The organism is Paenibacillus sp. Soil724D2 (assembly GCF_001427935.1).
Lineage (GTDB): Bacteria > Bacillota > Bacilli > Paenibacillales > NBRC-103111 > Paenibacillus_E.
In genome coordinates this window covers 345,498-386,636 of the sequence record NZ_LMRY01000059.1, presented here as the reverse complement: position 1 = coordinate 386,636, position 41,139 = coordinate 345,498, and the positions used below count along the sequence as shown (strand labels likewise).

37 protein-coding genes, 12 tRNA genes, 1 rRNA gene, 1 pseudogene and 1 riboswitch are annotated in these 41,139 nt (G+C 47.6%); of the genes and pseudogenes, 42 read left to right on the top strand and 9 right to left on the bottom strand.

The window, feature by feature from the left end:
* Window positions 1-142: 142 nt before the first annotated feature.
* The 28 genes and pseudogenes from rrf (at window position 143) to ASG85_RS35220 (ending at window position 19,595) form a co-directional block, all read left to right on the top strand.
* Window positions 143-250: ribosomal RNA gene (gene rrf / locus ASG85_RS39780) — 5S ribosomal RNA — on the top strand.
* A gap of 82 nt (window positions 251-332) precedes the next feature.
* Window positions 333-408, top strand: a tRNA-Asn gene (locus tag ASG85_RS35340).
* Window positions 409-435: 27 nt separating this feature from the next.
* Window positions 436-527 (top strand) — tRNA-Ser (locus ASG85_RS35335).
* Between the two features lie 36 nt (window positions 528-563).
* Window positions 564-638: transfer RNA gene (locus ASG85_RS35330), tRNA-Glu, on the top strand.
* Between the two features lie 23 nt (window positions 639-661).
* Window positions 662-737, top strand: a tRNA-Val gene (locus ASG85_RS35325).
* A gap of 36 nt (window positions 738-773) precedes the next feature.
* Window positions 774-850 (top strand) — tRNA-Met (locus ASG85_RS35320).
* 30 nt (window positions 851-880) lie between these two features.
* Window positions 881-957 (top strand) — tRNA-Asp (locus tag ASG85_RS35315).
* 19 nt (window positions 958-976) lie between these two features.
* A tRNA-Lys gene (locus ASG85_RS35310) sits at window positions 977-1,049 on the top strand.
* 45 nt (window positions 1,050-1,094) lie between these two features.
* Window positions 1,095-1,179: transfer RNA gene (locus ASG85_RS35305), tRNA-Leu, on the top strand.
* A gap of 309 nt (window positions 1,180-1,488) precedes the next feature.
* Window positions 1,489-3,735: a helix-turn-helix domain-containing protein gene (locus ASG85_RS35300; protein WP_057307937.1), complete on the top strand. Its 2,247-nt coding sequence runs from the start codon at window positions 1,489-1,491 to the stop codon at window positions 3,733-3,735.
* A gap of 151 nt (window positions 3,736-3,886) precedes the next feature.
* Window positions 3,887-4,795, top strand: coding sequence for an ABC transporter permease (locus tag ASG85_RS35295; RefSeq protein ID WP_321166624.1), 909 nt, complete (start codon window positions 3,887-3,889; stop codon window positions 4,793-4,795).
* Between the two features lie 9 nt (window positions 4,796-4,804).
* Window positions 4,805-5,674, top strand: coding sequence for a carbohydrate ABC transporter permease (locus ASG85_RS35290; protein WP_060649333.1), 870 nt, complete (start codon window positions 4,805-4,807; stop codon window positions 5,672-5,674).
* A 35-nt stretch (window positions 5,675-5,709) separates the two neighbouring features.
* The gene (locus ASG85_RS35285; RefSeq protein ID WP_082588354.1) at window positions 5,710-7,275 is read left to right on the top strand and encodes an extracellular solute-binding protein; all 1,566 of its coding nucleotides are present in this window, start codon (window positions 5,710-5,712) and stop codon (window positions 7,273-7,275) included.
* Between the two features lie 24 nt (window positions 7,276-7,299).
* Window positions 7,300-7,884: pseudogene (locus ASG85_RS40050) on the top strand (discoidin domain-containing protein); the annotation flags it as partial.
* A 444-nt stretch (window positions 7,885-8,328) separates the two neighbouring features.
* The gene (locus tag ASG85_RS35280; RefSeq protein ID WP_235550287.1) at window positions 8,329-12,282 is read left to right on the top strand and encodes a DNRLRE domain-containing protein; all 3,954 of its coding nucleotides are present in this window, start codon (window positions 8,329-8,331) and stop codon (window positions 12,280-12,282) included.
* A gap of 259 nt (window positions 12,283-12,541) precedes the next feature.
* Window positions 12,542-12,793 (top strand): DUF1450 domain-containing protein, encoded by a 252-nt coding sequence (locus tag ASG85_RS35275; RefSeq protein ID WP_057307931.1) that lies wholly within the window; start codon window positions 12,542-12,544, stop codon window positions 12,791-12,793.
* A gap of 114 nt (window positions 12,794-12,907) precedes the next feature.
* On the top strand, window positions 12,908-13,417 hold the full coding sequence (locus ASG85_RS35270) for a ferritin (protein WP_057307929.1): 510 nt from the start codon (window positions 12,908-12,910) through the stop codon (window positions 13,415-13,417).
* A gap of 68 nt (window positions 13,418-13,485) precedes the next feature.
* A complete protein-coding gene (locus ASG85_RS35265; protein ID WP_060649331.1) occupies window positions 13,486-14,100 on the top strand; it encodes a GyrI-like domain-containing protein in 615 nt (204 codons plus the stop codon).
* A gap of 54 nt (window positions 14,101-14,154) precedes the next feature.
* A complete protein-coding gene (locus ASG85_RS35260; RefSeq protein ID WP_060649330.1) occupies window positions 14,155-14,610 on the top strand; it encodes a hypothetical protein in 456 nt (151 codons plus the stop codon).
* A 27-nt stretch (window positions 14,611-14,637) separates the two neighbouring features.
* The gene (locus ASG85_RS35255; protein WP_060649329.1) at window positions 14,638-15,336 is read left to right on the top strand and encodes an AIM24 family protein; all 699 of its coding nucleotides are present in this window, start codon (window positions 14,638-14,640) and stop codon (window positions 15,334-15,336) included.
* Between the two features lie 102 nt (window positions 15,337-15,438).
* Window positions 15,439-15,513 (top strand) — tRNA-Gly (locus tag ASG85_RS35250).
* An 8-nt stretch (window positions 15,514-15,521) separates the two neighbouring features.
* A tRNA-Arg gene (locus ASG85_RS35245) sits at window positions 15,522-15,598 on the top strand.
* 16 nt (window positions 15,599-15,614) lie between these two features.
* Window positions 15,615-15,691 (top strand) — tRNA-Pro (locus ASG85_RS35240).
* Between the two features lie 17 nt (window positions 15,692-15,708).
* A tRNA-Gly gene (locus tag ASG85_RS35235) sits at window positions 15,709-15,779 on the top strand.
* Window positions 15,780-16,466: 687 nt separating this feature from the next.
* Complete coding sequence (locus ASG85_RS39685; protein ID WP_268796151.1) at window positions 16,467-16,601, top strand: hypothetical protein; 135 nt, start codon at window positions 16,467-16,469, stop codon at window positions 16,599-16,601.
* Between the two features lie 429 nt (window positions 16,602-17,030).
* Entirely contained in the window at window positions 17,031-17,627 is a 597-nt protein-coding gene (locus ASG85_RS35230) for a hypothetical protein (protein WP_057307925.1), read from the top strand.
* Window positions 17,628-17,693: 66 nt separating this feature from the next.
* Window positions 17,694-17,854, top strand: a riboswitch (cyclic di-AMP (ydaO/yuaA leader).
* Between the two features lie 2 nt (window positions 17,855-17,856).
* The gene (locus ASG85_RS35225) at window positions 17,857-18,753 is read left to right on the top strand and encodes an NlpC/P60 family protein (RefSeq protein WP_063860471.1); all 897 of its coding nucleotides are present in this window, start codon (window positions 17,857-17,859) and stop codon (window positions 18,751-18,753) included.
* 182 nt (window positions 18,754-18,935) lie between these two features.
* Complete coding sequence (locus ASG85_RS35220) at window positions 18,936-19,595, top strand: hypothetical protein (protein ID WP_060649328.1); 660 nt, start codon at window positions 18,936-18,938, stop codon at window positions 19,593-19,595.
* On the opposite strand, the gene ASG85_RS35215 is transcribed toward ASG85_RS35220, so the two are convergent.
* Together ASG85_RS35215 and ASG85_RS35210 are read right to left on the bottom strand one after the other, a co-directional pair.
* Window positions 19,592-21,046, bottom strand: coding sequence for a stalk domain-containing protein (locus tag ASG85_RS35215; RefSeq protein ID WP_060649327.1), 1,455 nt, complete (start codon window positions 21,044-21,046; stop codon window positions 19,592-19,594). The two genes, ASG85_RS35220 and ASG85_RS35215, sit on opposite strands and share 4 nt — an antisense overlap.
* Window positions 21,047-21,069: 23 nt before the next feature.
* Window positions 21,070-22,239 carry a glycosyltransferase gene (locus tag ASG85_RS35210; protein ID WP_057307920.1) on the bottom strand — a complete coding sequence of 390 codons (1,170 nt, stop codon included), beginning with the start codon at window positions 22,237-22,239 and terminating at the stop codon, window positions 21,070-21,072.
* Window positions 22,240-22,374: 135 nt separating this feature from the next.
* On the opposite strand from ASG85_RS35210, the gene yyaC reads away from it, so the two are divergent.
* The 6 genes from yyaC (at window position 22,375) to ASG85_RS35180 (ending at window position 27,180) form a co-directional block, all read left to right on the top strand.
* Entirely contained in the window at window positions 22,375-22,908 is a 534-nt protein-coding gene (gene yyaC / locus ASG85_RS35205) for a spore protease YyaC (protein ID WP_060649326.1), read from the top strand.
* 33 nt (window positions 22,909-22,941) lie between these two features.
* Window positions 22,942-24,741: an ABC transporter ATP-binding protein gene (locus ASG85_RS35200; protein ID WP_235550286.1), complete on the top strand. Its 1,800-nt coding sequence runs from the start codon at window positions 22,942-22,944 to the stop codon at window positions 24,739-24,741.
* Between the two features lie 543 nt (window positions 24,742-25,284).
* Window positions 25,285-25,584 carry a hypothetical protein gene (locus tag ASG85_RS35195; RefSeq protein WP_057307916.1) on the top strand — a complete coding sequence of 100 codons (300 nt, stop codon included), beginning with the start codon at window positions 25,285-25,287 and terminating at the stop codon, window positions 25,582-25,584.
* Between the two features lie 92 nt (window positions 25,585-25,676).
* Window positions 25,677-25,985: a hypothetical protein gene (locus tag ASG85_RS35190; RefSeq protein WP_057307914.1), complete on the top strand. Its 309-nt coding sequence runs from the start codon at window positions 25,677-25,679 to the stop codon at window positions 25,983-25,985.
* 324 nt (window positions 25,986-26,309) lie between these two features.
* Window positions 26,310-26,504 (top strand): hypothetical protein, encoded by a 195-nt coding sequence (locus ASG85_RS35185; RefSeq protein ID WP_060649325.1) that lies wholly within the window; start codon window positions 26,310-26,312, stop codon window positions 26,502-26,504.
* A gap of 166 nt (window positions 26,505-26,670) precedes the next feature.
* On the top strand, window positions 26,671-27,180 hold the full coding sequence (locus ASG85_RS35180) for a hypothetical protein (RefSeq protein WP_060649324.1): 510 nt from the start codon (window positions 26,671-26,673) through the stop codon (window positions 27,178-27,180).
* Between the two features lie 151 nt (window positions 27,181-27,331).
* On the opposite strand, the gene ASG85_RS35175 is transcribed toward ASG85_RS35180, so the two are convergent.
* Entirely contained in the window at window positions 27,332-28,174 is an 843-nt protein-coding gene (locus tag ASG85_RS35175; RefSeq protein WP_060649323.1) for a TrmB family transcriptional regulator, read from the bottom strand.
* A gap of 178 nt (window positions 28,175-28,352) precedes the next feature.
* Between ASG85_RS35175 and ASG85_RS35170 the strand changes: the two genes are divergently transcribed.
* Complete coding sequence (locus ASG85_RS35170) at window positions 28,353-29,264, top strand: DMT family transporter (RefSeq protein ID WP_060649322.1); 912 nt, start codon at window positions 28,353-28,355, stop codon at window positions 29,262-29,264.
* 77 nt (window positions 29,265-29,341) lie between these two features.
* Here the strand turns inward: ASG85_RS35170 and ASG85_RS35165 are convergent, their stop codons facing one another.
* Window positions 29,342-29,887, bottom strand: coding sequence for a TetR/AcrR family transcriptional regulator (locus ASG85_RS35165; RefSeq protein WP_057307906.1), 546 nt, complete (start codon window positions 29,885-29,887; stop codon window positions 29,342-29,344).
* Between the two features lie 129 nt (window positions 29,888-30,016).
* On the opposite strand from ASG85_RS35165, the gene ASG85_RS35160 reads away from it, so the two are divergent.
* From ASG85_RS35160 to ASG85_RS35150, 3 genes are all read left to right on the top strand, one after another.
* On the top strand, window positions 30,017-30,280 hold the full coding sequence (locus ASG85_RS35160; protein WP_082562676.1) for a carboxymuconolactone decarboxylase family protein: 264 nt from the start codon (window positions 30,017-30,019) through the stop codon (window positions 30,278-30,280).
* 52 nt (window positions 30,281-30,332) lie between these two features.
* Window positions 30,333-31,313: an aldo/keto reductase gene (locus ASG85_RS35155; protein WP_060649321.1), complete on the top strand. Its 981-nt coding sequence runs from the start codon at window positions 30,333-30,335 to the stop codon at window positions 31,311-31,313.
* A 348-nt stretch (window positions 31,314-31,661) separates the two neighbouring features.
* Entirely contained in the window at window positions 31,662-33,161 is a 1,500-nt protein-coding gene (locus ASG85_RS35150; RefSeq protein WP_060649320.1) for a malate:quinone oxidoreductase, read from the top strand.
* A gap of 80 nt (window positions 33,162-33,241) precedes the next feature.
* Here ASG85_RS35150 and ASG85_RS35145 read toward each other — a convergent pair whose 3' ends face one another.
* From ASG85_RS35145 to ASG85_RS35130, 4 genes are all read right to left on the bottom strand, one after another.
* Window positions 33,242-33,835, bottom strand: a complete 594-nt coding sequence (locus ASG85_RS35145; protein WP_057307901.1) for an NAD(P)H-dependent oxidoreductase — start codon at window positions 33,833-33,835, stop codon at window positions 33,242-33,244.
* Window positions 33,835-34,251: an SRPBCC family protein gene (locus ASG85_RS35140; protein ID WP_057307900.1), complete on the bottom strand. Its 417-nt coding sequence runs from the start codon at window positions 34,249-34,251 to the stop codon at window positions 33,835-33,837. Before ASG85_RS35140 ends, ASG85_RS35145 begins: the two co-directional genes overlap by 1 nt.
* A gap of 65 nt (window positions 34,252-34,316) precedes the next feature.
* Complete coding sequence (locus ASG85_RS35135; protein WP_082562675.1) at window positions 34,317-34,970, bottom strand: TetR/AcrR family transcriptional regulator; 654 nt, start codon at window positions 34,968-34,970, stop codon at window positions 34,317-34,319.
* A gap of 99 nt (window positions 34,971-35,069) precedes the next feature.
* Complete coding sequence (locus ASG85_RS35130; RefSeq protein ID WP_057307898.1) at window positions 35,070-35,990, bottom strand: AraC family transcriptional regulator; 921 nt, start codon at window positions 35,988-35,990, stop codon at window positions 35,070-35,072.
* A gap of 190 nt (window positions 35,991-36,180) precedes the next feature.
* Here ASG85_RS35130 and ASG85_RS35125 point away from each other — a divergent pair, with 190 nt between their 5' ends.
* From ASG85_RS35125 to ASG85_RS35110, 4 genes are all read left to right on the top strand, one after another.
* Window positions 36,181-37,362: an MFS transporter gene (locus ASG85_RS35125; protein WP_060649319.1), complete on the top strand. Its 1,182-nt coding sequence runs from the start codon at window positions 36,181-36,183 to the stop codon at window positions 37,360-37,362.
* 71 nt (window positions 37,363-37,433) lie between these two features.
* Complete coding sequence (locus tag ASG85_RS35120) at window positions 37,434-38,411, top strand: aldo/keto reductase (RefSeq protein WP_057307897.1); 978 nt, start codon at window positions 37,434-37,436, stop codon at window positions 38,409-38,411.
* A gap of 135 nt (window positions 38,412-38,546) precedes the next feature.
* Complete coding sequence (locus tag ASG85_RS35115; protein WP_060649318.1) at window positions 38,547-39,704, top strand: FAD-dependent oxidoreductase; 1,158 nt, start codon at window positions 38,547-38,549, stop codon at window positions 39,702-39,704.
* A gap of 222 nt (window positions 39,705-39,926) precedes the next feature.
* Complete coding sequence (locus ASG85_RS35110; protein WP_057307895.1) at window positions 39,927-40,409, top strand: CcdC protein domain-containing protein; 483 nt, start codon at window positions 39,927-39,929, stop codon at window positions 40,407-40,409.
* Between the two features lie 86 nt (window positions 40,410-40,495).
* On the opposite strand, the gene ASG85_RS35105 is transcribed toward ASG85_RS35110, so the two are convergent.
* Entirely contained in the window at window positions 40,496-41,008 is a 513-nt protein-coding gene (locus ASG85_RS35105; protein ID WP_057307894.1) for a CBO0543 family protein, read from the bottom strand.
* Window positions 41,009-41,139: the final 131 nt, after the last annotated feature.

Here is a 41,139-nt window from a genome sequence, read left to right as displayed (position 1 = left end):
CAGCTGACGAATACTAATCGGTCGAGGGCTTAACCAAAAAGCTGACTAAGCAGCTAGCACCTACGTCTAACGTAGCCATGCACATGATTACTTTACGCAAGTTTCGTATCTAGTTTTCAAGGCGCAAACCACGCTTTGACTGTTTGGTGATGATGGCGGAGGGGACCCACGCGTTCCCATCTCGAACACGACCGTTAAGCCCTCCAGCGTCGATGGTACTTGAACCGCAGGGTTCTGGGNGTTCCCATCTCGAACACGACCGTTAAGCCCTCCAGCGTCGATGGTACTTGAACCGCAGGGTTCTGGGAGAGTAGAACGTTGCCAAGCAGTTTTCCCTGATAGCTCAGTTGGTAGAGCACTCGACTGTTAATCGAGTTGTCACAGGTTCGAGTCCTGTTCGGGGAGCCATTTTTTATAACATATCAGGCTTTTCATGGAGAGGTGTCCGAGCTGGCCGAAGGAGCACGATTGGAAATCGTGTAGGCGTCACAAGCGTCTCGAGGGTTCGAATCCCTCTCTCTCCGCCACCAATAAACTTTTACATAAGAAAAGCCTGTTTACGAGGCCCGTTGGTCAAGTGGTTAAGACACCTCCCTTTCACGGAGGTAACAGGGGTTCGAGTCCCCTACGGGTCACCATCATTTTTCTAGTTCTATCCCATGGAGGCTTAGCTCAGCTGGGAGAGCATCTGCCTTACAAGCAGAGGGTCGGCGGTTCGATCCCGTCAGCCTCCACCATATTTTATCTATAATAAAATATCATGCTAGTAATGTCGCGGGGTGGAGCAGCCCGGTAGCTCGTCGGGCTCATAACCCGAAGGCCGCAGGTTCAAATCCTGCCCCCGCAACCAAACTCTTTTTGAGAGTTGTTTACATAGTGTGGAGCTGTGGTGTAGTGGCCCAACATGCCTGCCTGTCACGCAGGAGACCGCGGGTTCGAATCCCGTCAGCTCCGCCATTTTTTTATTTCTGGACATGAGTCATTAGCTCAGTTGGTAGAGCACCTGACTTTTAATCAGGGTGTCGTAGGTTCGAATCCTACATGACTCAGTAGTATAAGGAACTTTAGACTACGTCTAAAGTTTCTCTGATTTTGCGGTCATGGCGGAATTGGCAGACGCGCACGGTTCAGGTCCGTGTGGGCTAACCCCCCGTGGAGGTTCGAGTCCTCTTGACCGCATCATACTCTACGAACGAAACCCTTCCTAAGAAGGGTTTTTTTCTTTTACATGATATTGTTGTCGCGTATGTACATGCTGAGAATAACGCTTGCAGGCCGAGGACCGTCAGTTACGCTTGGAGAATGACATGCTGTAATCTGAGGCTGATCAATTGAGGCGTCTTCTTCAAGATAATGTATCTGCGGCAGTACGACAGCTCCGAGAGCGGATTCGTGAAGAAATCGAGATAGCAAAATAATGACGATAGACAGACCGGCTCCTTCCGGTTATAGTATCTGAATCTCTTTCGTAGATAGAGGAGGGTTCCCATGATCAAAAAAAGATTTTTTCTCAAGCTGCTGTCCGCCTATCTGGTGCTGGTGATTCTCTACACGCTGATCGCGGCAGGCTTGTTCATTTACCAGAGCAACGAACACGTCAACCGGGAATTGTACCGCAAACAGGCGGTCTATCTGGAACAGATGCGAGATCAGGCGGATATGAAACTGCGCTTCGCACTTACGCTGTCGGACCAGATGAAGGAACAGGAATCGATTGTCGCATATGCACGCAATCCGCAACGGGACTATGCGAACATTACGAGCATCTACAATGAGCTTCAGAAGAGCAGCAATGCGTTCCGTGATTTCGGTTACCGTATCGACATTACCAAGGACAATGACGATCTGGTTATCACGCCCAGCAACACGATTACAAAGGACCGGTACTGGAGTGAAATGGGCTTGACGCCTGATTCGGACGAGGCAGAAGACATGGGGGTGCGCCGGACGCCGAAGCCATACGAAGCCGATACCCTGATTACACTTACGAAAAAAGTGGAAGCGCTCCCGGGCAGCGCTTTGTATTTCTATTTATCCTTCCACGAACGCTATCTACTTCCGGTACTCGGGCTCGACGGCGAAAGTGCCATCGCCATTCTGGATGGGGAGCGGCTTCTCGCCTACAAGTCCGCTTTCCAGCCGGAGCGGAAAGATGAGGTTCGCGACAACGTGCTCCCGACGGTTCAGTCAGGAAAAGACGGCCTTTCGTTCCGAGACGGTCTGTCCGTGCATACGCTGCGCTCTCAGGTGTTGCCGACTTGGACGTTTGTCTACGTGGCGGAACGGTTCGCCCCCTGGTCGGCGATGAAGGAACAGTTGACGGTAACGGGCTTTGTCTATGTACTGCTGCTGCTGCTCGGCGGGGGCTTGGCCTACTGGATTTCCCGCCGGATGTACCTGCCGATCGGGCATGTCGTCAGCTTGCTGCGCTCGGATGAAGACTTAGAGGAGAAGGAGTCGGAGGAAAGGGATGAATTTACGTTTATACGCGATACGACAGCCCGGATGAAGAGAGCTAACGAACAGATGCGGGAAGCGATGATGCAAAGCAAGGTTTCGCTTAAGGACAAGCTGCTGCGGGACTTGCTCCATGGCTTGCTGCCGCAGGAACGGGCGGCCGCTGAGCTGGAGAAGCACGGCCTCGTCTGGCTAGCCTCGCCAAGTCTGGTATGCGTGGTTGAATTCGCCAGCTACTCGGAGGTGGCGAGTCACTACACGAAGGAAGCTCTGGTCACGTTTAAGTCGCAGCTTCAATTGCTGCTCTCGGAGCGGCTGAGTGAGGAAGGCTTATGCGAAGTATTCGATTTCGACTACCGCCGCATGGGCATCATGCTGCAGGGGGATGATAGCGAACGGGCGAAGCGGATCGTCAGCTCGGTGCTGATGGAGATCGAGGCAAGCGTCGGCTTGCGTCTGGTCGCTGCGCTTGGCGACCCGGTTCTGGCGGGCGGCGAGTGGGAACGGGCTTACCGGCAGGCGGTGCAGTGGCTGGATTATGGGGTACTGCGCACGTCCCGTCTCGTCATCGTCCGAAGCGATCTGGATGGCCAGATGAACGACCGCTTTTATTATCCGCTCGATGGGGAGCGCGAGCTGATCGGGAGCGTCATTCGCGGACAACGGGAGAACGTTTTCCTTCTGCTGCAGCGGTTGTTGGATGAGAATCGGAGCAGGGAGGCGATCGGCGGGACCGGCTGGACGCATTTCGTATACGCTCTACAAAATACGGTAAACCGAATTCTCCAGCAGTTGAACAAAGTACTGGATACGGATGAGGGCGAAGTGGCGGAGGCACTCCGGAAGCTTCATCATGCGGCTGAGGATGCCGAGGCAAGGTCTGCCTTGTTCGAGCTGTTCGAGCGGTTGATCGGACTCATTCATTCGGAGCAGAAGATGCTGGATCAGACGCAGATGCAAGGCATCGTCGACTACGTGCATGAGCATTACACTCGCGACCTGTCTTTGTCGGAGATTGCGGAGATGCATCGATTCTCACTTGGCTATATTAGCGGAGCCTTCAAGAAGCATACGGGTGAGAACTTCAAGGATTACCTAAACTTATACCGGGTGAAGAAGGCCAAAGAAATTATGGACACGGAGAAGGTGAAAATCGCCGAGCTGGCTTTGCGGGTGGGCTGTAATAACGTTAACACCTTCATTCGCATGTTCCGCAAATATGAGGGCGTCTCACCCGGTCAATATGCGAGTAATAGTGGTCTGAACGAAGCTAAATAGCTAAAACACGTCGATTTTTCTCCCCATCGTGAAATGATGGTGATACAAAAATCATGGTGATAGACGCCCCTAACCCTGTTCATTATAGTGAGGATTGTATCCGGGATACGACAAATGATCCTAGAAGTAGGGGGAGTTGAAAGCGCTTTTGGTGGTAACGATCAGAAAGCATGTTGTACAGGAATGGCGGCTGTATTTACTGCTGATACCATTCCTGGCATGGTATGTGTTATTTATGTACAAACCGATGTATGGACTGCAAATCGCCTTCAAGGATTTCAGCCTGTTCAAAGGCATCGAGGGTAGCACCTGGGTTGGATTGGAGCATTTCAAACAATTTTTTAATGGCCCGTATTTCTGGAGAACGCTGAAAAACACGCTGCTGCTCAGCTTATACCAGCTGATCTTCGCCTTCCCAGCGCCGATCGTGCTGGCGCTGCTGCTGAACGAAGTGAGAAACCGGCTGTTCCAGAAATTCGTCCAGACGTTTACGTATTTGCCTCATTTTATTTCCATCGTGGTGGTGGCAGGTATCGTCACGAACTTTCTCGCCCCTTCCACCGGTATCGTCAATTCCATTCTCCAGCTGCTGGGCGGGGAGAAGCTGTATTTCCTGACGAAGCCGGAGTACTTCCGGACCATCTATATTATTTCCATGGATATATGGAAGGAGATGGGCTTCGGCGCCATCGTGTACATTGCGGCATTGGCCGGGGTGAACCCGGCGCTGTACGAGGCGGCTAAGATCGACGGGGCTGGTCGATTCCAGATAATATGGAACGTCACGCTGCCTTCGATCATTCCGACGATTGCGATCATGCTGATCCTCAAGATCGGACAGCTGATGGAAGTTGGCTACGAAGCGATAATACTGCTCTATCAGCCCGCAACATATGAGACGGCGGACGTGATCAGCACCTATGTGTACAGGTCCGGCCTGCAGGAAGGGCAGTACGATCTGGCGACAGCCGCCGGGTTGTTCAACGCCAGCGTCAGTCTGTTGCTCGTTATTATGGCTAACCGGCTCAGCAAGAAGCTGACCGATACTGGACTTTGGTAGGTGAATGGAATGAGAACCTCGTTAGGTGATAAATGCTTCAATGCGGTCAATATGCTCTTGTTATCGGTGATTGGGCTTGCCGCGCTGTATCCGTTCGTGTATGTGCTGTCGGCCTCGCTGAGCTCTGGCGATGCGGTCGTATCTGGCAAGGTGCTGCTGCTGCCGGTGAACATCAATCTGGAGGCTTATGTCAAGGTCCTGATGCAGAAAAGCATCTGGGTGGCCTACGCCAACACGCTCTATTACACGGTCGTGGGCACGTTGGTAAGCTTGCTTTTGACGATTTGTGGAGCTTACCCACTATCCAAGAAAAGGTTGAAGGGGAAGGGCGTCATCAATTTTTTGATCGCGTTGACGATGTGGTTTCACGCCGGGATGATTCCTTTCTATCTGAATTTGCGGGATATGGGTATGCTGAATGAGCGGTTTACCATCATTATCGCGTTCGCGGTGACGACCTTCTACGTGTTTCTTCTGCGTACGTTTTTCCAAAGCGTGCCCGTGGAATTGGAGGAGGCGGCGAAGATTGACGGCGCAGGTGATTACCGGATTTTATGGACGGTGTACTTGCCGTTGTCCCGGGCTTCGCTGATGACCGTCGGGTTGTTCTATGCCGTTACGCGCTGGAATGGGTACTTCTGGGCGATGATCGTCCTGAAGGACAAAGATAAAATTCCGCTGCAGGTGCTGCTGAAGAAGCTGATCGTGGAAAACAACCTGAGCGAGCAGTTGGTCGATTTCGGCTCCGCTACACTCGTTTCCCAGGAAACGGTCATTTACGCCACTATTATTGTTTCCATCATCCCGATGATGGTCGTCTATCCACTGATTCAGAAATATTTTGGCAAAGGGGCCTTGGTTGGTTCCGTGAAAGGGTAAGTTGGCTCCACTACACAAAAGGGGGACGTACAAATATGAAGCAACAGGTATGGAAAAAAGGAGTTGGGGCTGCGCTGACGTTGGTTGTGGCTTTATCGGCGGCAGGATGCGGTCAGGATGTCAAGGAAGCGGTGCCTTCGTCTGCACCGAACCAAGGAACGGAGAAGGGCAAGCTGGTGGAGCTGACGATGCATATGCATTACGGCGATCGGTATATTTACGACAATAATTTCCCGGTATTCAAGGAAGCGGCTAAGCGTACGAATGTGACGTTGAAGGGAACCGCTTCGCAGACGGCGACCAACAGCAAAGAAATGTTCAATCTGATGATGGTATCCGGCGACATTCCCGACATTGTGCATTACAACGTGAAGGGGGATTTCAACAAATACGGCTCCGAGGGCGCGTTCGCTCCACTAAATGAGCTGATCGACAAGCATGCGCCCAATATTAAGGCGTTCCTGGAGCAGCGGCCGGATGTGAAGAAATTCGCTACGGCACCTGACGGCAAGATGTATTTCCTTTCGTTCGTCCCGGATGGACTGGTCGCGAAGGGCTGGTTTATCCGTCAGGATTGGTTGAAAGCGCTTAATATGCAGCAGCCGAAAACGGTTGACGAGCTGTACCAGGTACTGAAGGCTTTCAAGGAGAAGGACCCCAATAAAAATGGCAAAGCTGATGAAATTCCGTACTTCAACCGTGTGAACAAAGGAGGAGCACAAGATCTGCTGCTGTTCTGGAATTCATACCGCGGCATATATGCGGACCAGGGCAAGGTGAAGTATGGCCCTTATGAGGCAAACTACGAGACGGCGGTCGCGAATATTGCCAAGTGGTATAAGGAAGGTCTGATTGATCCAGAAATTTTCACCCGCGGGGCGAAGGCACGCGAGGTGCTGCTCGGCGATAACGTCGGTGGCGTTTCACATGACTGGTTCTCCAGTACGGCGAGCTATAATGATACTCTCAAGGATAAAGTACCCGGCATCCTGTTCGCACCGATGGCCCCTCCGGCCAGCAGCGACGGGGTCGTCCGTGAAGAAACGAAGCGGCCTACGGTGAGTGAGAGTGGGTGGGCTATTTCCACCTCCAACAAGCATCAGGTCGAAACGATCAAATATTTCGATTTCTGGTTTACTCCGGAAGGACGGAGACTGATGAATTTTGGGATCGAAGGCGTGCACTACAATCTCGTAGACGGCAAGCCGAAATTCAAGGACAGTTTGCTGACAGGCAGTAAGCCGGTGCTTGAGGCGTTGCAGGCGGAGGGGGCGCAGATGGAAGTTGGCTTCTATCAGGATTTTGCCTATGAGGAGCAATGGACGAACAAGACCGCTCTGGCTGGAGTGAAGGAGTACAATGAGAAGAAATACCCGATCGAGCAGTTCCCAGTCCTGACGTTTACGGATGAGGAGAAGATAAAGCTTGATTCGATCATGAAGAGCATCCAGACGTTCACCGACGAGAAGCTCCAGAAGTGGGTGCTGGGAACGGAGCCGGTAGCGGGCAACTTCGAGAAGTTCCGCAAGCAGCTTAAGGCGATGGGACTGGATGAAGTGATTAGTATTCAGCAGGCTGCTTATGACCGATATATGAAATAGGCTTTGCGATACGGAAAACAGTTGATGGTTCGCCCGGATGACCGGGCGGACGGATCGGCTTATCAAAAGGAGAAAGAGGGGCATGGGATGAAGAGGATAAAACGGATTTGGAGCGCGGGAGTAGCGGGGCTGCTTCTGTTTTCTTCGCTGGCATGGGCACCGACGCAGGGAGTAAGCGGACAAGAGCTTAGGGCAGGCGAGATTTCTTCTGCTGCGCGAGAGGTTCAGGTTGCTTCTGCAACAGAAATTGTGAAAGCGCTTACGATTGTAGCTGCCAGCGCCAGTATGAGTGATGAGAATATCCCTGACAACGCTATCGATCAAGATCTGACGACCCGTTGGTCGGCAAGTGGCGTCGGCCAATGGCTGCAGCTTGACCTAGGGGCCATACAGACGATCGGCTATATCGGCATGGCCTTTTATCGTGGTGATCAGCGTAGTCTGAAGTTCGATATTCAGGTGTCTGCCGATGCCGATACCTGGACGACCGTGTTCTCGGGCAGCGGTAGCGGCAACTCGTTGCAACTGGAGGCGTTCGGTTTCACCCCGACGACGGGCCGATATGTGCGGATCGTGGGGCTCGGCACCGGATCGACGGACTGGAACAGTATTACCGAGGTCCAGGTATATAAGCCGCATCCGGACGGCTTCGTGCTGAGTCCACTTGAGCTTCCCCCGACTGGTCCCGATCCTGCAGCGCTGCCTCATACAAAGCCGGGGCTGTATGAGCCGGACGAGACGTCCCATTCGGTGCCCGAGCTTCCTTTGGTGACGGGGCGGACGCTTAATGTCGTGGATTACGGCGCGACTACGTCGGCTACCGGGACGGACGACGCCGTTGCGATCCGGGCTACGATCGCAGCGGCGCAGCCCGGGGACGAGGTTTACTTTCCCAATGGGCATTACCAGTTGACCAGCACGGCGAGCGACAGCGCTTCGCATCTGCTGCTGCACTCAGGCATTCAGCTTCGCGGGGAAAGCGAGGACGGGGTGCTGCTCGTCTCCGACCATGCCAAGAACATCGGCGACTATGCGACGAGCGAAGGCATCATCTTGCGTATCGCGGGTCAGCAGGGCATCGCCGTTCGGAGTATGACGCTGACGGCAAGCTGGCAGGGTGCGTATCCAACGAGCACAACGGTAGCCAATCCCGAGCGGGGCGGTCCGAAGACCGCTGTCTTGATTTCAGCGGCTAACGGGAATCCTTCGCAGGACATCATTCTAGACCATGTGACGATCGAGAAGTTCCAGCGCGTCGGCGTACTCGTCCGCAGCAGCCGCGATGTCGTTATCCAGTATGCCACGCTGCGCAATGCGACTGATACCCTCGAGGGCGGAGCTGGCTACGGGGTGTCGTTGGAGGGGTTGTCAAAGGAAAGCCGGTTGGGCCGGGACAACGATTCACTATTCAACGTGGTTCGCAACAGCCGCTTCTACGGGCCGTCCCTTCGCCATGGTATCCTACTGAGCAATTGGACGCATAATAATCTGATTGCGGACAATGAGCTGTACCAGACGAAGCTGGACTCGATCGACATGCACGGCGAGGACGAATATATGAATGAATTCGTTGGTAACACTGTGATCGGCAGCGGTGAAGCGGGCATCGGCGTCGGCAATCCAGGGGCGACGCATGACGCAGCCGGACCGGGCAACTACATCCATCACAACCGTATCGAGAATTCGGCCCTGTATGGGATTCAGGTTTATCTGGGGTCACCAGATACGGTGATTGATCATAATGTCATCGCCAACTTCATGAAGCCCGGTACGACGGGAATCCGATTGAAAAATGCTCCGGGCACCCAGGTTCGGGATAATGTGATTGAGAACAATACGGGGCCGGGCTTCTGGGCTATTCATACTTTGTACGATATCGGGAATCCGAACGACGGGGGCAACGGCGCAGGTGAGCCCCGCGACATCAGGATTGAAGGCAATCGGATCGTGGGCAATACGAACGGAATTTTCATCGAGGCGGGCACGGGGATTGTGCTGTCCGGCAATGAAGTGTCGGGCAATACGGGCATCGACTATGACAACCGGACGGTGACAGTGCGCGATTATGTGCCAGTGGCCGATGTGTCGGTCCGACAAGGGACATCGACCAATACGGGGACGGATAGATCGTTGATCGTCCAGGGAGGCAATAACCTCTCCACGCGCCAGTCGTTTCTGAAGTTTGATCTGGGCGCCCTCACCGGATCTGTCAGCTCGGCCAAGCTACTGGTATACGGCAGGGCCTCGGCTACGGGCAGCGATACGGTGAATAGCCTGTATGGTGTGGACAGCGACGACTGGATCGAGTCCGGCAGTTCCGGCATGGTCTGGGCGAATAAGCCTGCGTTAGGCGGTAAGCTGTCGACGGCGCCCTTCACCAAGGATGATTATGCGTGGCGGGTTTTCGATGCTACGGATTATGTTAGGGCGCAGCTGAACGCCGGTGGTGGTCACGAAGCGGCCGCGGGGATCATGTCGCTCGCAGTCGTGCAGGATACTTCGGCGGGCGTGTACACACTGTTCAACAGCCGGGAGTCGAGCGACCATCAGCCATTTTTACGGATCGAGACGTCCGCAACGCGGGAGCTGGAGAGCGTCACACTTACGGCCGACAAGCAGTTTCTAGGTATAGGCCAGCAGGCACAGCTGCAAACGGCTGGAGTGATGAACTCGGGCTATGCGGCACAGCTTGGGAGTGCGTTGATCCGGTATGAGAGCCTTACGCCCGGCTTGGCGGAGGTCAATACTATTGGACAGGTCACCGCGCTGGACGAAGGTACAGCGGTCATTCGCGTCACGGTAACGCTGAACGGCGTGTCGCGTAGCGCAGAAAGCTTTCTCCAGGTGATCGACGGCAATGTGACGAAGCTGCTGCCAACCGATGATGCTTATGTGCGTGGAGGCAGCTATGCTAACTCGAATTACCGGACGAGTAATCTCGAGATTAAGAAGGACGGCAACGAGAGCTTTACCCGTGAAAGCTTCATCAAATTTGATGTGAGCGGTCTGGATGGCGAAATTACGAATGCTAGGCTGATGATGTACGGCATTGGAAGCCCTTCTGCGGTCACAGCGGACGTGTACCGGACTATCGCGGCTTGGTCGGAAGGGACGGTGACGTGGAATACGAAGCCCGCCCGGCTGGACCGGTTGGCAGGACTTGGACTCGCCGCCGATTGGGGATGGAGCGAGACCGATCTGACAGAGGCCATACGTCTGGTAAAAGCCGATGGCTCCAATGGGCAGCTCAGCCTAGGCCTGACGCTGCCGGTAGCGAGCATCAATGCCGTCATCGAGAGCAAGGGAAAGGCGAATGAGCCTTATCTGCTGATCACAACCAAGCAGGCTGAGCCCGATACGGAGCCGCCTGTGGCGACCGTGGGCCAGCCGCTCGACGGAGCAGCCCTATCGGCTCAAGCGATCCGGATTCATTGGGAGCCGTACATCGACAATACTGCGGTCAAGGGCTATTGGATTTACCGGAATGAGCTGCCGTTGACGACAGTAGCTTCTGATGTATATGCGTATACTGATCAGCTTCTTACTCCGTCAACGACGTATGCCTATTCGCTCAGGGCGTTTGATGCCAGCGGTAATATCTCGGGGCTGAGCAATATCGTTAGCATCACGACCTGGCAGTCGGGCGGCCCAGAAGGACCGGGAGTTCAGTCTATAAGCTTATCTCATGTTGTTCCATATATGGAAGCGGGCAAATCTGCGCAATTGCAGCTTAGCGGGAAGATGGATGACGGCTCCTCTGCGGATATGAGCGTAGTTACTGTGGCTTATAGCAGCGATAACACGTCCGTAATGACCGTGGACGCGCTCGGACAAGTAACGGCGATCAAGCCGGGCAGCGCGAAGATTACGGTGACCGCGAGCATTGGATCCACGTTCAAGACGGCGTCCCTCACATTGACGGTCTTTGAAACGATTGCACCTGTCTCTACAGCTACGGTGTCGCCTGCACAACCGGATGGACAAAATGGCTGGTATGCACTGCCTGTAACGGTCAGTTTGTCGGCCACAGATAACTTGTCGGGAGTAGCATCAACCGAATACAGCCTGGATGGCGGGAGCACATGGCAGCAGTATACAACCCCGTTAACCTTCGAACAAGACGGGCAATATAACCTGAGCTACCGTTCTACAGATCTTTCGGGTAATGTGGAAGCTCAGCAGACAGTTACTTTCCATGTTGACAGGACAGTGCCGACCGCTGCGGCAGCTTACAGCAGCACAGCACCCACCTCGGACAGTGTGTTCGCGATCATTACGCCGAGCGAACCTGTAACGATCACGAACAACGGGGGTTCGAGCAGCTATACGTTCAACTTTAACGGCAGCTTCACATTCGAATTTATCGATGCCGCGGGCCATCATGGCACTGCGACGGCTACCGTAACGAATATCGTATACAGAAGTACGGGGGTACCTGGGAAGCCAGTGCTCTCGGACGACAATTGGTACGATACAGGAATTCTTGATGGAAATTACAAGGTTACAATGAATATGTGGTGGGGCAATAACGGTAAAATCTATAAGCTCTATGAGGATAACTTATTAATCGAGACACAAATCCTCACGGACAACTCGCCGAGTGCCCAAACGACCGCAACGTCCGTTACCTACAAAAAGAATGGCACTTACCGTTATTATACGGAACTCGTCAATGCATTCGGTACAACGAGAAGTGATGTGTTAACATTGAACGTCACGCAAGCAGCGCCGGCCAAAACGGTCCTATCCCATGATAACTGGGATGGGGATGGAAATTTCAGCATCAATATGAACATGTGGTGGGGCACGAACGGCACCACATATCGTCTATATGAGAACGGCGTTCTTATCAATACGCAAACATTCACCGATTATACGCCACAAGCGCAATCTGCAGCTACGATGATCCATAATAAACCGATTGGCACGTACGAGTATCGATGCGAGCTTGTTAATTATGCAGGAACAACATCCAGCGATAGGGTTATTGTTCAAGTAAGCAAATGATAGTCTGAGAATGAAACAATGCGCCACCCCTGTTCATTTTCTATGAATAATGGTGGCGCTCGTTTTGATCGATACTTTTTTCATGTTTTAATTCTGCATGCTTGAGGTTCTGTTCAGCTTCCGAAATCTATATAGTAGGCTTGAAATGAGGTTCATGCGAAGGTTTTGAACAAGCTCACCGTAATTTCAGTTGACATTGATTATTATTATCACTAATATCAATTGTAGTGATATATGCGATGGCGGGGAGAGATCGAACATGAAAACGATTAAATACTGCTGTAGAAATGAAAAATTCGGATCCAAACAAATATATAAGTCCTTGAAAAACGAATATCCGGACCTGAAGCAGAAGAAGAAAGACTGCTTAGGCAATTGCAAGCATTGTAAGAAAGAATGTATCGCCATGATCGGTAAAAAGGAACTGTTGTGTGCAGCTTCGCCTGACTTACTTTATGCTCAGATCAAACAAATTATTGCTGAATCTAGAGCAGAAAGCGTGATGGTTTGAACTTAACCCTTCTTAAATTGCTTCTTCCGTTTGTATTTGTATGCGGAGTTCTGGTAATCTTGTATGTATGGGGAATACGCAAGAGATAACCATACAGAAAGGGTGTGTGCATCTATGTTAAACGATACACTTACAGAAGCGCTCAATGAGCAGATGAACTATGAGTTTTACTCCGCGCACGTCTACTTGGCTATTGCTGGTTATTGTGCTGCGGAAAGCTTAGATGGCTTTTCAAACTTTTTTATTGTACAAGCTGAGGAAGAGAAATTCCATGCGATGAAAATTTTCAAATTCATAAATGATCGTGGGAAAAAGGTTAGCTTTGCCGGTATGGATACGCCTGTGAATGAGTACAAATCGATCCTAGATGCTTTTGAACATGCTTATCAACATGAGCAAGAAGTAACAAGACGTATTTATCATCTATCAGATTTGGCATTGAACGATAGAGAGCATGCGACTATGCAGTTCTTGAAATGGTTCATTGATGAGCAGGTAGAGGAAGAAGCAATGTTCGACAGCATTATTAATAAATTGAAACGCATTGATAAAGACAGTAACGCCTTCTACATGTTGGATGCTGAATTTGCTCAACGTTCGTTCACGCCACCAGCAGCGGTATAATTACATACGACTTTTATGAGGATGAGACTTACCTGTTTCGCGAAATTTGGCGAAGGGTAAGTTTTTTTATGTCTACTGACATGCAGTATAAAAGCTATTACACAGCACCCACGAAACCGCAATTGATCGAATTTGAGCCTATCTGGTATGTCACGATTCAAGGTCAAGGGGATCCGGACGGCATAGCCTTCTCAAATGCCACTGAAGCACTTTACACGCTTTCCTACAGCATCAAGGGGATTTATAAGAAAGAGGAAAAAGACTTTACTATGGCCAAGCTGGAAGGCTTATGGTGGGTGGATGGGGATAGAAAAGCCCTGGATGTACCAAGGGAAGAATGGCACTGGAAGCTGTTGATCCGAATGCCAGATTATGTGAGGGCAGAGAGTGTAGAAGAGGTCCGTTCTATTGCAGTGACAAAGAAAAAGGAGCTAACCGTTATCTCGGATATCAATTATGAAACCCTGCATGAGGGAGCTTGTGTACAAATGCTTCATATGGGGCCCTATGCAGCAGAACCGGAATCTTTGAAACAAATCGAGCATTTCTTAACTGAACATAGACGGAAGATCCGCGGCCTCCATCATGAGATTTATTTATCAGACCCGAGGAAGGTAGAGCCTTCGAAAATGAAGACGATTTTACGATATCCTGTTCAATCAGTAGAAGTGGTGACCGGGTGATTTTTGCGGTAAAATAAAAGAAAATGTCGATATTCACAGGGGGAGGGACGGCAGATGCAGACTCGTTATTTGGCGGAGGCGGTAAAAGCCTTTGGCATACTTGTCATCTTGTTCGGGTTTATGTATCCAGCCTCTGCTGTCCAAGCCTCATGGTTGGATCGGGTGAAAGACATCTATCAATTGCCAGAGAATGTGGAACAAATTCAGAAGGACTATGAGGCAACAAAGCAGCAATTAGAGGATCAGAAAGATAAGCTTTCTGAAGCCATGCGGCATTCGCAAGAAACTGAGGAACGGCTTCTTGGGCAAAACGAAACGCTTAAAAAGGAAAATGAACAATTGCAAGAACGCTTAAAGGCCATGGAACAAGTAGCCCTAGATAAAGAAAAGCGAAATCGGAAATTAACCTATATGGCTGTGACGGCTGTTTCGCTAGTTGTTTTTTATTTTGTGCTGGGCCGTGTGTTTCGATTCATTGTCTGGCGGAGGCAGAAGCGCAGAATGAGATAGATGTAGTCTACGAGGAGGTCGGTGTGTATGGAGGTATCTTTCGAGGAAGTAAGCTCACACGCAAAGATAGCCACGTTGCGCATCGAACAGAGGGAGTCTGTTCATGTGCTGCATCCGAACCAAATTGTCGCTTTTCAAGGAAAGTCTGAGCAGAGAGAAGATTCTTTCATGAAGCTGCCGAGTATGTATAGGAAGAAGCGTTTTGTCCAGTCACGGCTGCATGGTCCCGCCAATGTCATGCTAGGGCTGCCTGAAGGATACAGCATGGCTGTTATACCTATAGGAGCGGACGATGATCTTCTGTATGAATTCCGACATGTTTTGTTTTACACAGAGGGAGTCAGCTACACTTCTCATCTGCAAAATGTTAAGAATACATTGATTACGCAGGATCTTGTGAAAATGCAGTTTAAAGGTCCAGGCAAACTAGGACTTCTGACTGCAGGACCGATTTACCAAATGGCATTGGATGCTAAGCAGCCCTTGTATGTCGATACAAGCTGTCTTGTTGCCTATCCGCGGAATGCTCAGCTGCGTCTGTGTGTTTACGGCAATACGCTTGCCAGTCAACATATGAATTATCATTGGGAAATGACGGGGCAAGGTCATGTTCTCATGCAGCCTTGTAAGCCAGATCGCAAATTAGATGAGCATATGAAAAATGATAGTCTATTGCGTCGTATTGCCAAAGAAGTACTGCCGTTTGGCGGTATTTTTATCAAATAAAAAAAGGAAAGAAAAAACATTTGCATTTGTCTTCGATTCCTGATATATTATTCCTTGTCGCCTCGGAGAAACGTTAGCGAGAATGACAAGCAATTATACGATGCGGAAGTGGCTCAGCGGTAGAGCATCGCCTTGCCAAGGCGAGGGTCGCGGGTTCGATCCCCGTCTTCCGCTCCAACTAATTTGCGCCCTTAGCTCAGCTGGATAGAGTATTTGACTACGAATCAAAAGGTCGGGAGTTCGAATCTCTCAGGGCGCGCCATTTTCATAATACGCATCGGGACGTAGCTCAGCTTGGTAGAGCACCTGCTTTGGGAGCAGGGGGTCGCATGTTCAAATCGTGTCGTCCCGACCATCAATCCCTTTTAATATGCGGGCGTAGTTTAATGGTAGAACTTCAGCCTTCCAAGCTGATCGCGCGGGTTCGATTCCCGCCGCCCGCTTYACAGAAWAAGATCACCTTCGGGTGRTCTTTTTCGTTTGAACGGGRAAGGAAGAGAAGCCGTATGGGYTCGACCGTCCGTGAAGRCATCATCGAATATACCCAAGTAGGACGCGCGTCCAAATATACCRCTAGYCGCTTCCGTAGGAAGCATTTYAAATAAGTATTTGGAGTATTCCCGCCGCCCGCTTCATAGTAAGTGAAAAGATCACCTTCGGGTGGTCTTTTTCTGTAGATAAGAAAGTATAAGTTTTTTTATACTTTAGCTTCGAAATCTACCTTGACGAACGCGCTCGTCTCAGGAGGACGACGGAGTCGTTTTTCCTTGTTTGGGGTAAACAAAGGGAATCCACTCTATTTAACACCGATGGATTCGCTTTTTGGTTTAGGGTGAAGGGGGCAGCTGGATTAGTATGCCTGTATAAGGGATTTTTCTTGCTTATAAGTAGGGAAGTAGTTGTACTTCGTGCAACAATTTCCTTGGTTTCCTACTCTCCTAGCTAGAGATGTTGTATCCTGTACAACAATTTAGCCTTAATTCGTTCTAAAAGGCCACTTTTGGTCTAAATTGTTGCATTTTTTACAACACGCGTAGAGAAAACGCTTGATTCGATTGAGTAATGTTGTGCGTAGTACAACTTTAGTTGTTTGTCCGGATAGGAGGGATTCCGCAGGGGTTCGACCGTCCATGAAGGTATCGAAGGACTTACCCGAGAAGGATGATCGTCCTGTCGGTGAAGATTTAAGGATAAGCCGATACCAGCCCAAGCCTGTGATTCTGACAACTGATCTTCGTAAGGAGCCAGTCACTTTATTACACTAGAGATCCAATCACGATCGGATCTGGTTCTAATGTGAGCGAAAGAGGAATCATTCAATTCGTCGGGCTTTTTGGAGCATCATATTTTCTGTGACTACAAGCGAAATCAAAAGCATAATAACTTCTCAATAGTGATAATATCAATATCATCGCATTGAAGCGGACGTGGATCGATATCGAAATAGACATGTCTCAAGCCATAATCGCATATGCATGAAATCGAAGCTTGAACGTTGGTGTTCAGGCTTCTACTTTGTGCTGGAAAAAACACTTGTCAAAACTAACTATATTAGTTAATATACTAATTAAATTAGCATGTGGAAAGGGATGGTGCTCGACATGTCATTTATTGTATTTATGCTCTTATTTACAGTGTTATGCGGATGGCTGGAAAGTCTTGTTCTCAGTCGCTCGAAAAGGGAGGGAATGTAAATGTTTGCTGGACATTTTGGGCTTGCTGCAGCAGTGAAAGCAAGAACACCGGAGGTGCCGATCTGGGCGCTCATGCTTAGTACTCAGCTGCTTGATGTTGTATTCGTCCCTTTATATCTTTCTGGTGTTGAAACGATCGATACAAGCATCGGTACGGGATATGGGGAAGGGATTATTCATGCTGACTATACACACTCATTAGTTGGGGCGCTGCTCATTGCTATCTTATCAGGACTATTGGCTTGGAAGTTGTGGGGCAAAAGAGGAGGCGCAGCTATAGGAGGGCTTACCTTCAGTCACTGGATACTTGATCTTCTCGTTCATCGTACAGATATGCCATTCTTACCGGGGAATGCTGGAGGACTTCCATTAGTAGGATTTAGTCTGTGGCAGTGGCCGTGGGTGAGCGCTGCTCTTGAGATTATTCTCGTGGTTGCAGGTTCTATCCTTTACTTCCACACACTTCGTAATACCGCTAAACTGTCAAAACAAATGACAACAGACGGAAACTTAATTTGGCGTACACGTCTTGCGGGAGGTGTCATGGCCGTTCTATTGATTGCCTCGTTTATTTCAGATTTTGCTTTGCATTTATAACTCTATGGAAACTATTACCACTATGCAAAAGTTGAAAGTAATAGTTCAACTATGCTAGTCTAACATAGACAAAAAATGCCGAATCTCGGAGCAGCAAAAGCTCCGGTACGGGGGACTTCTTTAATTTGGGGTGAATGAATGCTCGGCTGTTTTACTAAACTGAGCACGCTAGGGAAACCTCTTCCCGAACCCGTCAACTAACCTCGGAGGCTTCAAGGAGGCAAGGTTTTTGAAATTTTTCACAAAAAGCTTTATTTGCTCATGCGCACTTGTTGGTGCGGCAGTATCCATTTTGTCCGCTCCCTCGGTTCAAGCAGCATCAGGTTCATCTTCATCCACTGTAAAAGTCCAGGTCAATGATGAGTTGGTTCAGTTCCCAGAAGTACAGCCATTTATTGACAACGCAGGAACGCTGCAAGTCCCTTTGCGAGTACTGTCTGAGAAATTGGGTTATCAAGTAGGCTGGGCGAAGCAAGAAAGCGAAATAGTGGTCACGTTGAAGAGCAAGCAGCAGACGATTCAACTTACAACCGACGAGAAGCAAGCGATCGTTAACAGTAAGAAGATTAGTCTGGAAAGCAGTCCGACGCTTTATCAAGGTAATACGTATGTACCCTTGCGTTTCATTACTGAAACATTCGGTTCTCCGATTGAGTGGAATGAAGCGAATCGTATCGCGATTGTGAATGTCGATGGCAAGTCGCACAAGCCAGCCTGGATTGCACCGCCACCAGCACCAGCTCCAAAGGTAGCAGCGGTAGCTATACCTTCCACGTCTGATCAAATCGTGCAAACAGCAAATACGTTCATGGGCACGCCATACGTTTGGGGAGGCACAACACCCAGAGGGTTTGATTGTTCCGGATTTGTGCGCTATTTGTACGAAGCTAAAGGCATTGATCTACCCAGAACTTCGGTTCAAATGTACGATCAAGCTGGAACCAGGGTTACAGACTTGAAGGTTGGAGATCTTGTGTTTTTTGCAGCAGGCAGTGTAAATCATGTTGGTATTTATCTGGGGAATGATCAATTCATTTCAGCGACAACGTCTAGAGGTGTAACGATAGATAGTCTCGCCAGTTCATACTGGGGATCCAGATATGTGGGAGCCAAAAGAGTTCTGTAAGTAAGCCATGTGGTGAAAAAGGATTAAATCATCGGGCATTTGTTTTCTATGAATCTTTCGAATGAAAGCATAGAAGGCAAATGTTCTTTTTTTACGCGAAATATTGCGATTTTTATCGAAATTTTATGGTTTTTAGCCTATAATGAAGAAATGTTTGGAAGAAAGCAGGTGACACGAACGGCATGCAATTAAGTGTCTGGAAAAGTTGGTTTTATAAAAAAAGACATTCGAATAAAGCAAATAGCATGTATATCGTGGAACAAGGTCCTGCCATACCAGAAGAGATTCGGGGAGTCATTGATCGATTTTTTCTTACGTATAATCATTTCAAAGGGGCAAGAAGCCTACAGACGGATACGTTTATAAAAGAGGTCTTTTACGCAACGAAACAGGATCCGAAGGATCAAAGGACAATTGAAGAGATGGAAGCCTATATTCAGCAGAAAAATGTGCATCGTTTGCGATTGAAATCCTTTGTTGTAGATGAGTATCTTCGTATAGGCGAAAAGGTTTGCATGATTGGTGTGACGAGGGAATTCAGTAATAATCAAAGAAATCGCGTGCTTTATTTTCTAACAAAAGAGGATCAGTCATGGCGCTTTCATCATATCGCAAGGTCTCACCATGGGACTGTTCTAGATAAGTTTGAAGTGAATGAGCAAACGGGGTTCGTGGTTGGAAATGAAAAAGCCGCTCTCCTCTTTCTGACACACTCCGGGTCTGCCGATGCATCCACCTATATTTTGGGTGATTATGTGCATGTGGAAGGTTATTTGGAAGTGGAGCCGGAGGTGAGCAGCCAACTGTATTACCGTATCGTACGAATGAATCGTGTGCACTAAAAGCGAAGTGAAACTCGGTAAAGCCGTGGATCCCATTGGACCTGTCCGCCTAAGGATTCAATAATGGCTCGTAAAGGCATATAAATATGACCTTCTAGTATGGTAGGTGCTTCAGGGAGTACGACGGATTGCCCATTCACAGTCATCACGGAATGATCCGGCCGAAGCTCAAGATTAGTAGAACCCTGATGAACAGTTAATGTACGGGTTGTCCCATTCCATTCAAATTTGGCACCGATTCTTTCTAGAATGCCCCGAAAGGGTACCATACTTGTTTCTTGCAATAAATACCCACGGAACTCATGTACGAATTGTCCATTTACTTCTAATTGGATTTGCGGATGATCTAGACGTTCCACGACAAGTGCATTGCTCAGCGCCCGACCCGGACTTCGCAGCATGGAGCCGTTCGCATACAGAGATGAACTTGCACCTCCGTCCATATTCATCGCATCCGTTAAACCTAGCTTTAGAAGAACTTGCGCCATATCCGCCATCGTAGCTGCGGAGAGCGTCCCCATGACGAACTGATGGGAAGCGTCTAGCCCAATGAAACTGCGTACGTTCGCACTCGTTGTGATTTTGGGATCAGTAAAGCCATCCCGTTCGAAGTCCAAATCAACAGCGCCATTGGTAAGCAGATGCGGTCCGGCTCCAATAGCAGCATCAACCGCTGTAAGTATTGAGCTTTCTCCGGTATCTTGATTATGGAGAGATGAAGACAGCTTCACCGTATCGCCAATATGGATATTAGGCAGCACATAGGTCTTATTGTTGGCACTATTTCCAAGTAGAAATACCTGCCCATCTTCGGGAATATCGACACTCTGTGGCGTAACGGCAGTAACTTTGCCCTCGCGGAGGACAACTTTGGTTGAGTTAGGAAAATCGATGGTCGGTCTAAAAGCGCGGGTGTACCAGACGACTTGATCATTGGCGGAATCACCGTAATATTTGTTCACACCCCAAGCAGTGAATGTGTAGGCTTTGCTCTGATGAGTAACGCTTATTTGGTGCTCCGTTTGGATTCGCCCAAAGCTGGCTGTTTTGTCGGCATGAAGGAGAAAGGCAGGATTAATGCCGGAATGCATGATTTCGCCGGAGCCAATCAGCAAACCATTCGGATAGCGCTGGGTATCATCCTTTTCATAGGCGTCAAAAAAAGTCCCATTGATCCCTGCAATCGCATGGTTTCTCGATAACATGGAGGAGAAGGATTCGTCATGACCAATGCCGCTTTCAGCCGTTACAGGCTTAACGCGCAAATAGGGATCAGTGAGATCCACGGTGACCCATTGCACAGTAAACGACTTGCCATTATGAGCAATCGTTCGGCTTTGTGTTTGAACGGTACCTTGTGCAGAAGTAGATGCTGGGAAGATAACGGCTGCTGAGAGCAGACAGCTGAGCATCACGGTGTAAGTAAGAGTGCGGAAACGCGCATGAGGCATGGCAGCTATCTTCCTTTCTGAATTTACTTCTTTTTTAATTCGCGCAGGGAGTAGAACGTTCCTCTCCAATTGATGCCACCTTGTTTCCAAGTTAGCCATACGGAGCGCACGATCGTATAGAGGAGCAGGGAAGCGCTGATAGGGAGCAGGAAAGCTTCATCCCCGCGTTTGCTCATGAGGCGGAACATTAGCTTGCGGTATAGCCATATTTGTAAAATGACAGCGACAGCATAGGCGGCACCTCTCCAGTCCCAAAGGAAGATCAGACCGAGCCAAGGACAAATAAAAAAGATAAGCTGCCCTAGACAAGCGAGTAAAGCAATAGTGTAGCTGTAGCGAAAACCGGAGAAAAGGTTTTTCTCCAGACCGATGATCGCTTCTTTGAGGGAGCGGTACCATTCGACTTGAAGGATATGCTTGCCGGAAAGAACCTTCTGCCTAAATCCAGCTCGTTTGAGGGAGATGCCTAATTGAAGGTCATCATCAGGTCTAAGGGCGATCGCTTTGTGCGTGCCAATGGCTTCATAAGCACTGCGGCTGACCATGTTAAAGGCACCTATTCCGATGCCCGGTTCACGGGCGCTATCAAGGTTGGCACGCCACGGGCGAACGAATAAGGAAAAAGAGAAGAGGAAGAAATGAACGAAACCTCTGAGCAGCGTGCTTCGCGCAATCATGTTAGGGGTCAGCGTGAGATGCTGTACGTCATGTTCCTTCATATAAGTAACGCTATCTGAAATCGTTCCTGGTGCAAAGATGATATCCGCATCTGTAAAAAGTAAGTACTGGCCTCTTGCTTGCTGATACCCTTGGTAGAGAGCATGGTTTTTGCCAAGCCAGCCTTCAGGCAGTGAGGTGATGTGAATGATTTGCAGCGGTGTGTGAATATCTGTTTTGCGCTGTGACCACTTCCGCAGCTCTTCAAGTCGGACGCCTGTAGCGTCCTGAGAACGGTCATTGACGGCAATGATCTCGAGGCGCGGATAATTTTGCGTGAGAAGGTGACGGACGGTTTCTAGGATGGTACTCTCCTCTTCTTTGGCGGCGATAATGACCGAAACGAGTGGAGGCTTGTCCGGGAGTTTCGTGGATTTGGGCAGTGTATGCAGTAAATGTATGCCTTTATGCACATCGAATGTGATATAAAGCCAGTAGAGGAGGGTCAGGATCGCGATAATTCCTAGGGTGGACATGGTGTGCCTCCTTAAAGTTTTGCTAGCAAAACTTGCATCGTAAGCATAATCTTGAAAGAATAGAAGTTGACCGCATTATATCATTCATCAGGAGTGAGGGGAAATTTTGCTGGATGCGTGTTAAGGGAGGATCTGATGGGGGAAGAACGGATTGAACCGCGGGAGCAGTATTGGAAAAAGATGAATGGCGATCAGTTGGCCATCTTTCTCAAGGCGATTGGGAAAAAGTCGGTGATGAAGCCGGATTCGTTGGCTTTTGTATGTATAGGAACAGATCGATCGACAGGTGATTCATTGGGCCCGCTTGTAGGGAGCAAACTTGTGGAACTGGGGTATCCGCATGTGATAGGAACACTTGAAGCGCCTTGTGATGCTAGTAACTTAGCAGCGCGTTTGCAGGAAATTCCACTTGGTTGTGTGGTGATAGCGATTGATGCATGTTTGGGACAAAAGCTGTCTGTGAGCATGTATCAGGTGTCTAATCAGCCTTTGGCTCCAGGGAAGTCAGTAGGGAAGGTGCTGCCTCAGGTTGGGGATTATACGATTGCGGCTATCGTCAATGCAGACGGGCCTAGACAGTATAGTGTACTACAAACAACATCGCTGTACAGCGTGTTGAAGATGGCAGATGAAGTGACGAAGGCAATCGAGCATGCTTTTCCTATTTAGAAGGCAGCTTAGCGTAGAACGGAGAGATGAGTAGTGGGACCAGGTGGTATGGGGCGGCTTTCCGATAGGAATCGGCCTAAAGCGAAGTTAAAGGATGTTTCGGTAAAAAGGATTTTGCGGTTGTTCAAGGGGTATTGGGGACAATTATTGGCCATTATTGGATTGGCGCTGTTTGCAGCCTTGATTGGTTTAATCCCGCCTCTTGTTATGAAAGAAATTATTGATACAGCGATTCCACAGGGCAATATGAAACTTCTGGCAGGGATGGCACTGTTAATGATATTTCTTCCTGTCGTAAGCGGTATGCTTGGGGTATGGCAAAATCATCTTAATACCAAAGTAACCCAAGGGGTTATTCGTGATTTAGGACAGTCCTTGTTTCATAATTTGCAGCGGCAATCGATGGCTTTCTTTACGGAGGCTCGGTCGGGGGAAATTGTTCAGCGGATCACAGGGGACGTTCAGGCTGTTCAAAGTGTTGTGACCTCATTGGTTGTGTCATCAATCACCCAGATTGTCATTGTTGTTTCGACGATTGGTATTTTGTTTGCCCTTGACTGGAAACTAGCCATTATTTCTGTGCTTATTCTCCCGCTGTTTGTGCTGCCTGTGAAAAAAGTGTCGAGGTTAAGGAAATCGCTGCGCACGGAAACGCAGAAAGTGCGTTCGGATATTACTTCTCAGCTTACTGAGAACTTCGGGATTTCCGGTGCTTTGTTGACACGTATTTTCGGCAGGGAGAAGCAGCAGGAAATCGAGTTTACGGCTATGAACCAGAAGGTGATGGATTTGGAGCTGCGGCTCAATCTGGTCGGTCGTTGGTTCGGGATGGCAACGAGCACGCTGGGGCCGTTAGGCACAGCGATTATTTATATGTACGGCGGCTACTCCGTCATATCCGGCAGCATGACCTTGGGCTCGATCGTCGCCTTTGCGGCGTATCTTGGCCGGTTGTACATGCCTGTAGGTATGCTGCTGAACCTTCATGTGGAGGTAGCGACGGCGCTGGGTGTATTCCAGCGTATCTTCGAGTACCAGGACATGGTGCCGGATGTCATGGACTCAGTTGGGGCTACGCCGCTTACGCAGGTCGCGGGTCGGGTAGCTTATAAGCAGGTTTCCTTCGCTTATAAGCCAGGGCAGTACGCGCTGCGCGATGTCACGTTCGAGGCGCAGCCGGGTGAGATGGTCGCGCTTGTCGGGCCAAGCGGCGCGGGGAAATCGACGCTGATCGGCATGATCGCGCGGCTGTATGACTCGACGTCGGGTGTCGTCGAGGTGGATGGCGTGAACGTCCGCGACGTTCAGCTGGCTTCGCTGCGCGAGCAGATCGCGTACGTGACGCAGGAATCGTTTCTGTTCCACGCGACGATTGGCGACAACCTGCGCTTCGCGCGGGAGGACGCTACGCGTGAGGAGATGGAGGCCGCGTGTCGGCAGGCCTACATCCACGACTTTATCGTGTCGCTTCCCGAAGGGTACGACACGATGGTGGGAGAGCGCGGCCACCGGCTCTCCGGCGGCGAGCGCCAGCGGATCGCGATTGCCCGCGCGATCCTGAAGCGCCCGCGCATCCTCATCCTCGATGAGGCGACGTCGCACTTGGACTCGGAGTCTGAGTCCTATGTGCAAGCGGCTCTCGAGGAGCTGATGCAAGGGCGCACGACGCTCGTGATCGCGCACCGGCTCTCCACGGTGCTGGCCGCCGATCACATTCTGGTGATCGAAGCGGGTAGCGTCGTGGAGCGGGGCACGCACAGCGAGCTGCTAGCACTGGATGGGCTGTATGCGCGGCTGTACAGCACGCAGTTCGCTCATGCTGCTGAGGTGTAGTTGTTCACATGACCACGTTGGTTAATAATTCATGCTAAGGGGCTGTCCCAAGAATAGATAAATATTCGAGAGGGGCTAGCCTCTTCTTCATGGATAGGCATCCATTTTCCATAGGCAGGTTTCACTTAGAGGAACGTATATTCGCTATTTACGTGAAATTAGCTCTAATTCAAGCTAACGCGGATCGTAGAGACGCTATTCCTTTGTTTTTTGCCTCAAATAGCACAAATTTCACCGAATAAAGCTCTCACGTTCCGCAAATTCAAATTTTAGCGCATTTAATCCAAAATAGCGGATTGTCGTTCCGCTGGCATTATTTTAGAGTCTCGAAGGGTGTATTCATATTCTGTTCCATGGGAAGAAACAACTCAAAGAATAACGGCTCGACGTCAAGGGAATAAGATTAACAAAGGTTACGGCTTATCGAAGTAAAAGGAGTTTCATTTGATGAACGACAAAAAAGAAGCTATAGTTCGAATATCTTGACAAACCTTTCTGTAACTAATAGTATTACAGTATAAAAATGAATAGGGGACGTTAAACATGAAATGTAAAATTAATCGAAATGCAGCTAAGGTTTTAAAAGATATGTTGAGTAGTGAAGAAGCTGAGGGGAAGATGATTCGTGTATTTATTACGCTGAATCATGGAGAGCACGCGCATTATGATGTGAAGCTTGATACACCTACTGAGCATGATGAAATCGTAGAAACAGACAAAGACATTAAAATTTTACTAGATAAACGGGAAAACCTTTTGGATGGGGTTTGGGTTCAATATTTTCATGTGCCGGAAGAAGGGTTTTTCATAACGAACCCTTCAACAGGATTTCTTGAAAAATAAGGGAATGGATAGTAAAATTCTCAGATAGTTGAGACCGCCCATGTTTCTACACATGGGTTATTTTTATATTGAACGATCATGGAGGAATTTCAATGAGTCAACGCTATCGAATCACAAGAGAATTTCAGGAAAAGGACAATTCTGCGAAAACCATATCTTTGGAAGAGTGCAAGCTGTATTTTACGTCCAAACCTGACTTTTCCTATACATCCGTGTTTACGGTAACAGGCTCTACCAGCATGTCTATTGAGGGGGATTTCTTCATGTGGAGCTATGGCGATACCAAAATCCCATTCCGGCATTATCAGGGAGATATTTATGTATCAGGCACCAATGAAGCCGTGATCCCTAAGATGATTGAGGTTGCGAGCGAATTGGGGGCGGATGTGCTGGAAGGGTAATTGTTGAAAACAAAAAAAGCACAATGAACCAGGAGCATATAGCTCCTGATCCATTGTGCTTTTTTGCTTCACACTGTTCCATTTCTTTAATGCAATGCTGGTTGTGGAACCATTAATTTACTGACAAGTTTGCCAACGAACAAGGATTCTCACAATGTAACAGCAATTGTGCTTTCCGACTTGGAATAATATAGTATTATTGAATGATGGCAAGCAGATTGAGCAGAGACAATAAGCATGTAGGGTTTGTTATGCAACAACTTCGGGTCCTACTGAACACATATAAAAAGATTTAATTTACGTTAAAAAATGGAGGCAGCAATCGTGGTTACAATTGAGGATTTTATGAAATTAGATATCCGTGTCGGTACTGTAATTAAAGCAGAGCCTTTTCCGGAAGCTCGAAAACCTGCAGGGTTTAAATCTGAGGTGTTGGTCATCGGCGGTGTTCCAACAGAAGGTGATGTGGTTCTCTTAAAACCGGATGAACCTGTTAAAAACGGTACACCAATAGCTTGAGATGAGTTATTGGCAAACATTGTTTGCCCATTTTATGAAAAGAAGCTGCCCTCAAGTTCACTCCCTACATTTACCAATGCTTTTTAGCGAACAATCCGTCTTGTTCTAGAGTCAAATAAAATAAACACCTAAATTACGTAAACATATAGAACTGAAGGAGAACTTTATGAAAAAAGGTTTGAGATCGCTAATTCACTGGCACTCGTTTATGGATCAACTTGAGACTTATACGGCAGCTACATTGTTGAAGTTGAAAAAATGTTTGAACCCGGTAACTAACAAAATTGGTTTTGGTATTTACTTTTATAAGGATATCACCATAAATTTAAATCGTTTGAACAAAGATATGCTCGCAATAGTCGCCGATTTTGTTACACTTTCGCATTTCGACAAGCGTACATTTCCTAGCTTTGTATCGGTTGCCGATGGGATATACGCGACGATGTTTACGAAAGTGCCTAACCATATTATTAAAAGGATTACTACTTTGGTCACTGCGTTACCAGGTTATAAAGCACTGCAATCTGCATCCCGTTCTTACGGGTACAAATGTGAGCTTCACTACAACCAGGGAAAAGTATTTTTTGGCTCGTTACAAATTCATTTTAAGAAAATCCAAAACGAGCTCTCCTCTCCTAGTTACGCAGCCATTCCAATGCTAGGAAAGACAGATTAAGAAATGCGACAACTGTTATAGAACAAGTGAAATAAATAGGGCTTGGTTTTTCTACCGCAACCTCGACATGAATCCGCGGTGGGAAGGTCGGCGATGTTGCGGGGCGGATACTAATCTCCGGGGCTTTCTTTTTTTAACTCAGACTTTGAAGTTAATTTCCAAAGCCTAGCCTCATCGCCATGTTGTAGCCAGCCGGCCCGAAGTTATACCTTTTTCGCAGATCGATTAGGTTGGGTCCGAATGTCTGTTCTAGCATTTCACGGTGCGCTTGCATAATCTCATAGATGTATAGGTCATGAATGATGACCTCGGTGATCGGCATGACGAGACCAGGGTGCATGGTCCAAGCGGCGCGGCTGTCCGTTCCAAGAGAAACGATACCGGCCACCACTTCGCGGTCGTCTATGCTAGCCACGATCCAACGGCCGCCGTATTCCCATGTAATCTCTTCACTCGAATCATGTGGGTACACTTGCGCAAAATCGAACTGTAGTTCTCCATAGACGACAATCAGAATCTCAACGCCTCGTTCCGCAGCCCTCCGCAGTTCCGGTTCCAATAGCTTGGCTTCTTCTGTCCAGATTTCTAGCAGAACACGCCCAGTCGCCCGATTAATCGCTTCCGCCGCCCGGCTCAAAATGGCTTCAAACCCGGTGATGTTCCAAATGTTTTCCCGATTTAAGGATACATAAGAGTAGTTGGCAAGCGCTGTTTCAGCAGCTTTAAATGAGGAGTCGATTTTGCTTTTTTTCAGCCGGATCAGCTCTTGCGGCGGCAATGGCGTGTACAGTGAAGGATCCTCGAGACTGACCATGACTTCGCCGCGCCCCACCATTCCGCTTAGCACTTCATAAATTTTAGAACGCGGTACACCCGAGTTCAAAGAAATCGCATATCCCGATAAAGGAGATTTATCCAGTAACGCCAGGTACGCTTTGGCTTCATATTCGGTAAAATTCAAATCCTGCAACTGCTGAATGATTTCTAATTTCATTTTTTAACCTCCTACCCTCCGCATCGTATATAAGTCCGTTTTTTTCAGTTATCCGATTTACTCCATTATTACACTTGACAGACGATAGTGCCAATGGTGTACCATTTATATAGTCGCTACAAAAGTAGCCACTATATATCCAAATACCCAATTACTTAGAATTCCTTGGAGGTACAGCATGGATGCATCAAATGAAATTCAAAAAGTACTAATAGTAAAAACCCAAAAAAGCAGCAGCCTTTACTTAATCGCCGTCATTATTGCCATTTTGCTATGGAGCACCTCGTTTGTTGGGACTAAGATTGCATACCTTTCCTTTCCGCCTCTCACATTGGGGGCAGCACGCTTTGTAATTGCTTCGGTCATTTTAGGAGCGATTATGCTGTCTCGAAAAGAATTTATAAGGCCTGCACCGAAGGATATGGGATTGATGGCGCTCAGCGGAATATTGGGAACGACTCTTTACTTTGCGCTGGAGAATATCGGGCTTGAGCTGACAACGGCATCCAGCGCCGCGCTGATCGTCGCTTCTTACCCGGCCATAACAGCGCTGCTTGAGTTTATTTTTTTTCGCATAAAGATTTCCTGGGTGAAGGGGGTTGGGATTGTGATGGCCGTTCTCGGAGTGTATCAGATTTCGGGCGGCAGTTCGGGGGAGAGTTCAGGACAGCTGACGGGTAACCTAATTCTAATTCTGGCGGGCGTTGTGTTTGCTGCTTATAACTTTACCACACGCAAAGTTGTCAAAAACTATTCCATGGTAACCGTTTCGTTTTACCAGACGATTGCAGGGACGCTTGCATTCATTCCGCTTGCACTGATAGAGCGGTCAAGATGGCAGGTGCCTAGCGCAGAGTCTCTCTGGGTGCTGCTCTATCTTGGGGTTTTCTGCTCTGTAACAGCTTTTATGCTTTATAATTATGGACTGCGCAACCTCAGCTCTGGAACTGCAATGGCGCTGATGAACCTCGTTCCTCTTTTTGGCGTGTTATTCTCAACCGTATTCCTACATGAAGTCTTGCATATATTTGATTTGATCGGTGGAATGGTTATTATTGTTGGGGTTATTCTGAGTGTGAGGGAAAAGTGAACTAGTTATTGAGTATTCCACGGAACAAGAAACGAAAAAAGTTCAAGTACCAATACGGTGCTTGAGCTACATACTGATTACACATTTCTATCTAACAATGTCCCCAATTGTTCTGCCAAAACTTGATGGGTGACAGGCTTTCCATTAGTAAACCACCATTCCACTACCCCTACATAAGCAGATGCAACAAACCTAACTAGAAGATCTTCATTTAACCTCTCGTTCTTACCTTTGGTCACATCGACCTCATTCGTTAATTCTTCGATAAGTAAGTCAAGAAATCGACCACGAAAATAAGGGGCACCTTTACTCGCTAACATCATTGAGAAGAATGAATAATTACGCTCAAAGTATTCAGTCCACATCAGAGTCGCTTCGATAAAATCCAATTCGGATGCCGTTCTGCACATTTCCCTTAGAACGTTTATATGTTCTTCAATGAGTTTATCCAGCAGATCAAATTTATCCAAATAATGAAGATAGATGGTCCCGCGGCTCACATTCGCCCTGTCGGAAAGATCCTGTATCGTAATGTCATCAAAATTTTTCTCTGACATTAGTTCAATAACAGCTTTTTTTAACGCTTCCTGCGTTTTAAGTATCCTTCGATCCACTTTAGCCAACTGGCGGTCACCAAGCTTTCGTAAATAATTAACAATTATTAAGCAGCTGTTCATTTCTTAACAAATTACGCTCATTTAACAATTGCAGATGTTCTATATTTGCTTATAATTATAGACACGTGTCCATTAATGTATCAAGAATTATTATTGACTTATTGTGTTTGGGAACGCAAGGAACTGTCTCAGCGAGACCGCAGCCTGATTACCGTAGCGAGTCTGATCACCGGAGGAAATACGGAGCAACTGACTTTTCATTTGAATAAAGCGAAAGAAAATGGGATTTCAGAAGAAGAACTCAAAGAAGTGATTATTCATCTCGCTTTTTACGCCGGATGGCCGAAATCGATGTCTGCTATGATGGTTGCCAAAAAAGTGTTTTCAGAAGGGCAATAAAGAGTGCCGGGTGAGGCTTCTTATATGATAAGAAAAAGGAGTGCACATACGAATGGAATATGTGAAACTTGGAAATACAGGCTTGGATGTATCCCATATTTGTCTTGGCTGTATGGGCTTTGGTGAAGCAGGGCGGTGGATCCATCAGTGGGTACTTGATGAGGAACGCAGTCGTTCAATCATTAAAAAAGCTTTGGAGATGGGTATCAACTTTTTTGATACGGCGAACGTATATTCCGACGGGACAAGCGAGGAAATTGTTGGGCGGGCTCTAAAGGATTATGCTAACCGAGATGAAATTGTGCTCGCAACGAAGGTACATGGGCGCATGCATGAAGGTCCAAACGGTGCCGGACTTTCCCGAAAGTCAATCATGAGTGAAATTGATAAGAGTCTTAAGAGACTGGGAACAGATTATGTGGATCTGTACCAAATTCACCGCTGGGATTACAGTACGCCCATCGAAGAGACGATGGAAGCCTTGCATGATGTGGTGAAGGCTGGGAAGGCAAGATACATTGGTGCTTCAGCCATGTACGCATGGCAGTTTCTGAAGGCCTTACATGTAGCTGAGAAAAATGGATGGACCCGATTCGTATCGATGCAGAATCATTTGAACCTCATATACCGTGAAGAGGAAAGGGAGATGCTGCCGCTTTGTAGGGCTGAAAAAATCGGTGTGATTCCATATAGCCCGCTTGCAGGAGGAAGATTGACGCGTGATATGCAGGAAACAACACATCGTTCCGAAACCGATCAAATTGCAAAAGCGAAATACGATGCGACTGCAAGTACCGATCGATTGGTCGTGGAGCGGGTTGCGGCAATCGCAGAAAAACATGGCGTTCCCCGCGTTCAAATCGCACTTGCCTGGTTGCTGCAGAAAGAACCGGTAACAGCTCCAATTATCGGTGCGACAAAAGTCTCTCATCTCGAAGATGCGGTAGCTGCTCTCTCAATTAAATTAACAACTGAAGAAGTCGCATCGCTGGAAGAACCGTATGTCCCTCACCCAATCATTGGTTTTCAGTAACCTGGCTATGGGTCTGTATATGGGATTCATGAAGGGGAAATATCATTAATTGAAGATTAGTTGAGTGGCGCCCGCGAGATGATGCAAGTTGTGTTGAGCTAACCAAAACCTTAATCCATGCAAAAGCTGGGTTAAGGTCTTGGTTTTTTTGTGTTCATTGGGCCTTGTGGACGGATTTCTCACTTTTCACCAGCTTTTAAATAGCTTATAATTATCAGATAATACTATGATATGGTTATAATTGAAACAGAAAAGGTGTGTGACTAGTTCGCGCCTTGGTTTGGTATGACGCCTAAGCAGGAGCGCCTACATCCTTTCTGCAAATTTTAGGGTATAAGGATGGTAAAAATGAGCAACGGAGAAACTAAAACAGATGTCATCTTAATTGGTGCCGGAATCATGAGTGCGACTTTAGGGACACTTCTGAAAGAATTAGTACCGGAATGGGAAATTACAGTGTTTGAGAAGCTCGAAAATGCAGGAGAGGAAAGCACTAACGAATGGAATAATGCAGGAACAGGGCATGCGGCACTGTGCGAGCTTAACTACACTGTCGAAAAACCAGATGGATCTATAGATATTAGCAAAGCTATCCAAATTAATGAACAGTTTCAGCTTTCCATGCAGTTTTGGTCTTATCTTGTAAACAGCAAGCTGATAAGTAATCCGCATGACTTTATCATGCCATTGCCTCATATGAGTATGGTACAAGGGAAAGATAATGTAACGTTTTTAAAGAAACGTTTTGAGTCGATGTCAAATAATCCTCTGTTTCAAGGGATGGAATTTTCCGATGACCCTGCAAAATTAATGGAATGGATTCCGCTTATTATACAAAATCGTCCATCGAGTGAATCTATAGCGGCAACAAAAATCGACTCTGGAACAGATGTCAACTTTGGTGCTTTAACACGCATTTTGTTTGACCACTTAAAGCGTAAAAACGTCGATATCAAATACAAACATAGCGTTGATAATATGAAACGTACTAGCGACGGCTCGTGGGAGTTGAAAGTACGAAACGACAGCGGCAACGTCGAACGGCACACTGCAAAATTCGTCTTTATCGGAGGCGGGGGAGGAAGCCTGCATTTACTGCAAAAATCCGGTATTCCTGAAGGAAAACATATTGGAGGATTCCCGGTAAGCGGAATATTTATGGTATGTAATAATCCGGATGTTATAGCGCAGCATCACGCAAAAGTATACGGCAAAGCAAAAGTTGGAGCTCCTCCAATGTCTGTTCCGCATCTTGACACAAGATTTATCGACAATAAAAAATCGTTGCTATTTGGACCGTTTGCGGGCTTCTCACCAAAGTTTTTAAAAACCGGTTCCATGTTTGATTTGGTAACTTCCGTAAAACCGAATAATCTCGTAACCATGTTGTCGGCAGGCGCAAAAAACATGTCATTGACAAAATACCTGATCGAGCAAGTCATGTTATCGAAAGAAAAGCGCATGGAAGAGTTACGAGAGTTTATCCCGAACGCCAAAAGCGAAGATTGGGATTCAGTAGCAGCTGGCCAACGTGTACAAGTTATCAAAGATACTGAAGCTGGCGGCAAAGGTACGCTTCAATTTGGTACGGAAGTTATTAGTGCCGCTGATGGCTCGATTGCAGCATTACTAGGTGCTTCCCCAGGTGCTTCTACGGCTGTTCACGTTATGCTTGAGGTAATTAAAAAATGCTTCCCGCAACATGTGAAAGAGTGGGAACCGAAAATTAAAGAAATGATTCCTTCTTATGGCGTGTCTCTAATGGAAAATCCAGAGCTTCTGCACAAAATTCATACTTCAACAACAGAGACGCTTGGTTTAAACCAGAAAGAGTTGGTCTCTAGTTAATTCTTTGGATGTAGAAACAGCATAAAAAGCGCGATGTCACTTTAGCATCGCGCTTTTTAAATTTAAGATAGACTCGAAAATCATAAGGGATTTGAACTAGCCTTACTCATTTCGTCGAGCATACGTTTTCGAACGATCATGGGGCTGAGATCGGGAGAGGAGATGTGTTTCACATAAAGTAAGGCACTATTTTCGATTTGGTCATCCTTCGCCTTGACCGCATCATAAAATTTATAATGTGGTAGGAAAGTCATGCCGATTTGATTGGCAAACGCTTGAAAGGGTCGGATCAGTTCGCTGATTGTATAACCAATCAAGCCACCCGACTGGTAGGACGATTCATCGCCTCCAATCGACATGGCAAGGACTAGTTCTTTCCCCGCAACAGCTTTACCGCCGGCTCCGAAAAGCCAGGAGGTCGTAAACACGTCATCGAGCCATTGCTTGAGTAAAGACGGCATACTGTACCACTGGATTGGAAATTGAAATACGATGCGGTCGTGCCTTGCGATGAGGTCTTGTTCATTCTCCACGTTGATTTCATAATCGGGGTATGCCTTATATAGTTCTTGAACTGTAATTTGATCGGGATATCCGCGCAATTCCGCCAACCAGCGTTTATTTACACGTGATTGTTCAACGTTCGGATGAGCTGCAATGACCAGAATTCGCATCAAATTCCTCCCTTTGTTTCTGCTTCGATGGTCGCTTTCATAACCTCTGCTCCGCGATTTACACGTGCTTGAATCTCAGCAGTGAGATGCTCGGGAAGGAAATCGGTTATCCAGACGAGCTTGGCGCCTCTTTCGCCATGGGGAAAGACTTGGAAGGATGCATGATGATGCAGCAGCGGCATTCGTCCTTCTTGTACCGCGTAAGCCATTCGACGTTCCTTTTCATCAACGGATACGATGAACTCGCGTACCATGCCGCCATTCGGCAGGATGAGTGTTCTTTCGTGACCGTCCATAAGGGTACCCTCGGTATAGCCGGGTACCAGTCGATGATGGACAGCACCTACGTCGCTCACCGCGTCCCATACCTGCTCCGGCGAGGCATCAATCAAAATCTCCTTGTAAATCGTTGGCAAATGATCACACTCCTTGAGCTCATTATATTTTTGATTGAGAACTCAGTCAACCATAGATTGTATATTTAATCTGGCTTGAATAACGAAATTGCCGATTCGGCGATCTGTTGGAATTTTTCCCCCATTAGGCTGTTAATTTCCGTCTCCTTCAAGCCCTGAGCGGCAAGATCTTGAAGCATCTGATCCAGATAACTCATTCCTTGGGAAATAGCTCCCCAATATTGCATGGCCATAAGATTCACGTCTCCCTGACGGATGACACCATGCCCAATTCCTTTGTCAATCGCTTGAACCATTGGCTTGATAAAGCTCTTCATCCATTCAAAGGGCGACAATTCTCCGGGCTCATACAGATGATGCAGATCCAGGCTGATTCGCATATAAAAACGCTGGGTCTGTGGATCCTTGATCACACGTTCACAGATGAGCATGGCATAGTTTTTGAATTGCGCGAGTACGGGCGAATCCTGTTCAAAATACACGGTTGTGTAGTGAAGGGACTGGTCCATCATGTTTTCGTAAAGCTCCCGAAAAAGCATCTTTTTATTCTTGAAGTAGTAATATACCAGACCATGTGCAAGACCCGCCTGATCTGCAACATCGCTCAATGTCGTAGCCGAATAGCCCTTTGCCACATAGACGTGAACGGCCGCATGTAAAATCTCTTGCTTACGTTGCTCACGAATAAACTCGTTCTGTTTCTTTGTGCGGGGAGACATGTCATCACACCTTGTTTTGATTTTTTATTAAAAGTATACGTTACAGCGATCAAGATGGAAAACGTAAGAAATGATCATTACATCGTAGGGCCGTTTGGATCATCTTACGTTTAGTCCTCGGTCATATTTTTCCTTCAGACGCTTTATGTCTGCTCTGGGAGGAGAACCAAACATACGAGAATATTCGCGGCTGAATTGGGATGCACTTTCATAGCCTACCCGGAATGCGACATCAGCGGCATCCCCTGACTCGGATAATAATAGGCGCCGAGCTTCCTGCAATCGCAGTTGTTTTTGAAACTGAATTGGGCTCATAGCTGTTACCTCTTTGAAGTGTCTGTGAAATGAAGAAATACTCATATTAGCTATTTCTGCAAGCTCTTCAATTCGCAAAGGCTTATTACAGTCATTGATAATTTGTTCGATAGCGTCCCTGATTCGATAGGTGCTGCTTCCTTCCATTGCGATTTGTGCAAGCGCAACTCCATACTGCCCTTGCAGAAGCCTATATAGAATTTCCCTTGTGTAGACGGGAGCAAGGAACGGAATGTCTTTAGGATTGTCTAGCAAACGAGCTAATCTGAGTATCGCATCTAGTATAGGTACTTCTATCTGACCGACAAACATAGCTCGCTTAGCATTTTCTTTCGGGGTGATTTGAATTTCAGAGTTATTTAAAACCTCTAAAATTTGACTTTGTGTAAATTCAAGTTTGAAACTCAAATACGGAACGTCAAGAGAGGCTTTTATGACCTGGCCGATCACCGGCAAGTTCATGGATGAAATAAGGTAGTCGGCAGGACCATATTCAAAACGCTCCTGTGCCAGCAATATCTCTTTCGAACCTTGAGCTATAAAACATAAGGAAGGCTTGTAAACTCTGTAGACGGGCTCGGTCACTTTAGAGTTGTGAATAAAAAATAAAGATGGGATAGCTGTCAGGTAAACTCCGTCCTGTCCTGAGTGGCGCTCAATCAGTTTGGCAAGCTCATTCTGCTGTTTTATTATTTCCTCAGACATAAGCTCCTCCTCGTAGTTTTTTTATCTTTTTCAATTATAAAGCATATACGTCTGAAGCGTTAGTGATAGTGAGAGGATTAGGCAATCATTTAAGACAAATGGGATAACGGTCTTTTTTTCATTTATTGCATAATTAGGTTACGCCATTTAACACACAAGAGTTCTTGATAGAACTTGAGGAGGAATGAAGGTGGAACGTATTTGGACGAGGCCGTTTATTCTCATGACGGTAGGAATGTTTTTCCTATTCACAGGATTTTATTCGCTGTATCCGACGCTGCCGCTGTTCATCAAACAGATGGGCGGCAACGAAGCGCAGGTCGGTCTGGCGGCGGGCTCGTTTATGTTGTCTGCCGTTATTTTTCGCCCGATCGTCGGTGTGCTGCTGGATCGGTTTGGCAGGCGTCCCTTTATCATCTGGGGGCTGCTTCTCTTCACCTTAGCGATGTATATGTATGACTGGATCGGCGGAATCGTCGTTTTGATGGGGCTCAGAATATTACACGGGATGAGCTGGGCGGTTTCCACAACCGCCGTTTACACGGCGATTGCCGATATGATCCCATCGGCCCGCCGCGGAGAAGGCTTGGGGTGGTTTGGCACGGCCACGACCATGGCTATGGCGGTCGGCCCGATACTCGGCATCTGGGTTACACAGAACCTGTCGTACCATGCTCTGTTTCTATTCGCCGTCCTCCTATCTGCCGCAGCGCTGCTCTTGACGTTTGGTGCAAAAATGCCTCTCCGGCCGAAATCTGGCACAAGGAGAATCGATTTTTTTGAAAAATCGGTCTTGCCAGTCACGGCATCGGGCTTTTTTCATGCTTTCGCTTATGGCGGCATTACCACCTTTGTCCCACTGTTCGCTAATTCGATCAAGGTCAATCCCGGCGCGTTCTTTCTGGCCTATGCCGCAACGCTTGCCCTGATCCGTCCCGTTGCGGGAAAACTTTCGGACCGGCACGGCGAGACGGTTGTCATTGTACCGGCTCTTGTGATTACGATTTCAGCTTTGATTACCTTGAGCTTATCGACCGGATTGTTCGGCGTGCTCATTTCGGCCGTTCTGTACGGTATCGGTTTTGGTTCCGTGAATCCGGCTCTTCAAGCGGCAACGATACGTCTTGCGCACCCGGACCGTAAAGGGGTTGCCACGGCTTCTCTCTTGACTTCTACCGACCTTGGCATCGGGCTAGGTGCGATCATGCTAGGCTGGGTCTCCCAGTATACGAGCTACCAGCTAGTGTTTACGGTCAGCGCTGTGTCGGTCTCATTTTCCTTGTTGCTGTTTACTTTCTTTGTAAAACGTTTGTTGAAAAACAAAGGGCTTCGTCCTCTGAACACCGGTTCTCTTCCCTCGGAAACCAATTAACGCTGCTCCGCTGCGGCTTGCATTCTTTTACTAGTGAAAAAAATAATAAAACTTAGGAGTGTATCGATTATATGGAGTATGTAAAACTTGGCCGCACCGGTTTGGACGTTTCACGAATATGCCTTGGTTGTATGAGTTATGGGGTACCCGAACGCGGAATCGCTCCATGGTCGCTGAATGAAGAGGAAAGCAGACCATTCATTAAAAAGGCGTTAGAATTAGGCATTAACTTCTTCGATACTGCGAATGTATACTCTGACGGAACAAGCGAGGAAATTGTCGGACGTGCATTGAAGGAATTCGCCCGTCGTGATGAGGTCGTCATTGCGACCAAAGTATACTTCCGCATGCGTCCGGGTCCGAATGGTGCGGGACTTTCCCGCAAGGCAATCATGAGCGAAATTGATAACAGCCTAAGACGGTTAGGTACGGATTACGTCGATTTATACCAGATCCACCGCTTCGATAACACTACGCCTATAGAAGAGACGATGGAGGCACTCCATGACGTAGTAAAGGCAGGCAAGGCAAGGTATATAGGAGCATCCTCGATGTATGCTTGGCAGTTCTTGAAGGCGCAGCATGTCGCCGAACGCAACGGTTGGACCCGGTTTATCTCCATGCAGAATTTATTGAATTTACTGTATAGGGAAGAAGAAAGGGAGATGCTGCCGCTTTGCCGCTCAGAGGGAATCGGTGTCATTCCATGGAGTCCGCTTGCTAAAGGTCGGTTAACCCGAGATTGGGATGAAAAGAGTGCCCGTTCAGAGATAGACGAAGCCGGACAAAGGCTAGTTGCAGCAATGGTAGACGCCGACCGCAAGATCGTGGAAAGAGTTGCCGAAGTTGCCGCTAAGCGGGGCATTCCTCGTGCGCAAGTCGCGCTTGCGTGGGTACTGCAAAAGGAGCAGGTAACGGCGCCGATCGTTGGTGCAACAAAGCTTAATCATCTGGAGGATGCAGTTGCTGCGTTGTCGGTGAAGTTAGATTCAAAAGAAATTATGAGCCTAGAAGATCCATATGTACCGCATCAGATATATGGCAATTAAACCTAGATACTTCATCACAGAAAATGATTCGTTGCTTAAATAATGAGCATTAATATTCAGTATATATCCAGTTCATAAAGTCATCGTATGCTATCGGCAGTTGAAAAAAACTTTAACTCCGAGGTGTTGATAATCATGACAATAGCAAAAGCAAAGGAACAACAACGCATCGCAATCGTAGGGGCAGGTCCGGGAGGGTTGACGTTGGCCCGGATCCTGCAGCGGCATGGCGTAAAAACAGTCGTCTATGAACGCGAACTATCCTCCGCCAGTCGCCAGCAAGGTGGTTCATTAGACATTCATCAAGATTCCGGACAATGGGCACTAAATGAGGCGGGCTTATTTGAACAATTTGAAGCGCTCGCCCGGTTTGAAGGACAAGACTTTCGGCTTCTTGATAAAACTGGCAAAGTCTATCTGGATGATGTGGCTGAGCCCAATGAAGGAGAACGTCCCGAGATAGATCGCGGAATGCTGCGCGAGCTGCTATTAAACTCCGTTGACTCTGATTGCGTTCACTGGGGGCACAATTTGATCCAAGCGATCCCTTTGGAAAATGGCATGCATGAACTTCACTTTGAGAATGGGCATGTGGATATCGTCGATCTTGTCGTAGCTGCCGATGGCGCCTTCTCGCGCATTCGTCCGCTTCTTACGAATTCTGTACCTGTATATACCGGACTCAGCATGGTAGAGTTCTACTTGGAAAATGCCGCTATCGCTCATCCAGAAATCACTGCTATTAACAGACGCGGAAAACTGTTTGCCCTTGCGGATCATAAGGGCATATTAGGACAGTTGAATGGAGACGGCCGCATCTGTGTGTATTTGGCGTTTCAAATTGACCGAGATTGGCTGGATAACATTCCGTTCGATCAGCCTGAGGAAGTGAAACGGCAGATGCTGCAACATTTTAGAGATTGGGATGAGTCGCTTACGAATTATATCCGATCCGCTGATGGCCCTATGCTCCCGAGACGCATCTATATGCTGCCTGTCGGTCTCAAGTGGGTCCACAAACCGGGTGTCACACTGATCGGTGATGCTGCGCATCTGATGTCTCCTTTCGCCGGAGAAGGTGTGAACTTGGCGATGCTGGATGCCGCGGAGCTGGCGTTGTCCATCGTTCAGCATGGCGATGTGAATAAAGCAGTTGAAGCCTACGAGGAAAAAATGTACGCATATTCGTCAAAATCTGCCGAGGTATCGGATGCGAATCTCAAGCTATGCTTCTCCGATGATGCCGCAGCCAAAATGATGGATCTGATGAACCAATATCATGACCATCAATGAAACTCCGATCCATCGATACAAGTAAAAAAAGCGTAAAAGATTTGGAACAGGTCATAGAAGAAATTATGAACAATAAAAAATTCAGAATGGTATGAGCTCCTAAGGTCGACTTATACGAATATGACAATTGTCACCTTGATCCGGTGACTTGATTCACTTTTGAAACACTCTCTAAAAGGTGATAATAAGACTATAAAATCCTTTAAGGGAGTGTTCATTACTATGAATTCAACTGTATCGATGATGATTTCGGCTTTGATTTTCTTTTTTATCTTGCGTGGACAATTAAGTGGCATGCGTAAGCCGCTAAAAAAATCAGGTGTAACGTTACTGTTGCCTATCCTATACATTTCTACTTCGCTTATGCAATTGTTCGATCCATCGCTGCATATCCGTGAAGAGCAAGTCATCGTTGCTTTGTTGATTGGTATGATTGTATCGATTCCGCTTATCTTGACGACCAGCTTTGAAGTTCGAGACAATGGCAGCACGTTTATTAAGCGTAACAAAACGGTCTTTGTACTGCTGATCGTGATCTTTGCACTGCGTTTCCTCGCGATTGCGACTATTAAATCAATCGATCCAAGCACACTTAGCTTTATGTGCAATCTGGTGACCTTTGGCTACATCGCGACTTGGCGGATCATTAGTTTTATTAGATTCAAAGGTGTCAGCTCTTCGAAGCAAGCTGCGCTGAATATTTAACACAACAATGAAAATAAGCTCTTCACCTTTTGGGTGAGAGCTTATTTTGTTTTTATGGAATCTTAAGACCGGAGGGAGGGCGAGGTTCATTTCATTTTATCAAAACCGACATGAAAAATAATCATCAATAATCCGGTATAGGGTACCGACATGAGCAAACCGAATAACGGTTTGCGATAATGAATACGCAGCATGATAAACATGAATATATCGAAAAGAGATGACCAAAGCAGGTTCCATCCGTTATGATACGTTATTGATCCACATTTCACAGATACAAATTCAAGCAAAACAAAAATGCCAGTGAAAAAGATGATGTAATAAGCCTGGGAAAGGAGTTTGCGATTTCGCGGGTAGTTCGATAGGTATACCCAGGTCGATACAGGCATGCCTATCAGAATAAGCAATAAGATCGGAATCGTGGCAACTGGAAGACCATTCGGCTCCATTTGCCAAAGTTGATATTGATAACAGATCAACTCATAAAGACCATTACACAACGCAGCAAAGAGGAGTGTTGGGTAGTACTTCTCCCAATTTCGGTCCGCAAACCGAATAGCTGCTAGCAACCATAAAACCGAGTATAAAATCGCAACCAAGGGATTTCGAACTCCTTTGTTTATGTTAAGTCCTTATTATTCCAATTAGCCCAGTGTTCATACAATTTTATTTATACTGGTATCCTTAAAGGGTCAAATTACTGATAACGAGTTCAATCATAAAGAGCAGT

What these genes read in the sequence shown, in the direction of transcription:
- ASG85_RS35300 (WP_057307937.1), top strand. Translation starts at nt 1,489, where the DNA reads ATGATCAAAAAAAGATTTTTTCTCAAGCTGCTGTCCGCCTATCTGGTG.
- ASG85_RS35290 (WP_060649333.1), top strand. Translation starts at nt 4,805, where the DNA reads ATGAGAACCTCGTTAGGTGATAAATGCTTCAATGCGGTCAATATGCTC.
- ASG85_RS35285 (WP_082588354.1), top strand. Translation starts at nt 5,710, where the DNA reads ATGAAGCAACAGGTATGGAAAAAAGGAGTTGGGGCTGCGCTGACGTTG.
- ASG85_RS35275 (WP_057307931.1), top strand. Translation starts at nt 12,542, where the DNA reads ATGAAAACGATTAAATACTGCTGTAGAAATGAAAAATTCGGATCCAAA.
- ASG85_RS35270 (WP_057307929.1), top strand. Translation starts at nt 12,908, where the DNA reads ATGTTAAACGATACACTTACAGAAGCGCTCAATGAGCAGATGAACTAT.
- ASG85_RS35265 (WP_060649331.1), top strand. Translation starts at nt 13,486, where the DNA reads ATGTCTACTGACATGCAGTATAAAAGCTATTACACAGCACCCACGAAA.
- ASG85_RS35260 (WP_060649330.1), top strand. Translation starts at nt 14,155, where the DNA reads ATGCAGACTCGTTATTTGGCGGAGGCGGTAAAAGCCTTTGGCATACTT.
- ASG85_RS35255 (WP_060649329.1), top strand. Translation starts at nt 14,638, where the DNA reads ATGGAGGTATCTTTCGAGGAAGTAAGCTCACACGCAAAGATAGCCACG.
- ASG85_RS39685 (WP_268796151.1), top strand. Translation starts at nt 16,467, where the DNA reads ATGAAGGTATCGAAGGACTTACCCGAGAAGGATGATCGTCCTGTCGGT.
- ASG85_RS35230 (WP_057307925.1), top strand. Translation starts at nt 17,031, where the DNA reads ATGTTTGCTGGACATTTTGGGCTTGCTGCAGCAGTGAAAGCAAGAACA.
- ASG85_RS35220 (WP_060649328.1), top strand. Translation starts at nt 18,936, where the DNA reads ATGCAATTAAGTGTCTGGAAAAGTTGGTTTTATAAAAAAAGACATTCG.
- ASG85_RS35215 (WP_060649327.1), bottom strand. Translation starts at nt 21,046, where the DNA reads ATGCCTCATGCGCGTTTCCGCACTCTTACTTACACCGTGATGCTCAGC.
- ASG85_RS35210 (WP_057307920.1), bottom strand. Translation starts at nt 22,239, where the DNA reads ATGTCCACCCTAGGAATTATCGCGATCCTGACCCTCCTCTACTGGCTT.
- yyaC (WP_060649326.1), top strand. Translation starts at nt 22,375, where the DNA reads ATGGGGGAAGAACGGATTGAACCGCGGGAGCAGTATTGGAAAAAGATG.
- ASG85_RS35195 (WP_057307916.1), top strand. Translation starts at nt 25,285, where the DNA reads ATGAAATGTAAAATTAATCGAAATGCAGCTAAGGTTTTAAAAGATATG.
- ASG85_RS35190 (WP_057307914.1), top strand. Translation starts at nt 25,677, where the DNA reads ATGAGTCAACGCTATCGAATCACAAGAGAATTTCAGGAAAAGGACAAT.
- ASG85_RS35180 (WP_060649324.1), top strand. Translation starts at nt 26,671, where the DNA reads ATGAAAAAAGGTTTGAGATCGCTAATTCACTGGCACTCGTTTATGGAT.
- ASG85_RS35175 (WP_060649323.1), bottom strand. Translation starts at nt 28,174, where the DNA reads ATGAAATTAGAAATCATTCAGCAGTTGCAGGATTTGAATTTTACCGAA.
- ASG85_RS35170 (WP_060649322.1), top strand. Translation starts at nt 28,353, where the DNA reads ATGGATGCATCAAATGAAATTCAAAAAGTACTAATAGTAAAAACCCAA.
- ASG85_RS35160 (WP_082562676.1), top strand. Translation starts at nt 30,017, where the DNA reads ATGTATCAAGAATTATTATTGACTTATTGTGTTTGGGAACGCAAGGAA.
- ASG85_RS35155 (WP_060649321.1), top strand. Translation starts at nt 30,333, where the DNA reads ATGGAATATGTGAAACTTGGAAATACAGGCTTGGATGTATCCCATATT.
- ASG85_RS35150 (WP_060649320.1), top strand. Translation starts at nt 31,662, where the DNA reads ATGAGCAACGGAGAAACTAAAACAGATGTCATCTTAATTGGTGCCGGA.
- ASG85_RS35145 (WP_057307901.1), bottom strand. Translation starts at nt 33,835, where the DNA reads ATGCGAATTCTGGTCATTGCAGCTCATCCGAACGTTGAACAATCACGT.
- ASG85_RS35135 (WP_082562675.1), bottom strand. Translation starts at nt 34,970, where the DNA reads ATGTCTCCCCGCACAAAGAAACAGAACGAGTTTATTCGTGAGCAACGT.
- ASG85_RS35130 (WP_057307898.1), bottom strand. Translation starts at nt 35,990, where the DNA reads ATGTCTGAGGAAATAATAAAACAGCAGAATGAGCTTGCCAAACTGATT.
- ASG85_RS35120 (WP_057307897.1), top strand. Translation starts at nt 37,434, where the DNA reads ATGGAGTATGTAAAACTTGGCCGCACCGGTTTGGACGTTTCACGAATA.
- ASG85_RS35115 (WP_060649318.1), top strand. Translation starts at nt 38,547, where the DNA reads ATGACAATAGCAAAAGCAAAGGAACAACAACGCATCGCAATCGTAGGG.
- ASG85_RS35110 (WP_057307895.1), top strand. Translation starts at nt 39,927, where the DNA reads ATGAATTCAACTGTATCGATGATGATTTCGGCTTTGATTTTCTTTTTT.